Below are 54355 nucleotides of genomic sequence, written 5' to 3' on the forward strand. Positions count from 1 at the left end.
GGCTGACAAAGACTGATTGATCGTCGTATGCTTTTTCATGGGCTCGCCCTCGCTGTCGTTGGCTTCTATAAGAATGCCACCGTGGCGCATAGACGCCTCGGCTTGGGCGAGTCCATCTAATTACAGTAGTTCGGGGTTGATCCCTCCCACATTTTGATGGAATTTCAGTCCAGTAATCGGGTGATGGCTCGTACGATCATCTCCACTTCCTTGCGCTCCAGCGTCAGTGGCGGCAACAGGCGAATGATCTTGCCCCGCGTGACGTTGATCAACAGCCCATGCTCCTGCGCCGCCCGTTGGGCCAGGTGGCGGTATGGGCTGGCCAGTTCAATCCCGACCATCAAGCCCTTGCCACGAATCGCCCGCACATGCGGGTGCCCGTCCAGCTCCATGCGCAAGCGTGCCAGCAAGTGTTCGCCCTGGTGTGCGGCGTTCTGCAACAAACCTTGCTGCTCGATGATCTCCAGCACCGTACACCCGACGCGACACGCCAGCGGGTTGCCGCCAAAGGTGCTGCCATGGCTGCCTGGGGTGAACAGTTCGGCGACGGCGGCGCGAGCCAGGCAGGCGCCGATGGGCACGCCATTGCCCAGGCCTTTGGCCAGGGTCATCACGTCGGGCAGGATGCCTTCGTGCTGGAAGGCAAACCAGGCGCCGGTGCGCCCGATGCCGGTCTGGATTTCGTCGAGCATCATCAGCCAGCCGTGGCGCGTGCAGTGGTCGCGCAAGGCTTTCAGGTAACCCGCTGGCGTCACCAACACACCACTTTCGCCCTGGATCGGCTCAAGCAACACGGCGGCGATGCGCGTGCCGAACTGCGCAGTGATCGCCTCCAACGCCTGCATATCGCCGAACCCCACCTTGATGAAATCCCCCGGCAGGCGCTGAAAGCCCAGGCGCACCGACGGCCCGTCGCTGGCGGCCATGGTGCCCAGCGTGCGGCCGTGGAAGGCGTTTTCCATCACCACCACCAACGGCTGTTCAATGCCTTTTTTCCAGCCGTGCAAGCGCGCCAGTTTCAGGGCTGTCTCGTTGGCCTCGGCGCCGGAGTTGTTGAAGAATGCGCGATCCAGCCCGGACAGTTGCGCCAGGCGCTGGGCCAGCCGTTGTTGCCAGTCGATGCTGTAGAGGTTGGACGTATGCAGCAGCAAACCGGCTTGTTCGCTGATAGCTGCCACCAGCCTGGGGTGGGAATGGCCGACATTGGTCACCGCCACTCCGGCGACAGCGTCCAGGTATTCGCGGCCCTGCTGGTCCCACAGGCGCGTGCCCAGGCCACGGGTGAAACTCAGGGCCAGGGGTTGATAGGTGCTCATCAGGCAGGCGGCGGTCATGGTAGGGGCTCCAGTGCATCGTTGCGGTGATGGAAGTATCGTTAACCACCTGCACTGGATAAACTGCGAATATCTGCAATGACTTTAAAGCAGGGCTTGATAATGGATCTGTTCCAGGCAATGTCGGTCTACGTGAAAGTGGTCGAAACCGGCAGCATGACCGCCGCTGCTCAGGAATGCGGGATGTCGACCACCATGGTGGGCAACCACCTGCGGGCGCTGGAGCAACGGCTGGGGGTGAGCTTGCTCAAACGCACCACGCGTAAACAGAACCTGACCGAATTTGGCGGGCAGTATTATCAGCGCTGTCTGGAAGTGCTGGGGCTGGTGGCGGACTCCGAGCTGCTGGCCGAGCAGATCCACAGTGAAGCCCCTAAAGGCAGCCTGCGCATCACCGCGCCTCCGGTGTTCGGCACCGAACGTCTGGTGCCGGCGTTAAGCGAGTTTTCCCAGCGCTACCCGCTTATCGACCTGTACGTAGTGCTGAGCAACGAACGAATGGACCTGGTCGACAGCGGCTTCGACGTGGCGATCCGTCTCGGTGAACTGGAGACCTCCAGCCTGATCGCCCGGCCCATGCAGCCTTACACCCTCACCCTCTGCGCGTCGCCTGCCTACCTGGCGCGACGCGGCACGCCGCAGACCCCGGAGGACCTGCAACAACATGACTGCCTGGCCTTCGCCTACCCTGCGAACGACAACTGGCGTGACACCGACAAACTGTGGCGCATGAGCGGCGATGGCGGCGAGGTGGAGGTTCCGGTGGCGGGCTCGTTGACCATCAACAGCTCCCAAGGCTTGCGCCAGGCGGCCGTCAACGGCATGGGCATCACGATGCTGGCCGACGCCCTGGTGCAAGCGGACCTGGAGAGCGGCAAGCTGGTGGCCCTGTTAACCACCTATAAATTGCCCAGCCGCCCGATGCACCTGCTGTATCGCCATGACCGTTATCGCCTGCCCAAGCTGCGGGCATTTGTCGATTTTGTCATGGAGAAGTGGGCACATTAAAAGCCACGCCCAACGCCCGCAAACGCTCGGCGGTACGCTCGGCCGACACATGATGAATGCCCTGCCAGCCCAAGGCGACGGCAGCCTCGGTGTTGCCGGCAACATCATCAATAAACACCACCTCACTCGGCCGTATATCCGGCAGATGAGCGCGGATCTGATTGAGGCTGGCGTGGTAGATCGCCGGGTCAGGCTTGATCAACTTCAATTCGCCGGACACGACGATGTTGCGAAAGCGCTGCAGGAACGGATAGTTCGCTCGGGCGTAGGGGAAGGTTTCAGCCGACCAGTTGGTGAGCCCGAACAGCGGCATATCGGCCTGGTGCAACGCTTCTAGAATCGCCACGCCGTCAGGTAACTCACCGCGCAGCATCTCGTGCCAACGCTCGTAGTAAGCCTGAATCAAGGGTTCGTGATCGGGATGCAGAGCAATCAGGGTGCGGGTGGCTTCGGCCAACGTACGACCGGCATCCTGCTCGGTGTTCCAGGCCTGGGTGCAGATGTTATCGAGGAACCACTGCCGCTGCGCCTCATCGGCGATCAGCTTGCGGTACAGGTGCTGCGGGCTCCAGTCGAACAGAACACCGCCGAAATCAAAAACTACTGCACGAATCGTCATCAGATCCTCCGTTAGCGTGGCTTGATAGCTGCTGGAGTCTGACAGATCTGAAAGAGGGAGGCGCCCGCAGGAGCGTAAGAAGTATCTGAAAAAGACGCGGATCAAATGTGGGAGGGGGCTTGCCCCCGATAGCAGGGTGTCAGCCACTGAAGATAGTGACTGATACACCGCCATCGGGAGCAAGCCCCCTCCCGCATTTTTAACCGCGTCGACTTAGGCTTGGATCAGGCCGTTGATTTTGACGGTCGGGTTCACATCCGCGTCGTAATCCACGCCGTCGACCTCAAAGCCAAACAAGCGCAGGAACTCAGCCTTGTAACCGGCAAAATCGCTGATTTCGTTGACGTTGTCATCGGTGACCTGGTTCCACAGCGCAGCCACGGCGTCCTGAACCTTGGGTTCGAGCTCGGCCAGGTCGGCGCGCAGGCGGCCGTCGGCGTCGAGTTTCGGCTCGCTGCCGTACAGGCTGTCCTTGAACAGGCCATAGACCTGCTCGATGCAGCCTTCGTGGGTGCCCTGCTCTTTCATCACCTTGAACAGCAGCGACAGGTACAGCGGCATGATCGGGATCGCCGAGCTGGCCTGGGTCACCACCGCCTTGAGCACCGACACCCGGGCGTCGCCCTTGAGCGCAGCGAGGTTTTCGCGCAGGGTCAGGACTTTCTTGTCCAGGTCTTTCTTGGCTTCGCCGATGGAGCCGTTCCAGTAGATGTCCTGGGTCAGCTTCTCACCCAGGTAGGTGAACGCGGTGGTCTTGGCGCCTTCGGCCAACACATCGGCGTCACGCAGGGCGTCGATCCACAGCTGCCAGTCTTCGCCGCCCATGACCTTCACGGTACCGTCGATTTCTTCCTGGGTCGCAGGCTCAAGCGTGGTGTCGACTACCACGCCCTTGTCGGTGTTGATCCCACGCAGGGTCACGGCCTTGCCGATTGGCTTGAGGGTGGAGTTGTGCACCACGCCTTGCGGGTCGGTACGGCGTGGGGCGGCCAGGCTGTAGACCACCAGGTCGATCTTGCCCAGGTCTTTCTTGATGGTCTCGATGGTCAGGCGCTTGATCTCGTCGGAGAACGCGTCGCCGTTGATGCTCTTGGCGTACAGGCCTTTTTCCACAGCAAACTTCTCGAACGCCGCGCTGTTGTACCAGCCAGCGGAGCTCAGCTTGCCTTCTTCGCCTTCTTTCTCAAAAAACACGCCCAGGGTGTCGGCGCCGCAGCCAAACGCAGCACTGATGCGCGCGGCCAGGCCGTAGCCGGTGGAGGCACCGAGGACCAGTACCTTTTTAGGGCCGCCTTCGATGACGCCGTTTTTGGTTACGTAGTCGATCTGCTCTTTGACGTTCGCTTCACAGCCAACAGGGTGAGCGGTCACACAGATAAAGCCACGAACCCGCGGTTTGATGATCATAAAAATTTCTGCCTCTTCCAAGGTGCCGAAGGCCAATAGTGGCCATTCAACTTCAATCGTACCGGTCTATGACGCCTGAAAAACCAAAGCGTCACGATAGTCGCAAATCTTCTGTTCTCAAAATTCAATCCACAACGCTCCGGACTCGTCCCTGCCGGGCGTTAAAAATTGTGCACAGGCTTCACAATTTTCGAACCATTTAAAACGCCTGCGCGGCCCATAAAGTCCTATCATGACGATATTGTTTCATTATGTTTCAAAGTTGGAGCCATGTTTCATGAGCAAAAGTGCTGTCGGCAAAAAGCTGGTGTCCCTCGCCTGGGTAGTCGGCGTGTTGCTATTGATTGGCTGTTTTCCGCGAACCTGCCTGGTGTTTCTGCTGCTGGTGGTGGTGTGCGGTGTCTACGATTTCTTGCGCAATGGCCTCTACGACCGCGACACCTTCAAGAAATACTTCATCGGCAACGGTCGCAATACCTGGGTGCTGGCGCCGTTCAACACCCTGCTCGACCTGCTGAGCAGCCGCAACCAGCATGTCTATACCCTGCACGACTTGCCCCCCGCGTGGCGCCAAGACCTGCAACAGGTGATCGACGACGCCATGGCCCGCAAGGATGAAATCATCGGTTACCTGGACGAACGCATGGCCGAGAAGAAACGCGGCATGTTGTTCTTCCAGTGGTACGGTCGCCCGATCGAAACCACCCTGGATATCCCGCAGTTGCGCAAAAAACTGCCATTTGTGAAGACCATCGGTGTCTCGGTGTTCAACGAAAACCGCTCGACCTCGTTCCACTTCGGCCCCCTGCGCATGATGTTCCGTGTGCTCTACAACATGGCCCCGGCGCCCCACCATGAAGGCGTGTATATCCAGGTGGGCAAGCACAAGCACTACTGGCATGACGACCCGCTGTTTATCTTCGATGACACGCTGATGCATGCGTCCTTCAACAAAAACGACGCCAAGCGCTACTGCCTGTTCATCGACATCGTGCGCCCGACGATGCTGCCGTCGGTGCTCAACGCCGTGATCGCAGGCTTTGCCGGGCTGGTCTTTACCCTGCGTCGGGTTTTCTACAAAAACTGGAAGCTGATTCAGTAAGTTCTGCGGCATGATGGTGTTGGACGGTATTTGCGCTGGGCCTTGCGCCTGAGGTAAATAACCGTCTCGTGCGACCTTAATTGGCGCTCACCCTTCTCAAGCCATCGCCCCCAAGCAAGCGCGGTGGCTATGCTTTCAAGGAATCAGAATGCCCCAACGTCAAGTCATCAACGCCTCCGTCAGCCCCAAGGGCAGCCTCGAAACCCTGTCCCAACGTGAAGTGCAGCAACTGAGCGAAGCCGGTACCGGCAGCATCTACACCCTGTTCCGCCAATGCGCCCTGGCGATTCTCAACACCGGCGCGCATATCGACAACGCCAAGACCATCCTCGACGCCTACAAAGACTTTGAAGTGCGCATCCATCAGCAAGACCGCGGCGTACGTCTGGAACTGCTCAACGCCCCAGCCGATGCCTTTGTCGATGGCGAAATGATCGCCAGCACCCGCGAAATGCTGTTCAGCGCCCTGCGCGACATCGTCTACACCGAGAACGAGCTGGACAGCCAGCGTATCGACCTGAGCAACTCCCAGGGCATCACCGACTACGTGTTCCACCTGCTGCGCAACGCCCGTACGCTGCGCCCGGGTGTGGAGCCCAAGATCGTGGTGTGCTGGGGCGGCCATTCGATCAACACCGAAGAATACAAATACACCAAGAAAGTCGGGCACGAACTGGGCCTGCGCAGCCTCGACGTGTGCACCGGTTGCGGCCCAGGCGTGATGAAAGGCCCAATGAAGGGCGCGACCATTTCCCACGCCAAGCAACGCATCACCAATGGCCGTTACCTGGGCTTGACCGAGCCAGGCATCATCGCCGCCGAAGCGCCGAACCCGATCGTCAATGAGCTGGTGATTTTGCCGGACATCGAAAAACGCCTGGAAGCCTTCGTGCGCGTCGGCCACGGCATCATCATCTTCCCCGGCGGCGCCGGCACCGCGGAAGAGTTTTTGTACCTGCTGGGCATCCTGATGCACCCCGATAACCGCGACGTGCCGTTCCCAGTGGTGTTGACCGGGCCCAAACACGCAGCGCCTTACCTGGAACAGCTGCACGCGTTCGTCGGCGCCACCCTCGGCGAAGCGGCGCAGCAGCATTACCAGATCATCATCGACGACCCGGCCGAAGTGGCGCGCCAGATGACCACCGGCCTCAAGGCGGTGAAGCAGTTCCGCCGCGAGCGTAACGACGCGTTCCATTTCAACTGGCTGCTGAAAATCGACGAAGGCTTCCAGCGCCCGTTCGACCCTACCCACGAAAACATGGCCAGCCTGCAACTGAGCCACGCGCTGCCGGCCCATGAACTGGCGGCCAACCTGCGCCGGGCGTTCTCCGGGATCGTGGCGGGTAACGTCAAAGACAAAGGTATTCGCCTGATCGAAGAAAACGGCCCGTATGAGATCCACGGCGACCCGGCGATCATGAAACCTTTGGATGAATTATTGAAGGCGTTCGTGGCCCAGCACCGCATGAAACTGCCGGGCGGCGCGGCGTATGTGCCGTGCTATCGCGTGGTGCAGTAAGCCAGCGGCGGTCGGTCATAGTTTGTATTCGTTTGGGACATGGCACGACGTGTGAGGAACAAGAGTTCGGACTAGGGTTTTACTATTCCGACTCATTCACCTCAGCGAGCGACCTATGGACCAACGGATATTGTCCTCCGTCATTCCTTACCCTAAGGTAAGGAATATCACGATGGAGATCTTCACTATGGCCACCGCCACACTCACTTCAAAAGGGCAAATCACCATCCCTGTGCAGGTCAGGACAGCCCTGGGCCTGGAAACAGGCGACCGGGTGGAATTCGTCGAAATGGAAGACGGCAAGTTTTCCATGATTGCCGCCAGCAAAACCGTCAGGGACCTCAAGGGGTTGATCCGCAAACCCGCTCATGCCGTGTCTATCGAAGACATGAACCGCGCCATCGCGGCCCAGGGAGCAAGCGCTGGATGATCGGCCTGGATACCAATGTGCTGGTGCGTTATGTGACCCAGGATGACCCGGTCCAATCCGCCAAGGCGTCCCAACTGATCGAATCGCTCACCGCCGCCTCACCCGGTTTCGTCAGCCTGGTGACGCTGACGGAACTGGTGTGGGTGTTGCAGTCCTGCTACCAGTCGGCCAAAAGCGACGTGGTGACGGTGCTGGAGACCTTGCTGCACACACGGGAACTGACCGTCGAGCACGCCGATGTCATCTGGCAGGCCCTACGCAAGTTCACCGCAAGCAAAGCCGACTTTGCCGACTGCCTGGTTGAACGCTGTGGTCATGCGGCGGGCTGCGAGTACACCGCCACCTTTGATCTGAACGCGGCCAAGGCTGCGGGGATGAAACGGCTCGGCTAGCCCGCTGTGTTTGTGTAGGAGCGAGCTTGCTCGCGAAAAACTCATAGGCTCCGCGTGCAACCTGAATGCCCGCGTAACCGTTGACGTTTTTCGCGAGCAAGCTCGCTCCTACAGAGAAGAGGGAGAGGAGGTTAGGTCAGCGTATCCAGCCGCCGATCTGCCAGTGGTAGCCATCATTACGCTGCACCCAGTGCGGGTGTACATAACGATACCCCTGGCGCACCGGTTCCCAATGGCCGTGCACTGCCACGTAACGCCCGCCTTCCCAGCGCCAGTAACCGCGTGACCAGATATAACCTTCGCGCACCGCCGGCTCGACTTCAATCACCTGCACCGGCGGCGGTTGCGGCGCCACCACATCCACGTACTCGTGTTGCACCGGCCTGCGCTCATGCACAACACGCTCTTGCACACACCCGGAAGCCGCGACCACCATGGCGGCCAATGCTGCATAACGTAGCAACATACAAAACCCTCGGGCGCGAACGCCCAACACCTGCACTGGTAAAAATCCCCCTTGTTTCAGCCACGCTCCTGCTTGGCCCTGGGTACTTTTTAACAGGCGGTGTCTGTCGGGTTGCTGAACCTGCCAGCCTCAGTAAGTACAGGCGACAGTCGGTCGCTTCAGGCGCACCAGCACCAACCCCGCCACGACCACGGCAATGCCCGTGTAGGTCGATGCGTGGATCACATCGCCAAACATCAACGCCGCCCACACCAACGTCACCGGCGGCTCCAGGTACACCAGCGCCGCCACATGGGTCGCCGTCATCACCCGCAGCAGCATCCACAGGCTCAAATAGGCGAGGAAGGTGGAGAACACCGTCAGCCACACAATCGAGATCAGTACGTTGGTGTCATGGGGAATACTCAGGGTGTCGGTGTAGATCACGGCCGCGGTAAAACCTATCAAGGTCAACAGCGACTGGATAAACAGCGGCAATACCAACCCGCTGTCCTGGGTCTGCACCGAACGACGCTCGTACAAGGTCGCCAGTGTCAGCCCAAGTGCCGACACCAGAGGCAAGAGATACATGACCAACCCGACACCCTGCTGCCCGCCACCACCATACTGCCCGGCAATCACAATCGACACACCGACAAAGCCGATCATCAACCCCAACCACTGCCAGCCGCCACTGCGCTCGGACTCCATGCCCGTCGACAATGCCGCTGTCATCAACGGCTGTAACGCCGCAATGATCGCCGCGATCCCGGGCGGTAGACCGTTCTGGATCGCCACGTAGAGGCAGCTCAAATACAGGAACTGCGACAGGAACCCGACAACTGCGTGATGACGAATCTGCTGCCAGGAAACCCTCAGCAACCGTCTGTTCAAAAACACTGCCAGGCATAACGAAACCAACAAAAAACGCCAGAACAAAAGGTTGAAGGCTCCAGCACTCTGCGCGCCTAACTTGGCACCTATAAAGCCGGAACTCCAGGACAGGACAAAGACGACCTGAAGCAGTAACAACCGCGTGTAGCCGATACGAGCCGTCATCGTGCCCCCTGCAACTGCAACGGCACGAGTTCGCCAAACGTGATGGGGTCAATCCCCAAACGCCGATATTGCTCGCTGGCGGGTCGCACCAGGTCACGCTTGAGCTGGAACCACGGCTTGATGGTACGCAGCACGCCATCGTCGGATGCCAAGTGCCAGAACTTATTGACATCCGCCTGACTGTAAGGACAGTGAAACGACAACACCAACGACATGCGCCGGCCTTGAGTGAGTGGGCGCACGCCATGAAACACTCGACTGCCGTAGATATACACCGCATCGCCACTGGCTTTCACACCACAGCTTCGCACGTTGTCATTGAGGCTTGCGACATCAAAGCGCTCCACAGGGCCCTCAAAATAAACGAACTCTCCACCTTCGTACTCGCTGGGCTCAGACAGCATTATGTTCAGCACAAAGCTGGTTCCATCGGTATGCCACATACCGATCTGTGCCCTATCGTGCAGAGCCTGGGGCGGGTAGAAGTAATTGACCTGGGAACGGGCGCGCAAGAAAGGGTGCGGAACCAGCGGCACACCTGCAATTTTTGACACCGCCAGCAGGAACGCCCGACTGTCCATCATCTCCCGGATAAGTGTCGATGACCGCGTTGCCGCACGGGTACGGTTAGAGATAATCCAGTCGCTGGTGCTGGACCCCGCCTCCAGCTGATAACACGCTCGCCTCAACTCGGCGATGCCCTGCTTATTGAACAGCCCCGAGACCTGAGCCACTGCCGTCAACTGCTCGGGCTGGGCAATTACTAGTGGCGACCTCATGTACCCCAGGTTCGCTAAGCTGCGATGACCTGTGAGGCATGGGCCATCACTGCGCAAATAACTGTCACTCCAGTGTTGCAACGTGTCGAGCAGGGCCCCGGGATGCTTACATCGAGATGCGGGAACCAGTGATGCTTGCAGGGCTGACTTCAGGTGACCGGCTCCCCGAAGTGATACCAAATATCGAGCACCATATTTCATATCTATCTGACTCCATGCTTTGTCACTCACAATGGATGCCAGCAAAAGCCGTACGCTCTCACTGGCACTTGCCGTGATATATCGAAGTTCATCAATGCCACAGGCGCCATCCATCATTAGGTCACCCTAGACAGGTGCCACTTGCTCCAATGCCTTATCAACCAACAACAAACCTTGCTCGGTCATCTGCTGAATCCCGAGAGCAAGCCCCCTGTGAGCGCCTTCAAGCTCAAATGCCAGGTTGGATATCAAATTATTAACGGATGAGAACGTCTCAGCAGCGTTAGCCAGAAGTGTTTCGGTATCCACATCAGAAGAAACCGAAAAGAGACTAAGCTTTGATCGAGCCGCCGTAGCGGAGTTGTCTGCTTTCGTACTTCGAGAACGGTTGGGTTTTGTCTTATCCATAGCGCAGTTCCTTTCGCAGTTTTGATCACACAGCGCCGTGATGACGCCGGCTAAATAAAAGGCTAGGCTGCGAGCATGATTTTGTATATTTGAATAATCTGCACAACTAATCCCAAAAAGAAGAATCATGAGCAAGCAACTCAATATCGATCTGCTTCGAACCTTTCATGCGGTCGCCCGCTTCCGTCGCTTCAATGAAGCAGCGAGCCATGTGCATCGGAGCGCTTCGACCGTTACGACGCAGATTCAAAAGCTGGAAGACTTAGTCGGCCAACGCCTGTTCAGCCGGAGTAACCAAGGTGTTGAGCTGACGATGTATGGCAAGAAACTACTCAGCGAAACCACCGACTTTCTCAAGAGCCACGACCGCTTACTGGCCTCCTTAACCCCCCAGCGCATGCAAGGAAGGATTCGCCTGGGGCTTCCCGATTCTTATGCGCCGGCTTTCATGCGCGACTTCCTGCCGCAGCTTATCGCTGACAATCCCTTGCTTGAGTTGGAAATAGAAGCCAGATCCAGTGGCGAACTGTTCACCATGTTCAGCCGGGAACAGATTGATTTGGCATTGATCGTCAGTGCTCAGCCGTTGGAGCAAGGAGAACAGTTGGGTTCGATACAGCCTGTATGGGTTGTTTCCGACCAATTCAAAACACCCGAACAGGCGCCGCTACCCATCGCAGTGCAATTGACCGGTTGCCCCTATCGAGCCTCAGCGATACGAGCGCTGAAAGAGCATGGAGCCTACTATCGAGTCCTGCTGGAAAGTGCCAGTTCTACTGCGGTAGAAGCCGCAGTGTTCTGCGGATTGGCCGTTGGACTGATTGAAGAAAGTCGATTAACAGTTGGGTTGACTCAAAATATCCCCGGCGTTCGCCTACCTGAATTGCCGCGCCACCACATCTACTTGTTGTCCGATAGCGCAAACCATTTGGCGCTTCATCTGCATGAACAACTCAAAAAGGGGTTCACCCTCTGAATACACACAAAAAAGCCCGCTGACCGTCACCGGTTCAGCGGGCTTTTTCGTGGGTGTTGCTTACAGCGCCAGGTCAGACGCCGGCTTGCTTGGCTCAGCCGCAGGCTTGGCAGCCTCGGTAGCCTGTGGAGCAGCCAGTTGCGGGATCGCTGGCGGTGGTGTCAGTTGCAGCACACCGGCAGTGTAGGCCCATTCCTTGGCAACAGCTTCAGGGCTGTCGTTCAGCTTGGTGCCGTAGCTTGGCACGATCTGGTGCAGTTTTTCCTGCCAGGCCGGGCTGGCTACTTTGTCCTTGAACACCTTTTGCAGCACGGTCAGCATGATCGGAGCCGCGGTGGACGCGCCTGGCGATGCACCCAACAGGCCTGCGATGGTGTTGTCGGCAGAGCTGACCACTTCGGTACCCAGCTTCAGCACGCCGCCTTGCTCTTCATCACGCTTGATGATCTGCACGCGCTGGCCGGCTTGCCACAGGCGCCAGTCGGACTGCTTGGCGTTCGGGAAGTACTCTTGCAGCGCCTTGAAACGGTCATCATCAGACAGCATCAGTTGGCCGGCGAGGTACTCGACCAGTGGGTATTCACGAATACCGACTTTGGTCATAGGCCAGATGTTGTGGGTGGTGGTGCTGGTCAGCAGGTCCAGGTACGAGCCTTCTTTCAGGAACTTGGTCGAGAAGGTGGCGAATGGGCCAAACAGAATCACGCGCTTGCCATCCAGCACACGGGTGTCCAGGTGCGGAACCGACATCGGTGGCGAACCTACCGAAGCCTTGCCGTAGGCCTTGGCCAGGTGCTGCTCGGCGATGGTCGGGTTCTCGGTCACCAGGAATGAACCACCCACCGGGAAGCCTGCGTATTCCTTGGCTTCAGGAATGCCCGACTTCTGCAGCAGGTGCAGGGCACCGCCGCCGGCGCCGATGAACACGAACTTGGCGTCGGTTTCAGTCTTGGTGCCGTCTTTGAGGTTTTTGTAGCTCACACGCCACGAACCGTCGTCGTTGCGGGTGATGTCCTGCACTTCGCTCGACAGCTTCAGGTCAAACTTCGGCGTGGTTTGCAGGTGAGCGACGAACTGGCGGGTGATCTCGCCGAAGTTTACGTCGGTACCGATTGGGCTCCAGGTGGCCGCGATTTTCTGGTTGGGGTCACGCCCTTCCATCATCAGCGGAACCCACTTGGCGATTTGCGCCGGGTCTTCGGAGTACTGCATGCCAGCGAACAGCGGGCTGGCCTTCAGGGCTTCGTAGCGCTTTTTCAGAAACTTGATATTGTCATCGCCCCACACAAAGCTCATGTGCGGAGTGGAGTTGATGAACGAACGCGGGTTCTTCAACACGCCCTGCTGAACCTGCCAGGACCAGAACTGACGGGAGATCTGGAACGCTTCGTTGATCTCGACCGCTTTCGGGATCTCAACGTTGCCGTTCTTGTCTTCCGGGGTGTAGTTCAGCTCAGCCAGGGCCGAGTGACCGGTACCGGCGTTGTTCCAGCCGTTGGAGCTTTCTTCGGCCACGCCATCGAGGCGCTCGACCATCTCCATGGACCAGTCCGGCTCCAGCTCATTGAGCCAGACACCCAGGGTTGCACTCATGATGCCGCCGCCGATCAGCAGCACATCGACTTTCTTTGCCTCTTCCGCGTGAACGGACGTGATCCCCATCGACAAAGCCAGCCCCAGCAGGGCAGTGTTTACTTTTTTAAACATCAGTAGCACCTATGATAAAACGCCATCCGCCCTACCGCCCCCGATCATGAGTAACCCTCGTTCACGCTACGTCAGGCAACGTACCGCGGGGTCTGCACAGTCACATAAAGGCTGCAGGGTGGGCACACAAGGCCGATGGATCGACCTCACTGTTATGTCCCTTCTGCGCTGACTTCTTATCATTATTGGCTTCAGCTACCTGGGCGACAGCCAACCGCTGGGACGTATACGGGTGTACGCACCAGGGAAAGACTAGCCCAAGACGGCGCGCAGAATATCACGCTAAACAGCGTTTATGCGCCGTTTGGCCAATTGACAGGCCTAAATCCCGGGTTTTAATGCGCCCCTGTCAAGCCTGGCAGCCGCGACCTGCGGTCACAGGCGTGGAACTCTGCCGCAAATGGCGGTTCTAGACACCCTCGTCGCGGCTTGCGTAGCATCGACGACCGTCTTCGTGCACTTCACCCCAACAGAGTTACCCATGACTATCCAGCAAACACCCGGGCACGTACTGCCCGCGCGCAGCGCCGCCAAAATGGAAGCAGCCATGGCCGTGGGCGCCTTCGCGATCGGCACCGGCGAATTCGCCATCATGGGCCTGATGCCCGACATCGCCCAGAACCTGGGCCTGAGCGAACCCCAGGTGGGCCACGCAATCAGCGCCTACGCCCTGGGCGTGATGGTCGGCGCCCCGCTGCTGGCCATCCTCGGCGCCAAGCTGCTGCGCAAACACATGCTGCTGTTGCTGATGGGCCTGTACGCCCTGGGCAACTTCGCCACCGCCTTCACCCCCACCTTCGGCTCGCTGGTGGCCTTCCGCTTTATCAGCGGCCTGCCCCACGGCGCCTACTTCGGCATCGCCGCCGTGGTCGCCTCCAGCATGGTACCCACCGACAAACGCGCCGGCGCCGTAGCCCGCGTGATGATGGGCCTGACCCTGGCCATGCTGCTGGGCAACCCCATCGCCACCTTCCTCGGCCAACACCTGGGCTGGCGCTCGGCGTTCGCCCTGGTCAGCGTGATCGCCCTGCTCACCATCGCCCTGGTCTGGCAATTCGTGCCCCACCGCCACGACGAACAACGCAGCGACCCACGCAAAGAACTGCGCGCCTTCACCAAACCCCAGGTATGGATGGCCCTGTCCATCGGCGCGATTGGCTTTGCCGGGATGTTCTGCGTATTCAGCTACCTGGCGCCGACCATGCTGGAAGTGACCAAGGTCTCGCCGCAGTGGATTCCGTTTGGCCTCGCCGCGTTTGGCGTGGGCGGCATCATCGGCAACATTGCCGGTGGCAAACTGTTTGATCGTATGCAGTTTCGGGCAGTGGGTTTGATATTGGTGTGGTCGATGGCCGTGCTGCTGTTCTTCCCCTTCGCCGCCTCGTCGCTGTGGGGCGTGCTGCTGAGCATGGGGTTGGTGGGCACCATGGTCGCGTTGGCGGCGCCGTTGCAGATTCGCTTGATGGACATTGCCCACGAAGCGCCGAGCCTGGCGGCAGCATCGAACCATGCGGCGTTCAACCTGGCGAATGCGCTGGGGCCGTGGTTTGGGGGGATGGCGATTACGGCAGGGTTGGGCTGGACCAGCACCGGCTACATCGGTGCTGCTACAGCGCTGGTGGGTCTAGGTCTCTACCTGGTTGCCCGGCGGATGAAAGGCGGCCATTAACGGCTCGCCTAATACCGATCAGCTAAGCGAACACACTACTCAAAACAACGAATATCCAATGTGTGGAGCTTGCCTACGAAAGCAGTGGTCAGTTATAGATTCAGTGACTGACATGCCGCCTTCGCGAGCAAGCCCGCTCCCAAAGGGATCCGAGCCGGGCGCTGATTCTGCGAGCGATACATGGCCAATGTGGGAGCTGGCTTGCCTGCGATAGCGGTGTATCAGTGACAGATGAATTAACTGACCCACCGCCATCGCGAGCAAGCCCTCTCCCACAGGGATCCGAGCCGGACGCTGATTCTGCGAGCAATACATGGCCAGTATGGGAGCTGGCTTGCCTGCGATAGCGGTATATCAGTGATAGATGAGTTAACTGACCCACCGCCATCGCGAGCAAGCCCTCTCCCACAGGGATCCGAGCCGGGCGCTGATTCTGCGAGCAATACATGGCCAGTATGGGAGCTGGCTTGCCTGCGATAGCGGTATATCAGTAACAGATGAATTAACTGACCCACCGCCACCGCAGCATCAATATTTATATCTACACAACTTCGGCACGACGCTGCACCTGTGGCGAGGGAGCTTGCTCCCGTGAAGACCTGACAGCCGACGAAAATGCGGGATCAGACCGCGTACCTATCCGTTACTCAGGCAACGGCTACTTAGCGCTCCACCCAAACGGCAGCTCACTTTGCAAAGCAGCAAAGCAAGCAAAACACTCTTGCCCCACCACCCCATCAATCATCATGCAACAACCCCGAACCATACTCCCCATAACTACTCCCCAGCCCACTGCCACCGAAATTCATCTTCGCGGCTTTGTTGGGACTATGGTCGCCAAATGCCTGGCATCCGCCTGAAAAGCACGGGTCACTGTTCACGCTCGATGAAGATGAACAAGCGCTCAACAGCAACGTGCCGGTGATCATCACAACTTTGACGAGGTTCGAGATCATGGTTTCAGTTCCCTATGGGCTGGAGGCGCTGGGGTCCTCTCTCGCAGGGAATCGTAGACCTCAACGGCGCAGGGAATTATGAAACTTTGCGGGGGGACAGCATGAGTTCAGGTTGCCGCCTTGGGTAAGGCGGCAGGGTTGGTTGTCAGGCTTTGACTGAGGCCGTTACAGGCGCAACCTGCTCCTGGGCTCGGTCAACGAGCAGCGAACTCAACTCGATTAACTGCTGGATGCCCAGGGCGATGGCGCGTTGGGAGTCGTCGAGGTCGAACGCCAAGGTGGCGGCCATTTCGTTGGCGGATGCTAGGTTTTCGGCCGCGTTAGCCAGGAGGGTCTCGGGGTCGATGGTTGGGTTTACGAGGAATAGGTTGTTGCTTGGGCGTTCGACGGGTGCAGCGTCGCCGGATGGGGGCAAGTGATGATGGATTGCTCGCTGGGCTGCGGCTTGAAGCTTGGCATCGACGGACGATGCGGTTTGATCAATTGAAGAACTGCGTGTGTTGTTGTGCATGGGCGAAGCTCCAAATATTTACGGGAGTTAAAAACGCCTTAGCAGTTCGGACTTCCACCTCCGGCCGCTGGGTTTGCAACGGCCCAACGAGATTAGCTACGGATGGTCCAAGGTGCGGATTCCACGCGCAGTTGGACACCCATTCCACGAACACTTGGACAGTGATTCCACGCTGACTTGGACACTCATTCCACGAGCATTTGGACAGTGATTTTCCACTGACCCAGCCCATGCTCAGGCAGGCAGCGACGCAGGATTATTCACTACCATCGACCTCTTTTCTCGAAGCGAAGAGGTCGTCGTGGAGCGTATATCCATGCGTAAAATCCGAGAGGTACTACGCCTAAAGTTCGACGCCGGCCTGTCCGTGCGCAAGATCGCCACCAACCTTCGCATCAGCAGTGGCAGCGCCGGCAACTACCTGCATCGCTTCAACGCTTGCGGGCTGACCTGGCCGACGGCGTTGTCGGATGCCGAACTGGAACGCTGTCTGTTCCCGCCAGCGCCGACGGTTCCCAGCGATCAACGTCCGATGCCGGACTGGGCTCATGTCCATGCCGAACTGCGGCGTCCCGGCGTCACCCTGGCCCTGCTTTGGCAAGAGTATCGACTCAGCCATCCGCAAGGCTTCCAGTACAGCTGGTTCTGCGAGCATTACCGCCTCTGGGCCGCCAAGGTCGACGTGGTCATGCGCCAGGAACACCGTGCCGGCGAAAAGCTGTTTGTCGATTACGCTGGCCAGACCGTGCCAGTCATTGATCGGCGAACCGGCGAGATCCGCCAAACGCAGATCTTCGTCGCCGTCCTCGGCGCGTCCAGCTACACCTTTGCCGAGGCCACTTGGTCGCAGAAACTGCCCGACTGGCTGGGCTCGCACGTGCGCTGCTTCGCCTTTTTCGGCGGTACATCGCAGATCCTGGTACCGGACAATCTGCGCAGCGGCGTTACCAAAGCGCATCGTTACGAGCCTGACATCAATCCCAGTTACCGCGACCTGGCCGAGCATTACGGCGTGGCCGTATTGCCTGCCAGATCCCGCAAGCCTCGGGACAAAGCCAAGGTCGAAGTCGGCGTGCAAGTGGTCGAGCGCTGGATCCTGGCAGTGCTGCGCAACCGCCAGTTCTTCTCGCTGGGCGAACTCAACACGGCAATTGGACTGCTGCTGGATCGACTCAATCAGAAACCCTTCAAGAAGCTGCCCGGCTCACGCCGGTCGGTCTTCGAGACCATCGACCAACCCGCGCTGCAACCGCTGCCGGAACACCCGTACGTCTACGCCGAATGGAAAAAGGTACGAGTACACATCGACTACCACGTCGAGGTCGACGGCCATTACTACTCGGTGCCGTATCAGCTGGTGAAGCACCAACTCGAAGTGCGGCTGACGGCGCAGACCGTTGAATGCTTCCACGCCAATCAGCGCGTGGCCAGCCATCTGCGCTCGGCACATAAAGGCCGCCACACCACCCAAACCGAGCACATGCCCAAGAGCCACCGCGAACATGCCGAGTGGACACCGCAACGGCTGATCCGCTGGGCCGAGCAGACCGGCCCGAACACGGCTGGCGTCATCGCCCACATCCTCGAACGCCGAATCCATCCGCAGCACGGTTTCCGCGCCTGCCTGGGCATCCTGCGCCTGAGCAGACAGCACGGCGAAGAGCGGCTGGAAGCCGCTTGCCAGCGTGCGCTGGCGCTGGGCGCATGCAGTTACAAAAGCCTCGAATCGATCCTGCGCCAAGGCTTGGAACGGCTGCCGCTGACCCAGCAAAACCTGCCACTGCTGCCCGAAGAGCACATCAACCTGCGTGGCCCCGACTACTACCACTGACCTGAAAAGGAGCATCAAGATGCTACCCAACCCGACTCTGGACAAGCTGCAAACCCTGCGGCTGCACGGCATGATCAAAGCGCTGAGCGAGCAACACGCAACGCCCGACATCAGCGATCTCAGCTTCAACGAACGCCTTGGCCTGATGGTCGACCGCGAACTGACCGAGCGTGAAGATGCTCGGCTGACCACTCGCCTCAAATCCGCGAGACTACGCCACAACGCCTGCTTGGAAGATATCGATTACCGCAGCCCACGCGGCCTGGACAAGGCCCTGATCCTGCAACTCGGTAGCGGCCAATGGCTGCGTGACGGCCTGAACCTGATCATCGGCGGCCCGACAGGCGTAGGCAAAACGTGGCTCGCCTGCGCGCTGGCCCATAAGGCTTGCCGGGACGGTTACAGCGTGCGTTATCTGCGTCTGCCTCGCTTGATGGAAGAACTGGGCCTGGCCCACGGCGACGGTCGCTTCGCCAAACTCATGGCGGGTTATGCCAAGACCGATCTGTTGATCCTGGACGACTGGGGCCTTGCACCGTTTACCGCCGCGCAGCGGCGCGACATGCTGGAACTGCTGGACGACCGTTACGGAAACCGCTCGACGCTGGTGACCAGCCAGATGCCGGTGGATAAATGGCATGCGCTGATCGGTGATCCGACCTTGGGCGATGCGATCCTCGACCGGCTGGTGCACAACGCTTACCGCATCGAACTGAAGGGCGAATCGATGCGCAAGCGCGCAACGAAATTGACTGCAACCGGGACTTCAGACTAACAATGCGAACCTGCGTCGCTGCGCTCCGACTGCCTGTCCAAATGATCGTGGGCTGAGTGTCCAAGTCTCGTGGAATCCGCAGTCCAAGGGGCAAGCCGAGAAAGCGTGGGACATTTCCTAGAAATTTTGACCTATTCCCAAAGATCGCTCTGTCGCTTCCTGCATTGTTCCGATGATGGATTGGAACTGCTAATCCTGTAGGCCTTGCATTCCTTGCCCTGCAGAGCTGACCTGAAAGCCGCGTACCACTTTTGTACCAACACAACTTCCAAGCAGTGACGCCATGATCCTAACGACAGGTGGCAATCGGCCAGAAGCAGCCACTTACTGCCAGTAGAGTCAGCTTCGGACTGCTCCGTCTGCATCAATATCGTGGTCTGTCCCCAATTACGCGGCAAGCAATGATATGAGGTCGCGTGTGGGGACGTTTAGAAACAAGAAAGCCCGCACGGGGCGGGCTTTTTTTGGGGGGCCGACCATGTGGGAACTTGTATATGGTGCGCCGGGGGATTGAGCCCACTTGGACAAGTTCGCAGTGTCCGGCATAGCCCTACTTGGTTGGGTACCGCCTTGGCAGGGTGGTGCATTGAGCTGAAAAGCTCTGCTTCCTGCGTGACACTTCTGGGGCGCTATCGTGGGCGGACTCTGCTTATCAAGGTTACCTACGGTGGCGTTCTGCAACCTTGCTGTGATGGTGGCATCAGGACGCTCTCGGTTGCAGATTAGCTGATCGTAGTGCCCGGCTTTAGGTGGGATTTTTTTCAATAAAATCAGTTTGTTATCTATTGTTGATAAATGTGTCATTTTTTTGGTGTGCGGTGTCCGTTGCTCACTAGTGTAATGGGGGAGCGGCTGTTGTATGATGGTCCATTACGATTTTCTCGGCTGTCAAACGGATGGCTTGAGCTTGGTTTCTATGAAAAATCGCCTATGAGGCTTCTGAAATGACCCAGTTAAGTTCTGAATGCTTGGATTTGAAAAAGACCGGGCAGCTTGTCTATTTCTTTCTGAAAAAGGCATCAGAGCGGCAAATGCATGTCACCAAACTCCGCCTTATCAAGTGGATATATCTTGCGGAGAGGGAGTCTTACAAAGAGTTTGGCGAGCCATTGATTAATGACAAGTTGTGCTCTTTGGAACATGGTCCCGTTCCGTCTGGCATCTTATCCATTATTGAGGGTAAGAAAGAGAATGTATGGAAAGATATATTCTCAGTGGCTCGTGATGGCAGTCGGCATCAATATCTTCAGCTGGTGGAGAACTGTGTTTATTCTAGTTCCGATGATCTGGATAGATTTAGCGATGCTGAAGTTCAACTGATCGAGTCTGTTTGGGCGGAATATGGCGTTTGGTCATCTAAAAGGCTAGAAACTCATCTGCACGATGCTTCTGCGTTTCCAGAATGGAATTGGAAACAAGGAGACAAAACAAATTGGATTGAGTTGGAAACTCTTCTGTCTTCTGTTGGATTCTCAGATGATCAGATTCCTCAGGTCGTATCAAACATCGTAGCGTTTAGCTCTCCTCAAGCCACTAGCTCTGGCGTTTAATATGACTGGTATGCAGGCTGTTGCTGTTGTGCCTTGTATCCAGGTCGGTATGGGTATATTCATTCCCAGCGGCCCGTCTGGAGAGCACCTCTTTGTTGTGATTGCGGGTATACAAGTAATTGATGGGAAGGATAAGGTTTTGCTGGCTCCCATTGAGAGTCATCATGACAAAGCCGATTCATCGTGCTTGCTCGGTGTTGGCGATCATGAGTTCATTCGACATCCATCTTTCGTAGGTTATCATCACTGCAGGATTGATGATGTGGAGACGCTGGAGGCGCGTTTGAGTTCCAGGTACTATCGAGTTGCAGATACTGCTGTTTCTACCCCTGTTCTAGAGAGGATTAAGTTAGGGTATAAGAGATCATCTCGAATCCCGCGACATATAAAGAATGATTGGGGTTCTCTTTAGTTAGCTGAGTTTTACCTGGAAAAGCCTGTAGTATTGTCTTAAGTGCGGAAAATTGGACAGATTTATTTACTGGTCACCGTCCGCTTCTGGCCGATTTCTGCCGCTAGCGACTGGCAGAAATCGGCCAAAAGCAGACCTTCCTTAAATCTTCAAATAGCTTACAAACCAGATACCTGCACAAGTTAAGGCGAGACGGCATGGCACTTTCCGAAGGCAGTATCATAAAGCTGATCACTATTGATCGAGCAGCGTTGGTACTCGCGGACTGGTTGAACTCTCGGGAGGCGGCTCCTGGAGATATCGCCGTGGTGGAAAGGATTTCAATAGGGGAGGCTGGATCCACTGTTCTCTTGTTGTGCGAGCCAGAAGCAGGGTTTCTTGAGTGGAGAGCGTCATATTTTGAGGCTGGGTTGACCTATGAAGTGCTGAGTAGCTTTCCCCATGACGTCGGCTCTTGAATGTCTGCTCAGGGTCGACTACTGCCGGTCGCGAGCGGATAACATCAGCCTTTTCGGTGATGGATTGGAACTACTAACGCTACAGACCTTGTAACACGTGACCTATAGGTCGCCATAAAAATCTCCGTACCACTTCTACCACTCCCCTGCCAAGCATGGTATCTCTTCGCACATATCTCCTCCGCGTATATCCGCTGCTATGCTTCATGCTTTCAGAACAAGGGCGATATTGATGGCGAGCGAATATTCACTGGCGGATGTGCTTGAAAGAATGTATGAGAACCAACTGGCGTTAGAGGCGGCAATTATGGAGCTAGCGTTATGGACGGAAGAGCGTGGCGAGTTGACGACTGGTGGGAACGTCCGTGGTGCCCTTCAAACGCTTGGTGATAACGCAGGCTACATTAAACAAGGCTTAGCGAGGCTGAGGAAGCAGGTTAGTCCATAAATAAATTAATTTACAATGCGACAAGAGATTCAAACGTACCGGACGTTTGAATCTCTTCATCACCTACTTTACGAAAATTAGCCCCATCCCAACATGCACCTGAAAAAAATCCGAACAGCGTTAGCACAAGCGCTTTAGCACTAGCGATACTCTATAGGATACATACCATCAAACTGGTGATTAGATTCAAGTATGAAAACTCTAAGCCTTTCCATCTGCTTTTCTAAGTCTAAGCGTTTCAAGTCAGCAACATAATTAGCTGTATAATGCTGCGCCACTTTAACCTTGTTCGCCTCTTTTATCTCTCCTCCCTTGGTCTTGTTATACTTCAGAAGATTCGCCCATTGCCCACGGCTTTCCAGTGATTTCGCTGAAGGGTGGACAGCAAGAACAGTTGCCTCGACCAATGTTTCATCTAAGTAGTTCTCAACTTCTCGACCCTTTGTAACCCAAGCAAATCCAGGGCCAACGTCGAACTCCTGTTGCAGCCGCTGCTTAGTTAAGGACAATTTAGCATGTGCGCTAGATCTATCACTGTCAAACATTATCACCGAATGCCTGTTCAGCTTTCTAATACTTATAAAATCTTCAAGCCTTTCTTGCTCATCGCTATCCAGTGCCGACAGATGGCTAAATAGCCGGCCGCCGTAAAACATTACTGAATAGTGCACACCCTCCACAAAACTATCAACAAGGGTAGCGATCCAATAATTCAAGTAAATCCTGTCGGAAGGTCCTTCAACCCAGATAACACAGTTAGCCTGCAAAATATCGGAAGCTTTATAACCAAGATTACTACAGATTTCTGAACGTTGCCTGGTGCTCGATATAGCCTCGACTTCAGTAGCCCCATCAACTTGAGTAACATGAAAAATCTCCGCCTCTACAGCATCTAATAGATGCGCAGAATGAGTGGTAAAAAAATATTGATTATTAGTTTTATTATTCAGGTATGCTACCAACTTCCGCTGAAGCAAAGGGTGCAAATGCAGCTCGGGCTCTTCTATACACAATATACTATCCTCGAGCAGAGTAGCGGCCGCTGCAAGTATGATAACCTCATGCACACCGGTCCCTAAGGATTCTAGTGGCAAGGTTTTACCGTCCATATGAACGAGTATCATATCTCGATCATGAGGTATCTCTATTGAGGCACTTAAATTTTCGAGCACATCGGATAAGAAATTATTTATTGCAGTAAATTTTAATTTATCTTTTTGAAGTTGCAAAGTCGGGTTCTGGATTTTCGCCAAGCGTTCGATTATCCCTTCTCCGCTGAAATCCGTAGCCTCAGTTCCCGAAGCTCCTATTTTCCTGATTGCAGGAATCACTTCAATCTTTGGGATAGTGTTTGGACAATAAGCAAGCGCTAGAATTGTTTCCGGAATCCAATGATCTTTTAAATTCCCACGACCCTGTTTAGTTAAAGCCGCCCATAAAAACTGCCATTCATTGGGTTTAAGTATCCCCTCCACGTGCTCTCGATCATAAACCAAGGCAAACCTTTTATTCAATTTTTCGTATAGATAAACGAACCACAATCTCGCCCCGTCATTAAACACTGGACTCATCAGTACTTTTTTCGCTAACTCCACATGGTGACTAGAGCCCTCGTTGCCAATTTTCCCCCGAAGAAACTCATCAATATCAGAAAACTGCATATTAAACGCGACTCTACGATCGACCTTACCTTTCGAAATATGCTCATCTATCGCGGACAGTTGAATAGCGTCATTTACTTTCTCGCCTTTTACTCCACGCAAAAGCGTGGGATAGTGATAAAAAAGAAAATTAATAATATTAGATTTACCAATATTATTTTGACCTATAATAAAATTTACCTTTTTTAATGGAGCCAACTTAACTAGTTTATCACCAATACTTCGATACCCCGAAAAACCAAATCCCTTTAGCAACATATCACCCTCAGCCTTCTGATTAAATTATACATAACAGCTGTTCCGCTTTTTTTAGATATTTCTACAAAACATGCAGTGCATCACCGATGATCGCTTTTGAATTGCTCGAAGTCGTATCACTCCGAACGGTGCAATAGCATTACTAGATATTTAAATTCACCCAAGCTAAGAACCAGGTTCAAACCGCGCACTTCCGCCTGTCGCATCCTCTCGATGCCTCCAGAGGCACAGCCCCACCGACAAGCCAGCCTGATGATCGTTATTATAGTCTCGAAGTGTCTGTGCGACAGCGTTCATGCGCAACAGCTTGCGAACCTCCGCCAGCCCCAGTCCCTTGGAATTTACAGTTTTTCATGTCGACCCACGGGAAAGAGGTTAGGAGGGTTAGTTTTTTGCTGGTTGCCCTGAAGGCCCTGTTCCTTATGGCTTTTCGAAGGGACGGTCGGGTTAGCTTCTCGGTTAGGTCTGGTTATTTCCTAACCTTTGTCAGTGTTAAATATTCAATACTTTAATTCCTTTAAAAACAGCTAGTTACGAAAAGCTAACCTTTAACCTAACCCAACCTAACCCATCAAAGTTAGGTCTCTCCCCCAACAAATACGGGGTTTCCAAGCCGACAGACCCCCCTTCAAAGAAAACTAACCTTTTTCCCGAACCACCTACAAAATTCAGGCGTTCGTGCGTACTTATAGGCGTTGCGTAAAACATCCACCTTCGCAGGGTTTCGCAGGTTTTTGCCCCCCTCCAAACGCCGAGCAAGCGCCCAGCCTGAGCCGCCGCGAGTGGTTCGCAGGTGTGCAGAAAAAACGACCCCTTTAGCCCGCAGGCGAGGTGGGGGGACGACGGCGCGCGCCAGGTGCAGACCATCCTACCGACCGCCTGTAGCACGTCACTTCCCCGGCAACTTGTGGCACGCCACACCCCCGCACCGTAGGCGTGCGCATCGGCCCGGCGACGTGCCCTGACGCCGCCGAGCCACGACACGCCGGCCAACGTGTCAAGGCCCCGTATTTACTGGCTGAAGCCCTGCTTTCGATTGCCGTGCCGTCACCAAAATGCTATGTTGGGATGGGTTTTTTCACGTCGTAAAAGCGCAAACTTTCATCCTCCCCCCGCTCACTTTTTCCTCCCCTGTCCGCCTCACTGCCTACAGCTCGTCGCCTCAAATCGCGTACGTTGCAAACCTCGATTACTGTATGCGCATACAGTATTTATAAGCAGTCAATAGCATGACCCTCTTAGAACTCAAAACGGCTTGGCTCGCCAAATGGCGTCTGATTCTTGACGACGGCCTTAGCCGAATGGATAACCCCGAGGCTCACAGATCTATGTGCAGGTGGGAAACCAAGGGCATGCTGGAGGCAGGGGTGATTGATCAAATGGAAAAGATGGAAATGGACGAGTTGGCTGACGCGGCCTATTGGCATGCCGTCGAAGAACTGGCTACCGACGTTGAGGGATACATGTTTGGTGGACACTACGATGTAGTGCGCAGAGCCGGATCGGAGTGCATTGGGCAGATAATGTCCAACACGTACTATTCAGTCACCGGCCCTGGTGCCTGTGGGTTTGATGGAAAGGTGGTTGGCACCAACCGTGACCGTCGCCTGGAATTTCGCAATAGCAATAAAGCCTGGGCTATAGAGGGGCTGCTGCTTATCGCACCATCCGGTGAGCTGTACGACTTGGTGCAGACTGCACAAGTTATCAATGGGAAGGTTTATCCAATCATCTGCGACGCTGACACCTACCGGGCGGTGGTAGATTGCGCCCAGGTCGCCTTGGAGGAGCATGATTTTGAAAGTTACCGCAAGGCCAGGCCCCTACTGCAATGCGCCCAATTCACCAAGTGCGCCGCTTGTTTGGACCAGTTCGTGCTGCGAGAAGACTGCCTGAAGTGTTCAGGTCAGGGTTTTCTATCTAGGAACCCAAATCAGCCAAGCTCATCGGCGTAGGCAGCAGCCGCCTCCTCGCTTAACTCGCGCCACTCTACCTTGCTGACAAGGCCTCGCTGAGCAAGGTGATCGGCTACAAGACAACGAAAATCGTATCTTTCTTCCGGCGTGGCCGAAAAAAAGGAGCAAACTTTGCGGCTTCCACCAAAAACCCCAATCTCTTTAATTTTCAGAATATACCCCGCCATGACGAATCTCCCTGCTTGATGTCAAAATTCTAGAGAGGGGTCGGGGCGCGGCCGTTCATTGAAATCGACGAACGGAAATAGATATGTGTGGAAGGCTCTCGCAGTACAGCGGTATCCACGACTTCGTCGCGGCATTAAGCATGCCCAACGCGCTGGTTAATTCCGTAGGGGATCTGCCGCTTGACCGCTATAACGTCGCTCCTACGACCCAGGTTGCACTACTGCATTTGCAGGGCGAGCTGCTTCACGCCGACCCAGTGCGCTGGGGCTGGCGACCGCACTGGGCAAAGGACCGAGCCGCGCCAATCAATGCCCGAGTTGAGAAGGTCGCTCATGGGCCATTCTTCCGCTCGATCTGGCCGCATCGCGCAATCGCGCCAATAGATAACTGGTTTGAATGGGTCGATGAAGGCGGGCCAAAAAAACAGCCCTACCTGATCCGTAGACGGGATGGCGCGCCGGTGCTATGTGCATCCATCGGCCAGCTACCTGACCCCGATGAGGGGCCAGGCGAGCATGACGGGTTCGTGATTATCACTGCCGACAGTGCCGGCGGCATGGTGGACATTCACGACAGAAGGCCCGTGGTGTTGACCCCGGACCTGGCCCGTGAATGGCTGGACCCGGCAACGCCCAAGGAGCGTGCCGAGCAGATGGTGTTGCACCAGGGCGAGCCGTCCGAGTCCTTTGAATGGTTCAAGGTTGACGTCGCGGTGGGCAACGTGAAGAACAAACAGGCCGGTTTGATCCAGCCCTTGAGTTAGAAAAGTCCGCCGAAGGCGTTGGGCTCCCAGTTCATGATCACCAGCTCGCCGCTAACTTCGGCCTTCGCCTGGCGTTGATTGGCCGTGCTGTATCGAATATCCACCGTTTCGAAGTGGAATCCCTCAAACACCCGCCTGATATCGGGGTGATCGTTGATGCTCACCATCACCTTGCCCTTGCAACGCCGCATGAACTCGGCCATCCGCTCATAGTTTTCGAAGGGGAAGTCCACGCCATAGCCGGCGGTCTGCCAATACGGTGGGTCCATGTAATGGAAGGTATGTGGCCGGTCATAGCGCTCGGCGCACTCAAGCCACCCGAGATTCTCGACGTAGGTACCGGACAAGCGTTGCCAGGCTGCAGACAGGTTCTCCTCGATCCTCAGCAGGTTGATGGCCGGCCCCGTCGTTGCGGTACCGAAAGTTTGCCCACTGACCTTCCCGGCGAAAGCGTGATGCTGCAGGTAGAAGAACCGGGCCGCGCGCTGGATGTCGGTAAGGGTTTCGGGCCGGGTCATTTTCTGCCATTCAAAGACCTGCCTGGAGCTGAGCGCCCATTTGAACTGGCGCACGAACTCTTCCAGGTGGTTCTGCACGACGCGGTACAGCGTCACCAGGTCGCCGTTGATATCGTTGAGAACTTCAACCGGCGCAGCTTGGGGCCGCATGAAGTAAAGCGCGGCGCCACCAGCAAAAACCTCGACATAGCATTCATGGGGTGGAAACAGTGGTATTAGACGATCTGCCAAGCGGCGCTTGCCGCCCATCCAAGGGATAATTGGTGTGCTCATAAGTGATCCTTGTTTTGAAAATTGGATTCGCTTAGGCTTCGCACCCCCTGCGCAGTGGGGCGAGGCCTTGGTTGGAGCACTCGGCGTGTTCGAGTGACTCAGCGTCGAACCGATGTTGACGCACCGGTTCGTCGCCTCGTTTACTGCGCAGGGGGTTTTAAGCCCCTACGGGAATTTCATAAGGTTTGAAGCGCACGACCTCCTCCCCAAGCCACTCATTCACCTGCGCCATACGCGCCTGAATCGGCTCCAGTTCATTGGCCGCGTAGATCTGCGCCGCTTCCCTGATTGATCCAAACCCACCCGCGTTTTGCGGCACGATGCCCATCAGCTGCGGCGGAATACGCAAGCTGGCCAGCACGTCATCGCGGGTCTGATTTTTTATCGAGTTGAATTCATCCTTGGCTGTCACTTCGCTGACCGGAATGATCTGCAGCCCGTCTTTTTTGCCGTTGGGCGAGTACACAAACAGGTTGCGGAAGTTGCCAGGCCCCTTGGAGTCCTTCAACGCCTTGCGTAGGGAGTCGACGTCCGCTTCGTTCTGCGCGGCGTCGGTCATGTAAAGAATGAAACCGGCATGACTGCCGTTCTCGTAATACTTGCGACGGAAAAGCGTGGCTGACTCATTCAACAATGCCGACTGCAGGGCGCTGATCCACTCGGGCAGGCCGTAGACTTCCTGGTGCAGATCCGCCTCCCGGAGATGGAAAACGGTGCCTGGCTCAAATTCATGCTCTTGCTTCCAGCCCTGGACCATGAACTGCCGGCCGTCCTTGCCCTGGCGCATGTACTTCGCCAGGGGTGGCACCAGCTCGCGCACCGGACCAAGCATTGAGCGCCGGGCCTCCAGATAACCGTTTCCAAGGCACAGGAAGTCCAGGGCGAACTGTTCGAACGCCGCGCGCGATAGCAGCCGATGCGGGATGAAGGTCTTGCTCAACAGGTTGCGCTTGAACATTAAGCCCGAGTGCAGATGCACGCTGGATCCCACCGACCGTGCCAGCCCATCCAAAGACAGCGGGGGCTCGTACCAGCGCCCGTTAAACCAGCACTCCAGATAATCGAACACCTCCCGACCGCTCAGTACGGGTGACGGGTCGCCGAAGCTGAACGCCTCCATCTTGCTATTACTGCGCGGGATAAACTCTTGCGTTACCACGCCGGGTGCCTGAGCCAGTTGCTTGTTATTTCTGCGGCGGTTCGACATCAAAAAATCTCCATCCGCCCGGTGTTGGCAGAGGTCTGCCCCTCCAGCGGTTCGTTGTGCAATGCGTGAAAGAGCGCCCATGCCAGATCGGCGTGGCCGGTGTTGTCGTTGCGGCCGGCGGTGTAGGTGAATTGGCGACCGCCTGCGGTGATGGTCTTGCGGATCGCCATCAGCGACTGCGCCATGTCGGTCCAGCCAGCGTCGAACTCCAGCCGGCCCCGGTGGATCACGTCGTAAGCCTTCAGCACCAGGCGCGTCTTGACCTCGGGCGAATAGCTGAACGTGGTGACATTGGGGAAGAATTGGCGCACCAGCTGCGCCACGCCGCTGCCCAGGCCGGTGACGTCGATCCCGATATACGTCACCCAGTAGCGGTCGCAGACGGCTTTAATCACGCTGGCCTGCGCCGCGAAGTCCATCCCACGGAATTGGTGACGTTCCAACACCCGGAATTTGCCGCCCGGTACCAGCGGCGGCGCGACCACCACCAGGCCGGAGCAGTCGCCGGTTTCCGCAGGGTCATAGCCCACCCACACCTGACGATCACCAAACGGGCGCATGGCAAACGGCTTGTAGTCCTCGGCCCACTCGACCCAGCTGTCGACCATGCAAGGCTGCAGCACCGTCAGCGGGAAAATGCTCGCCCCGTCGTCAACGAACTCGCACATCAGCAGGTTGGCGAACGCCTCGGGACTGTACTCGCGGCGCAGTTCCTCAATATCGAACAGGTCGCAGCCGCCCTGCTCCGCGTCGAGAATGGTGACGATCTGGCGCCACAACCGGTCCTCGCAGAATCGCCCTTGCTGGAGCGCACCATGGGAAACATCAACCTTGGTGTGTTGCACCGCCGGCTTGCCCTTATTGAATCGCTCGCCAGTCCAGAATGTGTAGGCCTCATGAGCCATGGTCGAGGGCGTCGAGAAGTAGGTTTTGCGCCACTTCTTGTGCATCGCCATACCCGACGCGACTTTGTTCAGCTCTTCGAATTTGAACGTCCAGAAGAATTCGTCAAAGTAGAAATTGCCGTGATAGCCCTGGGCGGTGCGCGCATTGGTACCGAGAAAAAACAGCTCGGCGCCATTGGGCAAGACAATGGGATCGCCGGTCAGCTCAACACCAATGACCTCGCGGGCAAACGCCTGGATGTATCCCCGAAACAGGTAAGCCTGGTTCTTCGAAGCCGACAGGAATATCTGATTGCGCCCGGTCTCCAGCGCATCAATGAACGCCTCGCGAGCAAAGTAGTAAGTGGCGCCGATCTGCCGGCTTTTGAGGATTACGCGAGTGCGCTGGTTTCCCGCCCGATACCAATCTTTCTGGTAGTCGAAACACCCATCGATAAACGCTTCGCGCAGCAGCTCGATCTGGTCTTCGCTGATGTCGTTTTTTGGCGTCTTCTTCTTCGGCCCTTCGTTGCGCTTGGCAAGGTTGGGGTTGAGTTCGGTTTCGGTACCGCCCCCCTGAAAACGCTGAATGCGCGCCTGGCGCTCCAACTGCCGGTGCAACAGGTCAATTTCCTTGAAGTCACCGCCGCTCTTGCCTTCCTTGAGGATCAATTGCACCAGGCGCGCTTCCAGTGCGCCCCCAATCCGCTCAACGTTGTCGGCCCGGTCCCACTCGTCACGGGCCTTCCAGCTGTGTAGCGTTTTTTCCTTTTCGCCCGTAGCCTCGGCAATCTCGCAGATACGCCAACCCATCCAATAGAGGAACTTGGATTGGCGTCTGGGATCGATGGGGAGCAGTTCGGTCGTAGTCATGGCCGCGATGCTGCCGCTCTGGCCTGCGACTCAGTAGCGCCGCCCCTTGTAGATCCGCCCTCTACAATCTCGTCCCGTTGCCGCAACTCGCGCGCGTCACGACCATGCCCCTCATTGCAACGCACTTAGCGCCCAACGCATTGAGGATTCCAGGCATGAAGAAATTTCGCAGTAATTGGTTCCGTGTCGCCGTCGAGGGCGCTACCTCGGACAAGCGCACCATCAAACGCAGTTGGCTGGAACAGGCGGCGAAAAACTTCAACCCATCCACCTACGGCGCCCGGATCTGGCTGGAGCACTTCCGCAGTTTGCTGCCAGACAGCCCGTTCAAAGCCTACGGCGACGTGCTCGCGGTCAAGACCGAAGAAGTGGAAATCAACGGTCAGAAGAAGCTGGCCCTGTTTGCACAGGTCGAGCCGACGCCCGACCTGATCGCTATGAACAAGGCCAAGCAGAAGATTTACACCTCCATCGAAATCGACGACAGCTTCTCGGATACGGGCGAGGCGTACATCGTCGGCCTGGCTGTGACCGATTCCCCGGCCAGTCTGGGCACCGACGTGCTGTCCTTCTCGGCGCAGAAACCAGAATCCAGCCCATTCAAAGACCGCCACTACTCGGCGACGTCGATGTTCACCGAGGCCGTTGAAACGGAACTGCGGTTTGAAGAAGTCGAAGACAAGCCCAGCCTCAGCGCCCAGCTTTTCAGCAAGGTCCAGGCGCTGCTGGGCGGTAAACAGGCGAGGGACGATGCAGAGTTCGCCCAGATCGGCCAGGCCGTCGAAGCGATCGCCGACCACGTCAAAGACCTGCCGGATCAAATTGCCGCAGAGAAGAAATTCTCCGGTGAACTGAACACCAAGGTCGAGCAGCTCAGCAGAGACCTGGTCGAGCTGAAAACGACCCTCGGCAACACACAAGACCACTCCCAAGCCCAGCGCCCACCGGTAACCGGCGGCGGCAAACAAGCCCTGGCTGAATTCTGACCTGCGGCCTCAACCGCCCAGCCCCCTATCGGAGACACCCATGCGTAACGACACTCGAAAACTCTTCACCGGCTACCTCGCCCAAGTGGCACAGATCAACGGCGTCGAATCGGCCACCGCCACGTTTAGCGTGGACCCGACTATCCAGCAGCGCCTGGAAACCAAGATTCAGGAATCGAGCGAGTTCCTGACCAAAGTCAACGTCATCGGCGTCGACGAACAGGAAGGCGAGAAGGTCGGTTTAGGCGTCGGCGGCACCGTTGCCAGCCGCACCAACACCAAGGTCAAGAAGCGTGAGCCCAGCAGCATTGGCACCCTGTCCAGCGACAAATACCGGGCAGAGCAGACCGACTTTGACACCTACGTCAGTTACAAGCAGCTCGACGCCTGGGCGAAGTTCCCTGACTTCCAAACTCGTCTTGCCAGCGCAATTGCCCAACGTCAGGCGCTCGACCGTATCCAAATCGGTTTCTACGGCACTTCGGCCGCCGAACAAACCGACCGCACCGCGCACCCATTGCTGGAAGACGTCAACATCGGTTGGCTCCAGCAGTACCGCACTCACGCGCCTGACCGAGTGCTGAAAGAAGGTGCTGTCGCCGGCAAGATCACTATCGGCAAAACCGGTGATTTTAAGAACATCGACGCCCTGGTCTACGACGCCATCCAGCTGCTTGACCCCTGGTATCGCCGTAACCCCGGCCTGGTAGTGCTGACTGGTCGCGAGCTGGTCCACGACAAGTTCTTGGCCTTGGTCAATAAGGACCAGGACGCGACCAACACCCTGGCGAGCGATCTGATCATCTCGCAACGCCGCGTCGGTGGCCTGCCCCTGTACGAAGTGCCGTATATGCCGGAAGGCGCCATCCTCATCACCACCTTCGCCAACCTGTCGGTGTACTGGCAGATCGGTGGGCGCCGCCGCTACCTCAAAGAGGAGCCGGAGTGGAACCGCGTCAGCAACTTCGAATCGTCGAACGAGGCATATGTGGTCGAGGAATACGGCCTTGGTTGCCTGCTGGAAAACATCACCCCAGTCGAAGAAGCCGGCAGCGAGGGTTAACCCCATGGCACTCAGCATCGCTCAAGCCCACCAGCGCCGCGCACGCGCGGCCATGGAGGCAGCTAAAACGGCACCACAGCAATCCATGGCCGGTGCCACCGCCTACGAGCACCAACTGAATCAGCTGCTGCAGGACCGCTTGCGCTTGAAGGCCATCCAGTCCAACGAAGGCAAGGCCGCACTCAAACTGCAACTGCTGCCTGAGTACATCCCGTATGTAGAGGGTGTGCTCCAGGCTGGCAACGGCGCCCAGGACGACGTGATGACTACCGTCATGATCTGGCGCATCGATGTCGAGGACTACAGAGGCGCCCTGGACATTGCCGACTACGTGCTCAAGCACAAGCTGATCATGCCGGACCGTTTCGAACGCACTACCGGTTGCCTGGTGGCGGAAGAAATCGCCACTGCAGCACTGAAAGCTCAAAAGGCCAATGGTTCTTTCGACTTGGCGATCCTGCACCGCACGGTAGAGCTGACCGAAGACGAGGACATGCCCGACCAAGCCCGCGCCAAGCTGTTCCTGGCGACCGGCCGCGCCACCCTGAATGGCATCACCGCCGAGGAACCCGGTCAACCGGGGCAGATCCAGGCGGGCATTGATTTGCTCAAGCGCGCCATCGAGTTGCACGACGGATGCGGCGGCAAAAAAGATTTGGACGGCGCCGAACGCCTCCTGAAAAAACACGCTGCCACCGGCAGCTAACCGAGCGTCCCCACGCACCCCGCCGGCTCGGGGCGGATCGGCCAGGCCGCTCCTCCTGAACGTGAAGCCCCGACCACCGGCGATCTATCGGAGCCGTCATGAACACCGCCTTTGCCAATCCCTACCAGAGTGCTTTCACCCCTACGGAATCCGAACGACGCATGTCTGCAGCGGCTGAACAGTACGTCGCTGAAACAGAGGCATACGACCGCACCGTCTGCACTGGCCCCGTCATACGCGGCGCCATCATGCCTGCCAACTCGCACGAACGGGGCCTTTCGAATCGCAACGCTGTGCGGGCGTTTGGCTACCTCTGCACGCAACATCCCGAATTCACAACGCAGCAGATCCGGCGTGAGATTACCCGCGCGGACAGCCGGGGTCCTTCCCTATGAGCGCATTTGTAGCCAGCGGCACCGTCGCCAGCGGCCACGTCAACACCGACCCGTTCTGGCCGTCGATTGATCTGGATAGCCTGCGCGCCACCCTGCGCATCGACTCCAGCGTCACCCCAGCTCGTCTGGAAACCGCCGTGATCGCTGCCGCCATCAACCTCAACCGCGAGTTAAGCGACTGGCGAACGGCTCAGCAAGCCGCCGGTTACACCACGTTGGAAGAGGTCCCAGGTGATCGCATCAAAGACGTATCAGTACAGGCCCACCTCTATCGTCGTGCGATCGAGGCAGGAACTGGTGCCGAAGTATGCGAGCGCTACCGCGACTACAGCGCCACCAACACCGGCAACAAACAGGCCGAAGAGGTCGCACCCACCATTGACGACTACCGCCGCGACCTGCGCTGGGCCATCCGTGATTTTCTCAGGAAAAGCCGCACTACCGTGGAGCTGATCTGATGGCCGTCGCCGTCCGCGCCAATCAAAACGACACCGTCGACGCCCTGTGCTGGCGGTATTACGGCCGAACCGCGGGCGTCACCGAAGCGGTGCTGCAGGCGAACCCCGGCTTGGCAGACAACGGCCCCGTCCTGCCGCAAGGTCTCGTTATCAACATGCCCGAAGCCCAGACCAGCGCGCCACAACGGCAGATGGTGAACCTATGGGACTGACCCACTGCTACCAAGGAAACACACACCATGGCTGATCCGACTTCCAGCGTTGTGTCCGGCCTGCTCATTGGCTTGGGCCTGGCAAGCGTCACGCCAGTCATCGACGACGGGGCGCTGTTCGGCGCCATCCTCGGCGCTTGGCTGGTCACCAGCACCAAGCGCGACCTCAAGGTCTGGCAGCGCCTGGGCTCTCTGTTCCTATCGGCCGGGGTGGGATACCTGTTCGCCCCCATGGCCTTGCAAGCAATCCCGTTCATCACCAGCGGCGGTAGCGCTTTCCTCTGTGCCCTGGTGGTCATCCCGATCAGCATCAAACTGATGGTGTGGGTGGAAAAGGCGGATATCTGGGACATCTGGCGTCGCATCCGAGGGGGCACCTGATATGCCGAACATCGAACTGGCCGTGCAGTTGATCGCGGCAATCGCCTACTTGCTGAGCGCTCTGCGCCTGGCCTGTTACACCCGAGGTGAAGCGCGGTACCGGCGCAGCATCTCCCTGCTGGCAAGCCTGTTTGGCGGAGTGCTCTGCATCTGCGGTCTGGAAATCCTACTGGACCGTCAGCCGACGAGCTTCGGCCAGGCCACAGCCATCGTGCTGCTCTGCATCCTGATTTTCCGTTCACGCGGCAACGTCGCCGCCCTGTTGAGGCCCAGTGCATGACCACCACCCTTCGCCACGGCGACCGCTCGCAGGCGGTGCTTATTCTGCAAAAGAACCTCAACAGGTACGGTGCCAACCTGGTGCCGGACGGTCACTACGGTGACGCCACCGAGATTGCCGTACGCGCTTACCAGTTGAAAGTAGGCTTGGTAGCCGATGGCGTTGCCGGTACCAAGACCCAATCCAGCCTGGCAGGCGGCGACTGTGCCCAACTGCTGCGCAACCACGACCTGGTAACCGCTGCTGAACGCCTCGGCGTGCCGCTGGCTACTATCTACGCCGTCAACGAAGTGGAATCGAAAGGCAAAGGCTTCCTGGAAAACGGCAAGCCGGTGATCCTGTTCGAACGGCACGTCATGTACCGCCAGCTCGCGAAGGTTCGACACACCGGTGATGACCCGGCGCAGATCAAGCGTCACGCCGATGAACTCGCTGCAACCAATCCCGCCCTGGTCAACCCGAAGGCCGGTGGTTACATCGGCGGTACCGCCGAGCACCAACGCCTGGCCATGGCCCGCCAGATCGACGACACGGCCGCACTGGAATCGGCGTCCTGGGGCGCCTTTCAAATCATGGGTTACCACTGGCAACGTCTTGGCTACGCCAGCGTGCAGGAATTTGTGGCAGCAATGAGCGCCGGCGAATCGCAGCAATTCGACGCCTTCACCCGCTTCATCGAGACGGACCCGACGCTGCACAAGGCCCTGAAGGCCCGCAAATGGGCCGAGTTCGCCCGTCTCTACAACGGGCCGGACTATCTGCGGAACCTTTACGACACCAAGCTTCAGCGAGCGTACGAGCGGCACGCCAACTGCGAGTGCGGGAAAGGGGTGGCGGCATGATCGACTTCGAAGCGGTTCAAAAACTGAGGGTGCAGGACGGTGACCTTTTGGTGGTGCCGGAATCGACCGAACAGGAAGACATGGTGCGGCTGGCCGAGTGCATCCAGCTGATGAACAACGCAAGGGCAGTAATCGTACGCGGCCCGATTAAACAGCTCGACACCGCTGCCATGAACAAACTCGGCTGGTACCGGGCGTGAGCACCCTGCGCCAGGCTCTGTACGGCATTGCGCTGCTCGGTGCCCTGGCGCTGCTGATCTGGGGCCAGCAACAGCGCATAGACGCCGCCGAGGGCAAAGCCGCGCGGGCAAATGACGCCGCCAAAACAGCCCGCGAAGACGCGAACCGTAACCTGGCCACCGTCAACACTCTCACCACCACCCTGCAGCAGGAACGCGAAAGCCAGTCCGCTCTGCGCGCCCAGCAGGACCAGCTGCGCCAGGCCCTGGCAAAGCGCGCACGAACCATAGAGGAACTGAAACGTGAAAACGACGAACTACGCGACTGGGCTGCTCGGCCTCTCCCTGACGCTGCTCGCCGGCTGCGTGAACGCCCCGCCCTCACAGGCGCCGCAGCTTACCGTGACTGGCTGTCCGGCCGTGGTGCCGTGCCAGCTGCCGGCGACAAGCCCGCTCGTTAATGGCGACCAGTTGACCGACCAGGACCGCGTCGAAGCCGCCTGGGCCGAGTGCGCAGCCCAAGTCGACATGGTCTACAAACACAAGCAGGCCCACCCATGAACAAGCACGAAAGCCTGCGCGCTCACCTGCTGGCCACCGTTGCCGACTTGAAGCACAACCCCGACCTGTTGCTGATCTTCATCGACAACGGCAAGGTGCGCTGCACCGCTGCGGCGACCCTTTCTTTTGAGTACAGCTACGATCTTCAGATCATCTTGACCGCCTTTGCGGGTCACCCTGACAGCGTCATGCTGCCCGTACTGGGTTGGATCAGCATCAACCAACCGGAGCTGCTGGAAAACTACGAAAAAATGCAGACCGGTATTCAGTTCGAGGCCGACATTCTTGATAAAGAAAAAGTTGATCTCGGCCTCACATTGCGCCTGACGGAACGGGTGGTGGTGGGCAAAGACGCTCAAGGCAACACCACCGTTAAACATGCCGGCGAGCCGCAACGTGTTGCGGGCTACCTCGATCCTAATTGGGTACCAGGCTCCGAAGGCAACGCCAGCGAATGGACGGTTCCCGATGACAAATAAGCTGGAAGCTCTAGAGATCTGGGCGTCCGGCCTGTTGGAACAGCTCCAGCCAGGCGCCCGCAATCAACTCGCACGCTCCATCGGCCAGGAACTGCGGCGCAGCCAACAAAAGCGCGTACTGACACAGCAAAACCCGGATGGCAGCAAGTTCGCACCACGGAAAAAGCGGGACTTGCGCGGCAAGCAAGGCCGTATCCGGCGTAAGGTTGAGATGTTCAAAAAGTTGCGCACCGCGACCTATATGAAGGCCCGAGGCGACAGCAATGCCGTGACGGTGGGGTTTACCGGGCGGATCTCCCGCATCGCTAGGGTTCACCAGTTCGGATTGAAGGACCGCGCGGAGCGAGACGCGCCCGAAGTGCGCTATGAGCAGCGTGAGGTATTGGGCTTTACGGACGAAGACCTCGATTTGATACGCGACAGCTTATTGGCCCACCTGACACTGTAAGCCCCCTTCCTACAAGGCGCCGTAGCTGCGCCCGCACGCGCGTGGCGCCACCATCGGCGCCATGAACGATTTAGCCGCCCTCGCCCGCCTGCTCGAAAACCTCATCCGCTTCGGCGTCATCGCCGCCGTGCAGATGGAGCCACCGCGCGTGCAGGTAACAACCGGAAAGCTGACCACCGCCTGGCTACCTTGGCTTGCGTGGCGCGCCGGAGCAGACCGTGAATGGGACCCGCCCACTATCGGCGAACAGGTGATCCTGCTCAGCCCATCCGGCCAGCTCGCCAACGGGATAGCCGTGACAGGCGTATTCAGTGACCACATCCCCGCCAACGGCAACCGCGAAGGCCTGCACCGTCGTACCTACGCGGACGGCACGGTGATCGAGTACGACAGCGTGGTCCACCATCTCAACGCCACACTGGCCGACGGTGGCACCACCAATCTGATCAGTACCGGGGGCATCAATCTGGTCGGCGACATCACACACAAAGGCGACTACATCCAGACCGGGAATCAGACCGTCACCGGTCGGGTTGACGTGTCAATTGACGTGGTCGCAGCCGGCGTCAGCTTGGTCAAACACCCGCACGCCGGCGTCAAGGCCGGTAGCGACCAATCCGGGGTGCCCATCCCATCATGAATCGACACACCGGCGGCGCCATCAGCGAGCGCGAGCACATCAGTCAGGCGATCACCGACATCCTGACCACCCGCATCGGCACGCGGGTAATGCGCCGCGAATACGGCAGCTTGGTGCCCGAGCTGGTAGACCACCCCTTCAACGACGTCAACCGTCTGCGCGTCTACGCGGCCACCGTCATGGCCCTTATGCGCTGGGAAACCCGCATCAGCCTGAGCCGTGTGCAGTTCGCGGGAGCAAATATGGAGGGCCAGGCCTCGATCGATCTGGAGGGCACTGTGGTGGATACCAATGAGCCGTTGAGCCTCAGCGTGCCGCTGCAGCTGGGAGGCAGTGTATGAACAGTTTCGCCGCCATCGACCTCAGCCAGCTGCCACCGCCGCAGATCGTCGAGCAGATCGACTTCGAACAGATTCTGGCCGAGCGAAAGGCGTACATGATCAGCCTCTGGCCGGCCGAAGAGCAGGCCCAGATCGCGGCACGCCTGGAGATAGAGTCGGAGCCGCTCACCAAGCTGCTGCAGGAAAACACCTACCGCGAGACCGTATGGCGTCAGCGGGTCAACGAAGCGTCGCTTGCCAACCTGCTCGCCACCGCGCGGGGCACTGACCTGGAACAGTTAGCTGCAAACTTCAACGTCAAGCGCTTGGTGATACAGGAAAGCAAAGCCAACGCTGTGCCTCCGATCCCAAAGCTGATGGAAGGCGACGATAGCCTGCGCGAACGCGCGCAGATGGCCTGGGAAGGGTTGAGCACTGCCGGCCCGCGCAACAGCTACATCTTCCACGCCAGGGCAGCGGACGGTCGGGTAGCCGACGCCACCGCCGAAAGCCCCTCGCCTGCCGTCGCCGTGGTCACGGTTCAGTCATTGCTGGGCGATGGCACGGCGCCCCCCGAGTTGCTTGCCGCCGTCAACGCTTACTTGAGCGACGATGACCGCCGGCCGGTGGCCGACCGTCTCACTGTCCAGGGCGCGCAGATCCTGAATTACCAGGTCAAGGCCAAGCTCTATTTGCTGTCGAGCGGCCCCGAGTCTGAACCTATCCTGGCTGCTGCAGAACAGCGGCTGCAGGCCTACGTTCATCAACGGCGGCGTTTGGGCATGGAGGTTTCGGAATCGGCCCTCCATGCTGCGCTCCACGTCGAAGGCGTGCGCAAAGTCGAACTGGAAGACTGGGTGGACATCGTCGCGACCAAGGCTCAAGCGCCTTATTGCACCGGCATCACATTGAACCGGGGCGCCGAGTAATGGCAGCGCAACAGTTGCTTCCGGCGAACTCCACGCCGCTGGAGCGCCAGGCGGCTCAGGCGCTCGCGCAGATCCAGCGCGTGCCGATCCCCCTGCGTCAACTGTGCAACCCGGATACATGCCCGGTGGAGCTGCTGCCTTATCTGGCATGGGCCTTTTCGGTCGACCGGTGGGACGGCAAATGGAGCGAGGCAGCTAAACGCGCAGCCATCCGGTCATCGCATTACATTCATTCACGTAAAGGCACCATCGGCGCTCTGCGTCGCGTGGTGGAACCACTCGGCTACCTGATTGAAGTGCTTGAGTGGTGGCAAACCACGCCGAACGGCGTACCGGGCACGTTCGCCATAAAGGTGGGTGTGCTGGAAACCGGCATTACCGAAGAGATGTACCAGGAACTGACCTGGCTCATTGATGATGCCAGGCCAGTTACGCGCCATCTTACCGGCCTTGCCATCAGTCTCGAGACCACCGGAAGCATCCACATTTTCGCGAGCACCTACGACGGCGACGAGATCGACGTCTATCCGCCGGTCCTTCGCGACATCGAGATCACGGGCGTTATCGGTGCCGTGGGTCGGGAACACACCATCGACACCCTCGAAACCTATCCGCCGATCCCAGGCGCTATCGACCTTGCGTGCTACGTCGGCGTGGCGGGTCGTGAACATTCCATCGACACCTTGGACATCTATCCATGATCAACTCCAACTCTCAGTTTTTTGCGATTCTCACGGCCATAGGTGAAGCCAAGCAGGCCAATGCGGACGCGCTCGGCATTCCTTGGAAGCTAACGGACATGGGGGTTGGTGACGCAAACGAAACTAATCCAGTACCGGATCGCAACCAAAAAAAGTTAATCAACGAACGACGCCGGAGGCCGTTGAATAAACTCACAATTGACCCGGCCAACCCGAACATCCTTATCGCCGAGCAGATCATCCCGGCGGAAGATGGCGGGTGGTGGATCAACGAGATCGGGCTCTATGACGCTGATGGCGACTTAGTCGCCGTGGCGAACTGCGCACCTACCTATAAGCCCCTGATGTCCCAAGGCTCCGGTCGGACACAGGTGATACGCATGAACTTCATCGTATCCAGCGCGGCAAACGTGGTGCTGATGATCGATCCGGCAGTCGTGCTCGCCACTCGCAAGTTCGTGACGGACTCCATCACTGACGCCATCAATCAGCAGGATGTGAAGCAGTCGGTGCTGGTAGCGACCACCGGCCCAGTAGTCCTGGCCGGTGCGCAGACCATCGACGGCGTGGCAGTGCCGGTGGGTTCGCGGGTGTTGGTGAAAGACCAGGCCCAGGGCAAAGACAATGGCTTATACCTCACCACCGCCGAAATCTGGACCCGTACTGCGGATGCTGATATCGGCGCGGAGGTGACACCTGGTTTGTTGGTTCACGTTGAGCGCGGCGCCGCCAATGGCGACACGCTCTGGCAGTTGATCACCGACGCGCCGATTGTGTTGGGCACCACGCCTCTCTCGTTTCAATGGGCAGGTGGGCAGAACGCCCCAACCCCGCCGGTTAATGACCGATCGAAGCGGGTGGCGAACACCGAGACCGTGCGCAACCAGATCGAGAGCCCACTCCAGCAGTTCCCAGTGCACGTATTCCGCAAGAACCGGTTGATCAACGGTGCATTCCAGATTTGGCAGCGGGGCAAGTCAGGCGTCGTCGGAAAAGCCAACGGTGACCCCGAAAGCACGTTCGGCCCGGACCGCTGGATGATTTACAGCCCAAAAAACGCAACCTGTAACTGGAGCCAACTGCCCCTCGAGCAGGACGCCAATATCAACGAAGCAAAATTTGCCCTGAGACTTTCGCGCCAGGGTGAAGGCCAGGGCTGGAACCTCAGTCAGCGTATCGAGAACGTCGAAACACTGGCCGGCGGGAAGGTCACGGTCTCGTTTTATATGAAAACCAGCGTTCCACATACGTGTGCGGTGATTCTTCGCCAGAACTTTGGAGTGAACTCAACCGAGCCGAACGTCGATGTGGGCACCTCGGTGGAGCTGACAACGGTATATAAAAAATACGTCGTCACCCTCGACCTGGGCGGCGTGGTGAACAAGAACAAGGGCGTCGCCAATGACTTCCTGGAAGTTATCTTTGCCAGTTGGGGGACTGGTGCCCATTACACGGACATTACCAACGTTCAGATCGAGTCCGGCAGCGTGGCGACTCCGTACGATTACAGGACGCACCAGGAGGAGTACCGCGCATGCCTGCGCTACTTCGAAAAGTCGTTCCTGCAGGACCACCCCCTTAAGTCGAACAACGGTCCTTCCACCTGCATCGCCAGCTTCACGCAATCCGCAGCAGCGCAGTCCTCACAGTCGGCTTTGCGTATGGACTTCAGGGAAGTGAAACGCGTTGTGCCTACGTTGAGATTGTTCTCCCCTGGTGAGCAGACCTCTGAAGTGTGGGCGCAATCGCTCGGCAGGCCCTGCACGCAGACCAATATCCAGAGCTTATGGGCTACAGGCTTCGCATTGTCTTGCGTGCCGCCAAGCGGCTCTGTCCCCGGCTTCACCCTTCAGATCGAGTGGACCGCCGACGCGGAACTTTGAGGTAATGACAATGAATGATCTTGCGTACAGATTTACGGTAGCCGGCGTTCAGCGAATGCCCGACCTGGTGTTTGTCCCGGACGACATGGGCAACAAGGACTGGGTGTCCTACTTAGAATGGGTTGCCGATGGGGGGCAGACGCTACCTAAATCGACTGTTGAAGAAGCGGCCAATGAAGAGCGGCGCTGGCGAGACTCAGAGCTACTTGACCTCGTCTGGCTGCGAGATCGCCACCGTGATCAGGCGGAGATGGGCGCCGACACAACGCTCACCGCCGAACAATACGCTGAATTGCTAAGCTACATGCAGCAGCTGCGCGACTGGCCTCAATCGGACAACTTCCCCGATACCGGCAAACGTCCAGTACCACCAGCCTGGATCAAAGACCAGACTCGATAAAACTCCCCCTGTAAACGCGGCCCCTACAAGGTGCCGCGCTCGCCCAGCCGGCGCGCGCGCGGCAACCTCTGCACTGTCATTCCATCACAGCGCAGGCACCAACCCATGGCCGATTATCTCCACGGCGTGCGGGTCATCGAACTCAACGACGGCACCCGCCCCATTCGCACTATTCCCACCGCAGTTATCGGCATGGTTTGCACGGCTGAAGATGCGGACCCACTCGTTTTCCCTCTGGACACGCCCGTCCTGATCACCAACGTGCAGACTGCCGTCGGCAAAGCCGGCGTAAAGGGCACCCTGGCGGCGAGCCTGCAAGGCATCGCCGACCAGACCAAGCCCTATGTCATCGTCGTGCGGGTCAAAGAAGGTGCCGACGAAGCGGCCACTACCAGCGCCCTGATCGGCGGCACCACACCGACCGGCCAGTACACCGGCATGAAAGCCCTGCTCGCCTCCAAGTCTCGCGTGGGCATGGCCCCGCGCATCCTCGGCGTGCCTGGCCTGGACAGTTTGCAGGTGGCCACCGCACTCGGCGCCATCGCCAAAGACCTCCGCGCCTTTGCCTACGTCAGCGCCTGGGGCTGCAAGACCAAGGAAGAGGTGGTCGCTTACCGCGCGAACTTCGGCGCCCGCGAAATGATGGTGATTTGGCCGGACTTCCAGAACTGGGACACCGTCGCCAACAAGACCACCACCGCCTCGGCTGTGGCCCGTGCGCTTGGCCTGCGCGCCAAGATCGATCAGGAGACAGGCTGGCATAAAACCCTGTCCAACGTGGCCGTCAGCGGCGTGACCGGTATCAGCGCCGACGTGTTCTGGGATCTGCAAAACCCGGCCACGGACGCCAACTACCTGAACAGCAACGACGTCACCACCCTGATCAACGCCAACGGCTTCCGCTTCTGGGGTAGCCGCACCTGCAGCGATGATCCGTTGTTCGCCTTCGAAAACTACACCCGCACCGCGCAAATCATCGCCGACACCATGGGCGAAGCGCACATGTGGGCTATCGACAGGCCTATGCACGCCTCCCTGGTACGCGACCTGGTCGAAGGCGTGAACGCCAAGATGCGCGAGCTGAAGTCCCAGGGCTATCTGATCGGCGGCAGTTGCTGGTATCCCGACGACGTCAACACCAAGGACACCCTTAAGGCCGGCAAGCTGTGGGTCGATTACGACTATACCCCTGTGCCCCCGCTTGAAGACCTCACCTTCCGCCAGCGAATCACCGATCGTTACCTGATCGACTTCGCCAAGGGCATCAACAGCTAGACCGGGCCTCCCCGCAAGGGGAGTTCACCCTGACCCCGTATCCCGGAGAACACCGCCATGGCAATGCCACGCAAGCTGAAAAACCTCAACCTGTTCAATGACGGCAACAGCTACCTCGGCTTGGTGAAGTCTCTCACCCTGCCCTCCCTCGGCCGCAAGATGGAAGCCTATCGCGGCGGCGGCATGAATGGCCCGGTCAAGGCTGACCTGGGCATGTCCGACGACGGCATCCAGTTCGAATGGAAGACCGGCGGCCTCGATCTGATCTCTCTGCGCCAGTTCGGCGCGGTCAACGCCTCCAGCGTGGCCCTGCGATTCTCTGGCCCGTATCAGCAGGACGACACGGGCGAAGTCAGCAATGTGGAAGTGGTTGTGCGCGGTCGCCACGAAACCATCGAAATGGGCGACGCCCAGCCCGGTGAGGACACTGAGCACTCCATGACCACCACCTGCAGCTACTACAAGCTGACGGTAGATGGCGAAGAAATCATCGAAATCGACCTGCTCAACTTCGTCGAGAAGGTCAACGGCGTGGACATGCTGGAGAAGCATCGCACCGCCATGGGCATCTGACCCGTCCGTTCGATCGAGACTCACACTTTAATTACCAGGAGCAAATCCCATGAAGAACGAACCCATCGAACAGCCCGACGTGCAGCAGCTGGCCGACGACGACACCGTCATCCTCGACACGCCGATCCGTCGCGGCACCACCAACATCGAGAGCATCACCCTGCGCAAACCGAACTCGGGAGAGCTGCGGGGCGTGAGCCTGGTGGAGCTGCTGCAGATGGACGTTGGCAGTCTGATCAAGGTTCTGCCGCGCATCAGCTCGCCAAGCATCAGCGCCATCGAAGTTGCCGGCATGGACCCGGCCGACCTGCTGGCCTTGAGCAGCAAAGTCTCCGGTTTTTTGTTGCAGAAGTCGGCGAAGACGGATGCATCCCTCGTCGCGTAGAGGACGCTATGGCTGATCTGGCCGTGGTTTTTCACTGGGCACCGGCTGATATGGATCAGTTGGGCCTGCAAGACCTGATGGACTGGCGCGAGCGCGCCAGGGTGCGGAGTTCCAACGATGGCGAATGATCTGAGACTTCAGGTGCTGCTCAGCGCCATCGACAAAGCCACAGGTCCGCTGAACAAAATCACGGGCGGTAGCAAGGAAACCGCCCGAGCCCTCAAAGCGGCTCGCGACCGCCTGAAAGAACTCAACACCCAGCAACGCGACGTCGGCGCCTGGCGCGAACTGCAGGCCGCCACCCGCGCGACATCCGAGGCGCTCGCCGCCAACAACACCAAGGTAGGCGAACTCGCCCGCGAAACGGCCAGAGTCCGGCAGCAGCTCGCGCCGACTCAGGCGCTGTTCGACAAGTCGCGGCAGAAGGTCGACGCGCTCAAAACCAGTCAGACCGACCTCAAGCGCGAACTCACCGGGACACGCAATGCCCTGGGGTTGATGAGCGACGAACACCGCCAATCAGCCAGCCAGATCGCTGCCCTCAATACCGTGATGCAAAAGGGCAATGCCCTGACCCGAGCACAGCACGACGAATACACCCGCCTCACGGCCGCACAGCGGGAGCGCAAGACCCAGCTGGACCAGCTCGCAGCCAAGGAAAAGGCCCTGGCTGACCGGTTCATAATTAACAACGCGCAGTTGCGCACCAGTCGTGCCGGCCATGCCAGTCTGCGCGACGAGATCCGCCGCCTGGAAAGCCCGTTCAAGGATCAGCTCGCGCTGCTGAAACAGCACACCGCCGAGTCGAAACGCTTGGGCGAGCAGTACGGCCAGCAGCGGGTAAAGCTTGCCAACCTCGGCGAGCAGCTCAAAAACGCCGGCATAAACACCAATGCCCTGGGCGCGCACGAGCTGAAGCTCAAGCGCGATATCGACACCGCCACCCAGGCTATGAAATTGCAGATGGACCAACTGGATGCGCTGAAGCACAAGCAGGACAGCCTGGCGAAGGCCCGCGCCACCTACGATAAAACCCAGAGCCTGGCTGGCAGTGTTGCTGTGTCCGGCGCCACCAGCCTTGGCGCGGGCTATGCCGCCAGCCGCCCCGCAGTGTCGGCAATCAAAGCTTTTGCCCCGAATGAGGATTCAGCCACTCAGCTCAAGGTATCGATGATGGACGACACCGGGAAGGTTTCCGCCGACTTCCAGAAGATCACGGACCTGGCCACCAAGCTTGGCGACCGACTGCCAGGTACCACGGCAGACTTCCAGAACATGATGACGATGCTTCGTCGCCAGGGCATCAGCGCGCATAGCATCTTGGGCGGCACCGGGGAAGCGGCTGCGTATCTCGGCGTGCAAATGAAGATGGAAGCCACAGAAGCGGCCGAGTTCGCCGCCAAAATGCAGGACGCCACCAGAACCACTGAAAAAGACATGATGGGGCTGATGGACACAATCCAGCGTGGCTTCTACGCCGGTATGGATCCGAGCAACATGATGCAGGGCTTCAGCAAAATTTCACCTGTCATGGACGTCATCAAGAAGTCGGGCATCGACGCGGCCAAAGAACTCGCCCCGCTGCTCATCATGATGGACCAGGCCAGCATGGACGGCAGCTCGGCGGGTAACGCTTTCCGTAAAATTTTTCAGGCAGGTTTGAATCAGGACAAAGTAGACAAAGCGAATGGAGTGCTCGCGAAAAAAGGGATGTCGCTCAAATTCACTGATGACGAAGGCAATTTTTCCGGTCTGGAAAATTTGTATGCGCAGATTGAGAAGCTAAAAGCGCTGAATGATATCGACCGTACGGAAGTTAAACAGACGTTGTTCGGGGACGATGCAGAGACGATGTCCACCCTGGACGTCATGATGAACAAGGGGCTGGCCGGTTATCGAGAGGTGCAACAGAAGCTGAAAGCCCAGGCCGATCTGCGTACACGCGTCAACGAACAGCTCGGCACCCTCACCAACGTCATGGAAGCCGCAGAGGGTAGCTTCACCAACGCCATGGCGGAGTTCGGAGCCGCAGTTGCGCCCGAGCTAAAGGGACTGATCAACACGCTGGGCGAACTTGCCAATGGAGTCGGTGCCTGGGCGCGGGAAAATCCGAAATTGGCCGGGGGCCTGGTCAAAGTCGTCGCGGCTGTAGCAGCCGCCGCCGTGGTGTTCGGCACACTGGCCTTGACCATGGCAAGCATGCTCGGCCCCCTCGCAGTGCTACGGTACGGCATGGCGATGTTCGGCATTCGCTTGGGCAGTATCAAAGCGCAACTAATCGGAACCCGCATCGCAACTGCAGGCGCCGGTGTAGAGGTGGGCCGGATGGGACGAATCTGGAAGACGGTCACGGCCAGTCGCGCCGCCGGCAGCATGGTGAGTGTCATTCCAACCCTAATCAATTCTGCGCGGTTTGCGGCAGTCAGCGTGTTTCCAATGCTCGGCAGCGCCATCAGCGCGGTCGGTGCGGCCATCCTGGCAACTCCGGTCGGGTGGCTGATCGCCGCTGTCGCGGGCCTAGTCGCCGCCGCGTTGCTGATTTACAAGTACTGGAAGCCGATTAAAGGGTTTTTCCTCGGCTTCTGGCAGGGGCTCACTGACGCCCTGCAGCCGGTCCTTGCCGGGTTCGGCAAGTTCCGCGGTTTGCTGGTCAGTCTGGCCAAAGCGGCCTACTCCATTCCGGTTATAGGTTTCGCACTGCGTCTGCTGGGCAGCATCGTCCGCCCGCTGTTCAACATGATCTCTTCCAGTATCAGTGGTGTGATCAGTTGGTTCAGCGACCTATTGAAGCCGGTCGAAGACGTTGGCGGTGCTGCGCAGTCGATGGGCCAGCGCTTCGGTGCAGCTGTCGGCAACATGCTCATGACACTGCTGCAGAGCATCGGCTCTATCGCAACCGGCGCAACCAACGTGTGGACCACCATCAAAGCGAGCTTTGACCAGGGCCTAGCGGGCGTCCTGCAGCTGATCATCAACTTCAGTCCGCTTGGCTTGTTCTACCAGGCATTCGCCGGGGTCATGAACTACTTCGGCGTCGAGCTACCTGGTAAGTTCACAGAGTTCGCCGGCATGATCATCAACGGCCTGGTCAACGGTCTGACCGCTGGCTTTGGCGCTATCAAAAGCGCCATCGGGTCAATCGCGACTGGCGTAGTCAATGTGTGGTCCACAATCAAAGCGAGCTTTGACCTAGGCCTGAAGGGCATCCTGCAACTGATCATTGGCTTCAACCCGCTCGGGCTGTTCTACCAGGCGTTCGCTGGTGTGATGAATTACTTCGGCGCGGAGCTGCCCGGCAAATTCACTGAATTCGGCGGCATGATCGTCAACGGTCTGGTAAGAGGCTTGACCGCCGGGCTCGGCGCCGTGAAGGGTGCTATCAGTTCCATCGGCGACTCCAGCATCGGATGGTTCAAGGAAAAGTTGGGCATCCATAGCCCGTCGCGGGTGTTCGCTGAGCTGGGTGGTTTCACCATGGAAGGGCTGACAAAGGGCCTGGAGGGCGGACAAAAGGGGCCGCTCAACACGTTGTCAAACATGGGCAAACAACTGACTGCGGCCGGCACCCTGGCTCTCACCGCCACAGCCATGCCGGCGTTAGCGGTCGATGATCGTCCTCCGATCAGCTGCGCGGGCACATCGACGGTTTACGACAGCCACGACACCTACGAAATCACCATCGCAGCGGCCCCTGGCATGGACATGCAAGCCATGGAGAAAAGCCTGCGCGCCATGCTCAACAAGATTGAAAACGAGAAACGCGCCCGTCAGCGCAGCAAGTTATCGGACCGGGATTAATCACCATGATGCTCAGCCTCGGCATGTTCGTGTTCAGCCTATCAACCCTCGCTTACCAGGAGCTGCAGCGCCAAACCAACTGGCGCCATGCCAGCAACAGCCGCGTCGGGGCGTCACCCGCACTGCAGTTTGTCGGGCGTGGGGACGACACCATCACCCTCCCCGGCATCATCCTCCCGGAACTGGCTGGCAGCGTGCTCAGCCTGGACGCTCTACGTTTGATGGCGAACACCGGCAAGGCCTGGCCGATGGTTGAAGGTACAGGCCGGATATACGGGTTGTGGGTGATCGAAAGCCTGAGCGAGACCAAAACCGTATTTTTCAGAGACGGCACGCCAAAGCGCATTGAGTTCACCCTTACGCTCAAGCGTACCGACGATGACCGTATCGACCTGCTCGGCGCCGCGACCAGTACCGGGCTCAGCATTCTGCGGGGGCTGTTGTGATAGAGGCCGCGCTATCCAAAGTCACCGGTTACCTGGTGGACACGGCGGAACGCTTCGTTCGGGATGCCGCCTACCCTGTCCCTGCCTTCCGCCTCACGGTGGACGGCATTGATATCGCCATGAAGGTGAGCCCGCGGCTGATGAACCTTGACCTAACAGACAACCGTGGCGTCGAGGCCGACCAGCTTACTATTACGCTGAGCGACCATGACGGTCTGCTGTCGATACCGCCGAAGGGTGCGGTGCTTCGCTTATGGTTGGGATGGAGCGACACCGGCCTGGTCGACAAAGGCACCTACACCGTCGACGAGACGGAACACACCGGCGCGCCGGATGTGCTCAGCATTCGCGCTCGATCAGCAGATCTGCGCAAAGGGCTGAAGACCAAACGCGAGCGCAGCTGGAGCAATACCACGTTGGGCAAGGTCATCGGCGATATCGCCATGGGGAACAACCTCACGTCGACAGTGGCTGGTGCGCTAGGTGCGCTGCCAATCTTGCAGCTTGACCAGGCCAACGAATCGGATGCCAACCTGATTACCCGCTTGGGCGAAGAATTCGACGCGGTGGCCAGCGTGAAGGCCGGGTGTCTACTCTGCATCCCCTCCGGCGGCGGCAAGACGGCGAGCGGGCTTCCCCTGCCCCACATTATCCTCACCCGTGCCGACGGCGACCAGCACCGCTACTTGCAGGCAGATCGCGACAGCTACGACGGTGTGCGCGCATATTTTTACGACGTGCACAGCGCCAAGAAACAGGAGGCGATTGCCGGCGGCGGTGACAATCTCAAAGACCTTCGCCACACCTACAGCGACCAGCAGTCTGCGCTCAGGGCCGCGAGAGCTGAATTCCGACGCCTGCAGCGCGGCAGCGCCACGCTCAGCTACACGCTCGCGATGGGACGGCCGGATTTGATCCCCGAACTGACCTACACGCTCCAGGGCGTTAAAGCGGAAATCGACGAAATCATCTGGTACGGCGGCAACGTGCAGCACAACCTGAGCCCGGATGGCGGCTACACCGTCAGCCTGGAGTTGGAGAGCAAGTTGCCCGAGGACAACGTCGAGGATCTGGCGGAAGAGAACCAAGGCGATTACACAGGGATCGTCGCGTACTACCGAGATCAAAAAACCGGGAAGGAAAAGACGGTTACAGCGGGGGATCAGGCGAAGCCGAAGCGGTTGCGGTGGCTGTATGCGGGTCAGAAAACAGCTAGTCGGGCGGTGGATCGAGAGTGGAAGAGGATGCAATCCGTAGGAACGTGATTTTTCAGAATGTCGAAAAACAAAAAACCCGGCGATCGCCGGGTTTAAATGTAAGGCCAGAAGCTACTTGGTTAGCAGCTGTAGCACCTGGTCAAACCGGTTGTTCACTACCCAAGCCAGAATGGCCACGATAACCAGCGAAGCACCCGCGAAATAGGCTAGCCTATTTTTGATGATTTTGACGTCACCGCGGACTTCATCCAAGTCTCTACGAATGTACTCAACATGAGTTTCAAGTTTGGCTACGCGCGCTTCCATTGGATCGTCTCCCGGTGGTCCCGGCGGGGTTCTGGTTCCATTATCGTCCCCGTTTTCATTTCTGTCACCACCAAAACGAGCAGAACGTCTATCGCTCAAAATCACTACTTCGAACTGCTTGTTCATGCGTCCTCCCTTTTCGGCCCGACCTCGATTAAATCAGCGTTAATGCCCGTGTCCTCAAGCACACCGTCTAATGCATCCAAAGCATGCAACCGCATGAATCCGCAGTTTTTACAGTAGAGCATCACAGCAGAGGGGCCGGTAAGCGCGAAATTCTCACCATATGCCCAAGGGAGCATTACCCCACTTGACCCGGACAATTGAGGTAGCGCCCAGTCGTCATGTTCACAAAAAGGGCATTGCGGTTTGGTCACACGATCTTTAAATATTTCAGCCAAGCGATCTGTATTCAACTTCTGATAACTATCACTCACGTCAACCTCCGATACCGAACAGAATTTGCCAAAACGCTTAAGCATTCAATCAAATAATTATCAAGACAAAGCTAATTGCCCTTATTGATGACTTCGGCAAGAGCTGACTTCGCAATAGGGTCGATAGTGTAAATAGAGCTTGTCTGGGGCTGAAGAAAAACAACGGAGCGCGAAAACTTCGAAAATACGCCTTCATTTTCATAGTAAGAAAGTGAACGCGCATGAATATTTCTAGTATTGATTTTGTCCTCCGTTAAAAAATCTTTGAAGTACTTCATCGCCATCGGCTGAACGCCTTCAAAAAATCTCGTTACTGAGTTTCGTTTTAGCTCATCAAATCTTGCCCATAATTCGCCGTTCAGAATCAAATTCGCTTCACGAGTGAGCGCTACAGATTCCATTCGTTCATTAGTGCTGACAGCGCGGACTATCTCACTACCTTTCAACGAAAATAGATCGGCCCCTTTCGAAATATTTATGTGATTCTGCTTACGTAGCTCTTGAATATAGTACAATTGAAAAATATCGAGATTTTCAAAAGCGTGGCGAATTTTATTCTCTTTCTTTAACTTCTCGTCAGCCGCATTTTTTATATCCAATTCTCTTCTGATGCGAGCTTCCTCGTCCAGAAGTTCCTTGGCTAAAGCTGCCGCCTTACGATTTTGAAGTCGACTAATGGAATCGAGAATAAAGCCGATAACGCCATAAACTATTCTTATAGCGGTAATTAAAGCCAAACCCTTTAAAACTGTCTCAAAAGCGTCACCAACAGAGAACAGTTCTTTGCTAACACCGAAAAGAACGATAGAAGAAACCACGAAAGCGGCAATATTCAACCGAAGGTTTTTGGCCTTACCTAACAGATCCATCAAATCTTTTAATGAGTCCATTCTCACCCCACTACTTGGAATTGCGGACACCTACTGGCGATCCGGGGCCATAAAAATTTCGAAACGTATGTTCTCAAAGAGAACAGATTATGCTGGCCTTTTGGTGGCCGCAAGGGCTTCAGTTAATTCTTTTAGCCGCTGCTCTATATCCCTTATGCGTTTCTTTTCTTCAGCAGCGCTTTGTATCTCTCGCCTATCGGTCTCTTCCAAAGCTCGGAATAGAGCCAGAATCGCGTCTTCCTGCGGACTAATGACTGACAATTCAGCATTCCCGACTGCGTCCCCCCTCAACATCCTCCCTTCACCAGTGAGCAACCAATCCAGAGAAACGCCTTCAGCCTCGCTCACATTTACGCATAACGCATAAGGTATGGATTGCCGGCTTCGCCAACTCCCCAACGTCTGTCGATTCACGTCCAGCTTACGCGCCAGTTCGCTGTCGCTATCAACGGCAAAGACCATCATCAAGCGTTCAAGCACGGCGTCGAGCGATTTTTTCTGCATTTTGAATAAATACCGCTTGATTTATTTAAATAGAATAAATAGGCTTATGCGCAATGAGTACATCTTAACCAACTAGGAACACATCAACCATGAGCCAAGCCATGGAAAAGCGCCAGATCCAAGCACGACTGATCGAGCGCGGCAGTAACTTCCGTCAGTTCGCCCTAAGCCATGGCTATGAGGTGCGCACAGTGACGCAAGTGGTTCAGCGTTGGGCAGGAAACAAAAGGCTGCCACGCGGCAGGTTAACGTTCCAAATCTTACGAGACCTGTCTCGGGTGATTGGCAAAGAAATATTGCCGGGAATCCTCGCGGAAAACGCCGAGCAAAACTCAGCACCGGCTGTATGAAACGACTGTAGGGGCGATGACTCCAGGGAGAAACCAGAAGATGAAACGCCCAGTTCTAGCGACCAAGCGCCAAGTAATGAGCGCAGTGATCAACGACTACGAAGGTGGCCGGGAATGCGCAGCAGCGCGCCTTGGATACGAACTCAAGAAGTTCGATAACCACATCTACGAGAACGCCGGCAGTCGGCCCCTGAGCGATGAACAGATCCACCTGTTAGAGCAGGACATGGGCACCACCTACCTGCCGGAATACATCGCCGCGATGTACGGCGGCATGTTCGTTCCCCTCGCCAAGCCTGAAACACTGGACAACGTAGACCTCTACAACCGTTCAGTGCGTGCAGCAGCCAAGCGCGGTGTGGTCGACCAGATCATTGCGAAGGCATTGGACGACGGCGTCATTGAGCGGGACGAAGCCGAAGCGATTTTGCGCGCTCACAGCCATTACATGGCGGCCCGTCACTCTGAAGTCCTGGCAACGATTCTGCTGCACAGCCGGGGGCCAAAACATTGAGCACCTACAAGCTGGTCTGTCCTTGCTGCGGCAGCTCGATGCGCATCCGTACCTCCGAGGGGCAGACGCCCTGCTTCCGCTCGATGTATTCGGAATGCACCAACCTGCTATGCGGCGCCACGTTCTCCGGTTCCTTGGTTTGGGAATACCAGCTCAGCCCGTCAGGCATCGAGCGTCCCCTCACCGTTTTGCCCATGGCGCCCACCAAAGTGCGCCTGCTTGCTCGACAAAACCTCACGGCAAAAAACGATCAACCCGATCTGTTGGACCAACTGGATATGGAGGCCGCAACTGTATGAACACCGTCGCCCTGACTACCAACCCCGCTACGGACTACCGAGCCGCGATGCAGCAAGCAGCCGTGGCGTATCTATACCGCCACCGTTGTGAGCATCTTGCTGGCGACAGCCAGCTCTTAGAGAACTGCACCAGGTACTTGACCCTGTCGCTTGAGGTCCCCACGCACCTGGTGCAACGCATTGCTGAGCTGGCGGTGGCTGAGTTCGAAAGCATGACGTGCAAGCGTATTGCCTGGCTGGGCATCTACCCCACCAGCGGCCCGTTCCGCCCTGTGATCTGGCTGCTCGACAACTGCACCCAACAGCGACACCCAATTTCAGCACGCCTGCTTCCTACACGCTTGCTGCTGACGCGCAACCTCCCGCACTAATCCAAAACCCTCCCTCTTTGATGCCCGCACCGCGTGGGTAGGGGAAATTTGCAACTTACTGGTGGCCGAAATGAGCAAAATCACCATAAAACTGGAGCTGGACGAACTACAGGCGCAGCACTACCTGTTGTGGTTGACCAGCCAGTACGAAGTCACGATGGCTGATATTTGGTACTCCGACCGCTACCGGAATGTGCCAAGTGGTCAGCGTGCGCCGAAGGTGCTTGAGGACTTGCCCTACCTGGCAGGCATCTGCAAGACGCGCAGCGAGCTGAAAAAACAGCTCGTTGTTACGGCTGCGGAGCATGTGCAGTGATTCGAAAGCCCATGGAAGACAAGATCCGCGCTGATGTACTTCAGCGTCTGGAGTCTGATTACGGCCTTCAGCACATGAAAGGCACGCATTACATGCGTAAGGGCACCTGCCCGCAGTGCAATCAGAAACGTTTGTTTTCGCGTCACGATGAACCCTGGTTCATCCGGTGTGGCCGTGAGAAAAACTGCCGGTATATAGCTCCGACCAAAGAGCTGTACCCGGATCTGTTCG

Annotated in this window: 66 protein-coding genes (1 of these 66 cut by a window edge); 47 read left to right on the forward strand and 19 right to left on the reverse strand. The window is 57.6% G+C overall.

Annotated features, from left to right (window positions below; translation table 11 throughout):
- Positions 1 to 164: 164 nt before the first annotated feature.
- Positions 165 to 1334: an aspartate aminotransferase family protein gene (locus TX23_RS25320; protein ID WP_057704520.1), complete on the reverse strand. Its 1170-nt coding sequence runs from the start codon at positions 1332 to 1334 to the stop codon at positions 165 to 167.
- Between the two features lie 102 nt (positions 1335 to 1436).
- On the opposite strand from TX23_RS25320, the gene TX23_RS25325 reads away from it, so the two are divergent.
- Positions 1437 to 2342 carry a LysR family transcriptional regulator gene (locus tag TX23_RS25325; protein ID WP_057704521.1) on the forward strand — a complete coding sequence of 302 codons (906 nt, stop codon included), beginning with the start codon at positions 1437 to 1439 and terminating at the stop codon, positions 2340 to 2342.
- On the opposite strand, the gene TX23_RS25330 is transcribed toward TX23_RS25325, so the two are convergent.
- Positions 2320 to 2961 carry an HAD family hydrolase gene (locus TX23_RS25330; protein WP_057704522.1) on the reverse strand — a complete coding sequence of 214 codons (642 nt, stop codon included), beginning with the start codon at positions 2959 to 2961 and terminating at the stop codon, positions 2320 to 2322. The two genes, TX23_RS25325 and TX23_RS25330, sit on opposite strands and share 23 nt — an antisense overlap.
- A 213-nt stretch (positions 2962 to 3174) precedes the next feature.
- Positions 3175 to 4368: an enoyl-ACP reductase FabV gene (fabV, locus tag TX23_RS25335; protein WP_032902674.1), complete on the reverse strand. Its 1194-nt coding sequence runs from the start codon at positions 4366 to 4368 to the stop codon at positions 3175 to 3177.
- Positions 4369 to 4645: 277 nt separating this feature from the next.
- Here fabV and TX23_RS25340 point away from each other — a divergent pair, with 277 nt between their 5' ends.
- From TX23_RS25340 to TX23_RS25355, 4 genes are all read left to right on the forward strand, one after another.
- A complete protein-coding gene (locus TX23_RS25340; RefSeq protein ID WP_057704523.1) occupies positions 4646 to 5470 on the forward strand; it encodes an aspartyl/asparaginyl beta-hydroxylase domain-containing protein in 825 nt (274 codons plus the stop codon).
- A gap of 148 nt (positions 5471 to 5618) precedes the next feature.
- Positions 5619 to 6992, forward strand: coding sequence for a nucleotide 5'-monophosphate nucleosidase PpnN (gene ppnN / locus TX23_RS25345; protein WP_057704524.1), 1374 nt, complete (start codon positions 5619 to 5621; stop codon positions 6990 to 6992).
- 172 nt (positions 6993 to 7164) lie between these two features.
- Positions 7165 to 7422, forward strand: coding sequence for an AbrB/MazE/SpoVT family DNA-binding domain-containing protein (locus TX23_RS25350; protein WP_057704525.1), 258 nt, complete (start codon positions 7165 to 7167; stop codon positions 7420 to 7422).
- Complete coding sequence (locus tag TX23_RS25355; protein WP_057704526.1) at positions 7419 to 7814, forward strand: PIN domain-containing protein; 396 nt, start codon at positions 7419 to 7421, stop codon at positions 7812 to 7814. The genes TX23_RS25350 and TX23_RS25355 overlap by 4 nt, the downstream gene beginning before the upstream one ends.
- 136 nt (positions 7815 to 7950) lie before the next feature.
- Here TX23_RS25355 and TX23_RS25360 read toward each other — a convergent pair whose 3' ends face one another.
- The 4 genes from TX23_RS25360 to TX23_RS25375 form a co-directional block, all read right to left on the reverse strand.
- Complete coding sequence (locus TX23_RS25360; protein WP_057704527.1) at positions 7951 to 8280, reverse strand: YXWGXW repeat-containing protein; 330 nt, start codon at positions 8278 to 8280, stop codon at positions 7951 to 7953.
- Positions 8281 to 8409: 129 nt separating this feature from the next.
- Positions 8410 to 9318: a DMT family transporter gene (locus TX23_RS25365; protein WP_057704528.1), complete on the reverse strand. Its 909-nt coding sequence runs from the start codon at positions 9316 to 9318 to the stop codon at positions 8410 to 8412.
- Positions 9315 to 10097 carry a 2OG-Fe(II) oxygenase gene (locus TX23_RS25370; RefSeq protein WP_244885985.1) on the reverse strand — a complete coding sequence of 261 codons (783 nt, stop codon included), beginning with the start codon at positions 10095 to 10097 and terminating at the stop codon, positions 9315 to 9317. The genes TX23_RS25365 and TX23_RS25370 overlap by 4 nt, the downstream gene beginning before the upstream one ends.
- 327 nt (positions 10098 to 10424) lie before the next feature.
- Positions 10425 to 10706, reverse strand: coding sequence for a DUF6124 family protein (locus TX23_RS25375; RefSeq protein ID WP_057704529.1), 282 nt, complete (start codon positions 10704 to 10706; stop codon positions 10425 to 10427).
- A 127-nt stretch (positions 10707 to 10833) separates the two neighbouring features.
- On the opposite strand from TX23_RS25375, the gene TX23_RS25380 reads away from it, so the two are divergent.
- Complete coding sequence (locus TX23_RS25380; protein ID WP_057704530.1) at positions 10834 to 11682, forward strand: LysR family transcriptional regulator; 849 nt, start codon at positions 10834 to 10836, stop codon at positions 11680 to 11682.
- A gap of 60 nt (positions 11683 to 11742) precedes the next feature.
- On the opposite strand, the gene mqo is transcribed toward TX23_RS25380, so the two are convergent.
- Positions 11743 to 13389, reverse strand: coding sequence for a malate dehydrogenase (quinone) (mqo, locus tag TX23_RS25385; protein WP_014717590.1), 1647 nt, complete (start codon positions 13387 to 13389; stop codon positions 11743 to 11745).
- A 481-nt stretch (positions 13390 to 13870) separates the two neighbouring features.
- On the opposite strand from mqo, the gene TX23_RS25390 reads away from it, so the two are divergent.
- On the forward strand, positions 13871 to 15058 hold the full coding sequence (locus TX23_RS25390; protein WP_057704531.1) for an MFS transporter: 1188 nt from the start codon (positions 13871 to 13873) through the stop codon (positions 15056 to 15058).
- Positions 15059 to 15795: 737 nt separating this feature from the next.
- Here the strand turns inward: TX23_RS25390 and TX23_RS27655 are convergent.
- Both TX23_RS27655 and TX23_RS25395 read right to left on the reverse strand, forming a co-directional pair.
- A complete protein-coding gene (locus TX23_RS27655; RefSeq protein ID WP_080757698.1) occupies positions 15796 to 16014 on the reverse strand; it encodes a hypothetical protein in 219 nt (72 codons plus the stop codon).
- A 145-nt stretch (positions 16015 to 16159) separates the two neighbouring features.
- A complete protein-coding gene (locus tag TX23_RS25395) occupies positions 16160 to 16525 on the reverse strand; it encodes a DUF6124 family protein (RefSeq protein WP_057704532.1) in 366 nt (121 codons plus the stop codon).
- Between the two features lie 316 nt (positions 16526 to 16841).
- Between TX23_RS25395 and istA the strand changes: the two genes are divergently transcribed.
- From istA to TX23_RS28575, 5 genes are all read left to right on the forward strand, one after another.
- On the forward strand, positions 16842 to 18356 hold the full coding sequence (gene istA, locus TX23_RS25400; RefSeq protein WP_057704533.1) for an IS21 family transposase: 1515 nt from the start codon (positions 16842 to 16844) through the stop codon (positions 18354 to 18356).
- Between the two features lie 19 nt (positions 18357 to 18375).
- Positions 18376 to 19131 carry an IS21-like element ISPsy14 family helper ATPase IstB gene (gene istB, locus TX23_RS25405; RefSeq protein WP_057704534.1) on the forward strand — a complete coding sequence of 252 codons (756 nt, stop codon included), beginning with the start codon at positions 18376 to 18378 and terminating at the stop codon, positions 19129 to 19131.
- A gap of 944 nt (positions 19132 to 20075) precedes the next feature.
- Positions 20076 to 20681: a Panacea domain-containing protein gene (locus TX23_RS25410; protein WP_057704535.1), complete on the forward strand. Its 606-nt coding sequence runs from the start codon at positions 20076 to 20078 to the stop codon at positions 20679 to 20681.
- A 609-nt stretch (positions 20682 to 21290) separates the two neighbouring features.
- Entirely contained in the window at positions 21291 to 21551 is a 261-nt protein-coding gene (locus TX23_RS25415; RefSeq protein ID WP_057704536.1) for a hypothetical protein, read from the forward strand.
- A gap of 232 nt (positions 21552 to 21783) precedes the next feature.
- The gene (locus tag TX23_RS28575) at positions 21784 to 21999 is read left to right on the forward strand and encodes a hypothetical protein (protein WP_057704537.1); all 216 of its coding nucleotides are present in this window, start codon (positions 21784 to 21786) and stop codon (positions 21997 to 21999) included.
- 140 nt (positions 22000 to 22139) lie between these two features.
- Here the strand turns inward: TX23_RS28575 and TX23_RS25425 are convergent, their stop codons facing one another.
- Positions 22140 to 23918, reverse strand: coding sequence for an ATP-dependent nuclease (locus TX23_RS25425; protein ID WP_057704538.1), 1779 nt, complete (start codon positions 23916 to 23918; stop codon positions 22140 to 22142).
- A 1229-nt stretch (positions 23919 to 25147) separates the two neighbouring features.
- Between TX23_RS25425 and TX23_RS25430 the strand changes: the two genes are divergently transcribed.
- On the forward strand, positions 25148 to 25873 hold the full coding sequence (locus TX23_RS25430; RefSeq protein WP_057704539.1) for a hypothetical protein: 726 nt from the start codon (positions 25148 to 25150) through the stop codon (positions 25871 to 25873).
- On the opposite strand, the gene TX23_RS25435 is transcribed toward TX23_RS25430, so the two are convergent.
- Positions 25852 to 26061: a hypothetical protein gene (locus tag TX23_RS25435; protein WP_057704540.1), complete on the reverse strand. Its 210-nt coding sequence runs from the start codon at positions 26059 to 26061 to the stop codon at positions 25852 to 25854. The two genes, TX23_RS25430 and TX23_RS25435, sit on opposite strands and share 22 nt — an antisense overlap.
- A gap of 83 nt (positions 26062 to 26144) precedes the next feature.
- Here TX23_RS25435 and TX23_RS25440 point away from each other — a divergent pair, with 83 nt between their 5' ends.
- Entirely contained in the window at positions 26145 to 26825 is a 681-nt protein-coding gene (locus tag TX23_RS25440) for an SOS response-associated peptidase family protein (protein WP_057704541.1), read from the forward strand.
- On the opposite strand, the gene TX23_RS25445 is transcribed toward TX23_RS25440, so the two are convergent.
- The 3 genes from TX23_RS25445 to TX23_RS25455 form a co-directional block, all read right to left on the reverse strand.
- Complete coding sequence (locus TX23_RS25445) at positions 26822 to 27616, reverse strand: DNA adenine methylase (RefSeq protein WP_054919850.1); 795 nt, start codon at positions 27614 to 27616, stop codon at positions 26822 to 26824. The two genes, TX23_RS25440 and TX23_RS25445, sit on opposite strands and share 4 nt — an antisense overlap.
- 157 nt (positions 27617 to 27773) lie before the next feature.
- Positions 27774 to 28823 carry a phage portal protein gene (locus tag TX23_RS25450; protein ID WP_057704542.1) on the reverse strand — a complete coding sequence of 350 codons (1050 nt, stop codon included), beginning with the start codon at positions 28821 to 28823 and terminating at the stop codon, positions 27774 to 27776.
- Positions 28823 to 30580 (reverse strand): terminase ATPase subunit family protein, encoded by a 1758-nt coding sequence (locus TX23_RS25455; RefSeq protein ID WP_057704543.1) that lies wholly within the window; start codon positions 30578 to 30580, stop codon positions 28823 to 28825. Before TX23_RS25455 ends, TX23_RS25450 begins: the two co-directional genes overlap by 1 nt.
- 155 nt (positions 30581 to 30735) lie before the next feature.
- On the opposite strand from TX23_RS25455, the gene TX23_RS25460 reads away from it, so the two are divergent.
- The 27 genes from TX23_RS25460 (at position 30736) to TX23_RS25580 (ending at position 50185) form a co-directional block, all read left to right on the forward strand.
- A complete protein-coding gene (locus TX23_RS25460) occupies positions 30736 to 31566 on the forward strand; it encodes a GPO family capsid scaffolding protein (protein WP_057704544.1) in 831 nt (276 codons plus the stop codon).
- Positions 31567 to 31606: 40 nt separating this feature from the next.
- Positions 31607 to 32629, forward strand: coding sequence for a phage major capsid protein, P2 family (locus TX23_RS25465; protein ID WP_057704545.1), 1023 nt, complete (start codon positions 31607 to 31609; stop codon positions 32627 to 32629).
- 4 nt (positions 32630 to 32633) lie between these two features.
- Positions 32634 to 33335 carry a phage terminase small subunit gene (locus TX23_RS25470; RefSeq protein WP_057704546.1) on the forward strand — a complete coding sequence of 234 codons (702 nt, stop codon included), beginning with the start codon at positions 32634 to 32636 and terminating at the stop codon, positions 33333 to 33335.
- Positions 33336 to 33433: 98 nt separating this feature from the next.
- On the forward strand, positions 33434 to 33730 hold the full coding sequence (locus TX23_RS25475; RefSeq protein ID WP_057704547.1) for a hypothetical protein: 297 nt from the start codon (positions 33434 to 33436) through the stop codon (positions 33728 to 33730).
- Complete coding sequence (locus tag TX23_RS25480) at positions 33727 to 34188, forward strand: head completion/stabilization protein (RefSeq protein WP_057704548.1); 462 nt, start codon at positions 33727 to 33729, stop codon at positions 34186 to 34188. Before TX23_RS25475 ends, TX23_RS25480 begins: the two co-directional genes overlap by 4 nt.
- A complete protein-coding gene (locus TX23_RS25485) occupies positions 34188 to 34400 on the forward strand; it encodes a tail protein X (protein ID WP_057704549.1) in 213 nt (70 codons plus the stop codon). The genes TX23_RS25480 and TX23_RS25485 overlap by 1 nt, the downstream gene beginning before the upstream one ends.
- Positions 34401 to 34427: 27 nt before the next feature.
- Positions 34428 to 34781, forward strand: coding sequence for a putative holin (locus TX23_RS25490; protein ID WP_019818195.1), 354 nt, complete (start codon positions 34428 to 34430; stop codon positions 34779 to 34781).
- Between the two features lies 1 nt (position 34782).
- A complete protein-coding gene (locus TX23_RS25495; protein ID WP_057704550.1) occupies positions 34783 to 35061 on the forward strand; it encodes a phage holin family protein in 279 nt (92 codons plus the stop codon).
- Positions 35058 to 35903, forward strand: a complete 846-nt coding sequence (locus TX23_RS25500) for an N-acetylmuramidase domain-containing protein (protein ID WP_057704551.1) — start codon at positions 35058 to 35060, stop codon at positions 35901 to 35903. The genes TX23_RS25495 and TX23_RS25500 overlap by 4 nt, the downstream gene beginning before the upstream one ends.
- Positions 35900 to 36103 carry a hypothetical protein gene (locus TX23_RS25505; protein ID WP_057704552.1) on the forward strand — a complete coding sequence of 68 codons (204 nt, stop codon included), beginning with the start codon at positions 35900 to 35902 and terminating at the stop codon, positions 36101 to 36103. Before TX23_RS25500 ends, TX23_RS25505 begins: the two co-directional genes overlap by 4 nt.
- Entirely contained in the window at positions 36100 to 36543 is a 444-nt protein-coding gene (lysB, locus tag TX23_RS25510; RefSeq protein ID WP_057704553.1) for an Rz-like lysis system protein LysB, read from the forward strand. The genes TX23_RS25505 and lysB overlap by 4 nt, the downstream gene beginning before the upstream one ends.
- Positions 36449 to 36643, forward strand: coding sequence for an Rz1-like lysis system protein LysC (gene lysC / locus TX23_RS28580; RefSeq protein ID WP_244885986.1), 195 nt, complete (start codon positions 36449 to 36451; stop codon positions 36641 to 36643). The genes lysB and lysC overlap by 95 nt, the downstream gene beginning before the upstream one ends.
- Positions 36640 to 37122: a phage tail protein gene (locus TX23_RS25515; RefSeq protein ID WP_057704554.1), complete on the forward strand. Its 483-nt coding sequence runs from the start codon at positions 36640 to 36642 to the stop codon at positions 37120 to 37122. Before lysC ends, TX23_RS25515 begins: the two co-directional genes overlap by 4 nt.
- The gene (locus tag TX23_RS25520; protein WP_057704555.1) at positions 37112 to 37570 is read left to right on the forward strand and encodes a phage virion morphogenesis protein; all 459 of its coding nucleotides are present in this window, start codon (positions 37112 to 37114) and stop codon (positions 37568 to 37570) included. The genes TX23_RS25515 and TX23_RS25520 overlap by 11 nt, the downstream gene beginning before the upstream one ends.
- A gap of 61 nt (positions 37571 to 37631) precedes the next feature.
- Positions 37632 to 38210, forward strand: a complete 579-nt coding sequence (locus TX23_RS25525; protein WP_057704556.1) for a phage baseplate assembly protein V — start codon at positions 37632 to 37634, stop codon at positions 38208 to 38210.
- Positions 38207 to 38551, forward strand: a complete 345-nt coding sequence (locus TX23_RS25530; protein WP_057704557.1) for a GPW/gp25 family protein — start codon at positions 38207 to 38209, stop codon at positions 38549 to 38551. The genes TX23_RS25525 and TX23_RS25530 overlap by 4 nt, the downstream gene beginning before the upstream one ends.
- A complete protein-coding gene (locus TX23_RS25535) occupies positions 38548 to 39459 on the forward strand; it encodes a baseplate assembly protein (protein WP_057704558.1) in 912 nt (303 codons plus the stop codon). The genes TX23_RS25530 and TX23_RS25535 overlap by 4 nt, the downstream gene beginning before the upstream one ends.
- Complete coding sequence (locus TX23_RS25540; protein WP_057704559.1) at positions 39459 to 40160, forward strand: phage tail protein I; 702 nt, start codon at positions 39459 to 39461, stop codon at positions 40158 to 40160. Before TX23_RS25535 ends, TX23_RS25540 begins: the two co-directional genes overlap by 1 nt.
- A complete protein-coding gene (locus TX23_RS25545; RefSeq protein WP_057704560.1) occupies positions 40157 to 42043 on the forward strand; it encodes a phage tail protein in 1887 nt (628 codons plus the stop codon). Before TX23_RS25540 ends, TX23_RS25545 begins: the two co-directional genes overlap by 4 nt.
- A 10-nt stretch (positions 42044 to 42053) precedes the next feature.
- On the forward strand, positions 42054 to 42443 hold the full coding sequence (locus TX23_RS27660; protein ID WP_244885987.1) for a phage tail assembly chaperone: 390 nt from the start codon (positions 42054 to 42056) through the stop codon (positions 42441 to 42443).
- A gap of 105 nt (positions 42444 to 42548) precedes the next feature.
- Entirely contained in the window at positions 42549 to 43718 is a 1170-nt protein-coding gene (locus TX23_RS25555) for a phage tail sheath protein (RefSeq protein ID WP_057704561.1), read from the forward strand.
- A gap of 57 nt (positions 43719 to 43775) precedes the next feature.
- A complete protein-coding gene (locus TX23_RS25560; protein WP_057704562.1) occupies positions 43776 to 44291 on the forward strand; it encodes a phage major tail tube protein in 516 nt (171 codons plus the stop codon).
- 49 nt (positions 44292 to 44340) lie between these two features.
- The gene (locus tag TX23_RS25565; protein ID WP_057704563.1) at positions 44341 to 44676 is read left to right on the forward strand and encodes a phage tail assembly protein; all 336 of its coding nucleotides are present in this window, start codon (positions 44341 to 44343) and stop codon (positions 44674 to 44676) included.
- Between the two features lie 8 nt (positions 44677 to 44684).
- Positions 44685 to 44804, forward strand: coding sequence for a GpE family phage tail protein (locus TX23_RS27665; protein WP_082430453.1), 120 nt, complete (start codon positions 44685 to 44687; stop codon positions 44802 to 44804).
- Positions 44794 to 48474, forward strand: a complete 3681-nt coding sequence (locus TX23_RS25570; RefSeq protein ID WP_057704564.1) for a phage tail tape measure protein — start codon at positions 44794 to 44796, stop codon at positions 48472 to 48474. The genes TX23_RS27665 and TX23_RS25570 overlap by 11 nt, the downstream gene beginning before the upstream one ends.
- A gap of 5 nt (positions 48475 to 48479) precedes the next feature.
- The gene (locus TX23_RS25575; RefSeq protein WP_057704565.1) at positions 48480 to 48920 is read left to right on the forward strand and encodes a phage tail protein; all 441 of its coding nucleotides are present in this window, start codon (positions 48480 to 48482) and stop codon (positions 48918 to 48920) included.
- Positions 48917 to 50185, forward strand: a complete 1269-nt coding sequence (locus TX23_RS25580; protein WP_057704566.1) for a phage late control D family protein — start codon at positions 48917 to 48919, stop codon at positions 50183 to 50185. The genes TX23_RS25575 and TX23_RS25580 overlap by 4 nt, the downstream gene beginning before the upstream one ends.
- A 63-nt stretch (positions 50186 to 50248) precedes the next feature.
- Here TX23_RS25580 and TX23_RS28585 read toward each other — a convergent pair whose 3' ends face one another.
- The 4 genes from TX23_RS28585 to TX23_RS25600 all read right to left on the reverse strand — a co-directional run bounded on the left by TX23_RS28585 (position 50249) and on the right by TX23_RS25600 (position 52274).
- Positions 50249 to 50569: a hypothetical protein gene (locus tag TX23_RS28585; RefSeq protein WP_244885988.1), complete on the reverse strand. Its 321-nt coding sequence runs from the start codon at positions 50567 to 50569 to the stop codon at positions 50249 to 50251.
- Entirely contained in the window at positions 50566 to 50880 is a 315-nt protein-coding gene (locus TX23_RS28075) for a hypothetical protein (RefSeq protein WP_157243953.1), read from the reverse strand. Before TX23_RS28075 ends, TX23_RS28585 begins: the two co-directional genes overlap by 4 nt.
- 71 nt (positions 50881 to 50951) lie before the next feature.
- Entirely contained in the window at positions 50952 to 51770 is an 819-nt protein-coding gene (locus TX23_RS25595; RefSeq protein WP_057704569.1) for a hypothetical protein, read from the reverse strand.
- Positions 51771 to 51857: 87 nt separating this feature from the next.
- A complete protein-coding gene (locus TX23_RS25600) occupies positions 51858 to 52274 on the reverse strand; it encodes a helix-turn-helix domain-containing protein (RefSeq protein WP_082629716.1) in 417 nt (138 codons plus the stop codon).
- A gap of 101 nt (positions 52275 to 52375) precedes the next feature.
- On the opposite strand from TX23_RS25600, the gene TX23_RS25605 reads away from it, so the two are divergent.
- From TX23_RS25605 to TX23_RS25630, 6 genes are all read left to right on the forward strand, one after another.
- Positions 52376 to 52624 (forward strand): helix-turn-helix domain-containing protein, encoded by a 249-nt coding sequence (locus TX23_RS25605; protein ID WP_057704570.1) that lies wholly within the window; start codon positions 52376 to 52378, stop codon positions 52622 to 52624.
- Positions 52625 to 52664: 40 nt separating this feature from the next.
- Complete coding sequence (locus TX23_RS25610; RefSeq protein WP_014717543.1) at positions 52665 to 53138, forward strand: YmfL family putative regulatory protein; 474 nt, start codon at positions 52665 to 52667, stop codon at positions 53136 to 53138.
- Positions 53135 to 53437, forward strand: coding sequence for an ogr/Delta-like zinc finger family protein (locus TX23_RS25615; RefSeq protein WP_057704571.1), 303 nt, complete (start codon positions 53135 to 53137; stop codon positions 53435 to 53437). The genes TX23_RS25610 and TX23_RS25615 overlap by 4 nt, the downstream gene beginning before the upstream one ends.
- The gene (locus tag TX23_RS25620; protein WP_057704572.1) at positions 53434 to 53808 is read left to right on the forward strand and encodes a hypothetical protein; all 375 of its coding nucleotides are present in this window, start codon (positions 53434 to 53436) and stop codon (positions 53806 to 53808) included. Before TX23_RS25615 ends, TX23_RS25620 begins: the two co-directional genes overlap by 4 nt.
- 70 nt (positions 53809 to 53878) lie before the next feature.
- Positions 53879 to 54124 carry a hypothetical protein gene (locus tag TX23_RS25625; RefSeq protein ID WP_057704573.1) on the forward strand — a complete coding sequence of 82 codons (246 nt, stop codon included), beginning with the start codon at positions 53879 to 53881 and terminating at the stop codon, positions 54122 to 54124.
- Positions 54125 to 54135: 11 nt separating this feature from the next.
- Positions 54136 to 54355: the start of a toprim domain-containing protein gene (locus TX23_RS25630; RefSeq protein WP_209445928.1), read on the forward strand. The gene runs 2579 nt beyond the window's last position; 220 of the gene's 2799 nt are visible here — the first part of the coding sequence; the start codon lies at positions 54136 to 54138; its stop codon lies beyond the right edge, outside the window.

Source organism: Pseudomonas paralactis (assembly GCF_001439735.1).
In the GTDB taxonomy this organism is placed as follows: Bacteria; Pseudomonadota; Gammaproteobacteria; order Pseudomonadales; family Pseudomonadaceae; genus Aquipseudomonas; species Aquipseudomonas paralactis.

Bases quoted from the DNA above. Each gene is read 5' to 3' on its own strand.
- TX23_RS25465 (WP_057704545.1), top strand. From the start codon at position 31,607: ATGCGTAACGACACTCGAAAACTCTTCACCGGCTACCTCGCCCAAGTG.
- TX23_RS25475 (WP_057704547.1), top strand. From the start codon at position 33,434: ATGAACACCGCCTTTGCCAATCCCTACCAGAGTGCTTTCACCCCTACG.
- TX23_RS25610 (WP_014717543.1), top strand. From the start codon at position 52,665: ATGAAACGCCCAGTTCTAGCGACCAAGCGCCAAGTAATGAGCGCAGTG.
- TX23_RS25430 (WP_057704539.1), top strand. From the start codon at position 25,148: ATGACCCTCTTAGAACTCAAAACGGCTTGGCTCGCCAAATGGCGTCTG.
- TX23_RS25545 (WP_057704560.1), top strand. From the start codon at position 40,157: ATGATCAACTCCAACTCTCAGTTTTTTGCGATTCTCACGGCCATAGGT.
- TX23_RS25540 (WP_057704559.1), top strand. From the start codon at position 39,459: ATGGCAGCGCAACAGTTGCTTCCGGCGAACTCCACGCCGCTGGAGCGC.
- TX23_RS25445 (WP_054919850.1), bottom strand. From the start codon at position 27,616: ATGAGCACACCAATTATCCCTTGGATGGGCGGCAAGCGCCGCTTGGCA.
- TX23_RS25380 (WP_057704530.1), top strand. From the start codon at position 10,834: ATGAGCAAGCAACTCAATATCGATCTGCTTCGAACCTTTCATGCGGTC.
- TX23_RS25440 (WP_057704541.1), top strand. From the start codon at position 26,145: ATGTGTGGAAGGCTCTCGCAGTACAGCGGTATCCACGACTTCGTCGCG.
- TX23_RS27660 (WP_244885987.1), top strand. From the start codon at position 42,054: ATGAATGATCTTGCGTACAGATTTACGGTAGCCGGCGTTCAGCGAATG.
- TX23_RS25505 (WP_057704552.1), top strand. From the start codon at position 35,900: ATGATCGACTTCGAAGCGGTTCAAAAACTGAGGGTGCAGGACGGTGAC.
- TX23_RS25520 (WP_057704555.1), top strand. From the start codon at position 37,112: ATGACAAATAAGCTGGAAGCTCTAGAGATCTGGGCGTCCGGCCTGTTG.
- TX23_RS28575 (WP_057704537.1), top strand. From the start codon at position 21,784: ATGGCGAGCGAATATTCACTGGCGGATGTGCTTGAAAGAATGTATGAG.
- TX23_RS25450 (WP_057704542.1), bottom strand. From the start codon at position 28,823: ATGTCGAACCGCCGCAGAAATAACAAGCAACTGGCTCAGGCACCCGGC.
- TX23_RS25570 (WP_057704564.1), top strand. From the start codon at position 44,794: ATGGCGAATGATCTGAGACTTCAGGTGCTGCTCAGCGCCATCGACAAA.
- TX23_RS25455 (WP_057704543.1), bottom strand. From the start codon at position 30,580: ATGACTACGACCGAACTGCTCCCCATCGATCCCAGACGCCAATCCAAG.
- istB (WP_057704534.1), top strand. From the start codon at position 18,376: ATGCTACCCAACCCGACTCTGGACAAGCTGCAAACCCTGCGGCTGCAC.
- TX23_RS25370 (WP_244885985.1), bottom strand. From the start codon at position 10,097: ATGAGGTCGCCACTAGTAATTGCCCAGCCCGAGCAGTTGACGGCAGTG.
- TX23_RS25460 (WP_057704544.1), top strand. From the start codon at position 30,736: ATGAAGAAATTTCGCAGTAATTGGTTCCGTGTCGCCGTCGAGGGCGCT.
- TX23_RS25620 (WP_057704572.1), top strand. From the start codon at position 53,434: ATGAACACCGTCGCCCTGACTACCAACCCCGCTACGGACTACCGAGCC.
- TX23_RS25330 (WP_057704522.1), bottom strand. From the start codon at position 2,961: ATGACGATTCGTGCAGTAGTTTTTGATTTCGGCGGTGTTCTGTTCGAC.
- TX23_RS25410 (WP_057704535.1), top strand. From the start codon at position 20,076: ATGACCCAGTTAAGTTCTGAATGCTTGGATTTGAAAAAGACCGGGCAG.
- TX23_RS25515 (WP_057704554.1), top strand. From the start codon at position 36,640: ATGAACAAGCACGAAAGCCTGCGCGCTCACCTGCTGGCCACCGTTGCC.
- TX23_RS25360 (WP_057704527.1), bottom strand. From the start codon at position 8,280: ATGTTGCTACGTTATGCAGCATTGGCCGCCATGGTGGTCGCGGCTTCC.
- TX23_RS25495 (WP_057704550.1), top strand. From the start codon at position 34,783: ATGCCGAACATCGAACTGGCCGTGCAGTTGATCGCGGCAATCGCCTAC.
- TX23_RS25320 (WP_057704520.1), bottom strand. From the start codon at position 1,334: ATGACCGCCGCCTGCCTGATGAGCACCTATCAACCCCTGGCCCTGAGT.
- istA (WP_057704533.1), top strand. From the start codon at position 16,842: ATGCGTAAAATCCGAGAGGTACTACGCCTAAAGTTCGACGCCGGCCTG.
- TX23_RS25490 (WP_019818195.1), top strand. From the start codon at position 34,428: ATGGCTGATCCGACTTCCAGCGTTGTGTCCGGCCTGCTCATTGGCTTG.
- TX23_RS25565 (WP_057704563.1), top strand. From the start codon at position 44,341: ATGAAGAACGAACCCATCGAACAGCCCGACGTGCAGCAGCTGGCCGAC.
- TX23_RS25340 (WP_057704523.1), top strand. From the start codon at position 4,646: ATGAGCAAAAGTGCTGTCGGCAAAAAGCTGGTGTCCCTCGCCTGGGTA.
- TX23_RS25555 (WP_057704561.1), top strand. From the start codon at position 42,549: ATGGCCGATTATCTCCACGGCGTGCGGGTCATCGAACTCAACGACGGC.
- TX23_RS25525 (WP_057704556.1), top strand. From the start codon at position 37,632: ATGAACGATTTAGCCGCCCTCGCCCGCCTGCTCGAAAACCTCATCCGC.
- TX23_RS25325 (WP_057704521.1), top strand. From the start codon at position 1,437: ATGGATCTGTTCCAGGCAATGTCGGTCTACGTGAAAGTGGTCGAAACC.
- TX23_RS27665 (WP_082430453.1), top strand. From the start codon at position 44,685: ATGGCTGATCTGGCCGTGGTTTTTCACTGGGCACCGGCTGATATGGAT.
- TX23_RS25600 (WP_082629716.1), bottom strand. From the start codon at position 52,274: ATGCAGAAAAAATCGCTCGACGCCGTGCTTGAACGCTTGATGATGGTC.
- TX23_RS25390 (WP_057704531.1), top strand. From the start codon at position 13,871: ATGACTATCCAGCAAACACCCGGGCACGTACTGCCCGCGCGCAGCGCC.
- TX23_RS25485 (WP_057704549.1), top strand. From the start codon at position 34,188: ATGGCCGTCGCCGTCCGCGCCAATCAAAACGACACCGTCGACGCCCTG.
- TX23_RS25425 (WP_057704538.1), bottom strand. From the start codon at position 23,918: ATGTTGCTAAAGGGATTTGGTTTTTCGGGGTATCGAAGTATTGGTGAT.
- mqo (WP_014717590.1), bottom strand. From the start codon at position 13,389: ATGTTTAAAAAAGTAAACACTGCCCTGCTGGGGCTGGCTTTGTCGATG.
- TX23_RS25415 (WP_057704536.1), top strand. From the start codon at position 21,291: ATGGCACTTTCCGAAGGCAGTATCATAAAGCTGATCACTATTGATCGA.
- TX23_RS25500 (WP_057704551.1), top strand. From the start codon at position 35,058: ATGACCACCACCCTTCGCCACGGCGACCGCTCGCAGGCGGTGCTTATT.
- TX23_RS25395 (WP_057704532.1), bottom strand. From the start codon at position 16,525: ATGCACAACAACACACGCAGTTCTTCAATTGATCAAACCGCATCGTCC.
- TX23_RS25355 (WP_057704526.1), top strand. From the start codon at position 7,419: ATGATCGGCCTGGATACCAATGTGCTGGTGCGTTATGTGACCCAGGAT.
- TX23_RS25435 (WP_057704540.1), bottom strand. From the start codon at position 26,061: ATGGCGGGGTATATTCTGAAAATTAAAGAGATTGGGGTTTTTGGTGGA.
- TX23_RS27655 (WP_080757698.1), bottom strand. From the start codon at position 16,014: ATGATCTCGAACCTCGTCAAAGTTGTGATGATCACCGGCACGTTGCTG.
- TX23_RS25470 (WP_057704546.1), top strand. From the start codon at position 32,634: ATGGCACTCAGCATCGCTCAAGCCCACCAGCGCCGCGCACGCGCGGCC.
- TX23_RS25575 (WP_057704565.1), top strand. From the start codon at position 48,480: ATGATGCTCAGCCTCGGCATGTTCGTGTTCAGCCTATCAACCCTCGCT.
- TX23_RS25605 (WP_057704570.1), top strand. From the start codon at position 52,376: ATGGAAAAGCGCCAGATCCAAGCACGACTGATCGAGCGCGGCAGTAAC.
- TX23_RS28585 (WP_244885988.1), bottom strand. From the start codon at position 50,569: ATGAACAAGCAGTTCGAAGTAGTGATTTTGAGCGATAGACGTTCTGCT.
- fabV (WP_032902674.1), bottom strand. From the start codon at position 4,368: ATGATCATCAAACCGCGGGTTCGTGGCTTTATCTGTGTGACCGCTCAC.
- TX23_RS25375 (WP_057704529.1), bottom strand. From the start codon at position 10,706: ATGGATAAGACAAAACCCAACCGTTCTCGAAGTACGAAAGCAGACAAC.
- TX23_RS25535 (WP_057704558.1), top strand. From the start codon at position 38,548: ATGAACAGTTTCGCCGCCATCGACCTCAGCCAGCTGCCACCGCCGCAG.
- TX23_RS25625 (WP_057704573.1), top strand. From the start codon at position 53,879: ATGAGCAAAATCACCATAAAACTGGAGCTGGACGAACTACAGGCGCAG.
- TX23_RS25350 (WP_057704525.1), top strand. From the start codon at position 7,165: ATGGAGATCTTCACTATGGCCACCGCCACACTCACTTCAAAAGGGCAA.
- TX23_RS25530 (WP_057704557.1), top strand. From the start codon at position 38,207: ATGAATCGACACACCGGCGGCGCCATCAGCGAGCGCGAGCACATCAGT.
- TX23_RS25480 (WP_057704548.1), top strand. From the start codon at position 33,727: ATGAGCGCATTTGTAGCCAGCGGCACCGTCGCCAGCGGCCACGTCAAC.
- TX23_RS25365 (WP_057704528.1), bottom strand. From the start codon at position 9,318: ATGACGGCTCGTATCGGCTACACGCGGTTGTTACTGCTTCAGGTCGTC.
- ppnN (WP_057704524.1), top strand. From the start codon at position 5,619: ATGCCCCAACGTCAAGTCATCAACGCCTCCGTCAGCCCCAAGGGCAGC.
- TX23_RS25560 (WP_057704562.1), top strand. From the start codon at position 43,776: ATGGCAATGCCACGCAAGCTGAAAAACCTCAACCTGTTCAATGACGGC.
- TX23_RS25595 (WP_057704569.1), bottom strand. From the start codon at position 51,770: ATGGACTCATTAAAAGATTTGATGGATCTGTTAGGTAAGGCCAAAAAC.